This is a genomic window from Rhizobium sp. BK650 (assembly GCF_014195325.1).
Taxonomy (GTDB): Bacteria; Pseudomonadota; Alphaproteobacteria; order Rhizobiales; family Rhizobiaceae; genus Rhizobium.
Genome location: NZ_JACIBK010000004.1, coordinates 111,716 through 167,002, shown reverse-complemented (window position 1 = coordinate 167,002; position 55,287 = coordinate 111,716). Strand labels below are relative to the sequence as shown.

At 60.0% G+C, this 55,287-nt stretch carries 59 protein-coding genes and 1 tRNA gene (2 of these 60 only partly in view); 32 read left to right on the top strand and 28 right to left on the bottom strand.

What is annotated here, in order from left to right; genetic code table 11:
- Together FHX15_RS12635 and FHX15_RS12630 are read left to right on the top strand one after the other, a co-directional pair.
- A protein-coding gene (locus tag FHX15_RS12635; protein WP_184397509.1) for an HD domain-containing protein crosses the window boundary here: on the top strand, window positions 1-177 show its 3' portion. It extends 468 nt beyond the left edge of the window; only the last 177 of its 645 coding nucleotides appear in the window; the start codon falls outside the window, past its left edge; it ends in the stop codon at window positions 175-177.
- A 40-nt stretch (window positions 178-217) separates the two neighbouring features.
- Window positions 218-1,075 (top strand): MOSC domain-containing protein, encoded by an 858-nt coding sequence (locus FHX15_RS12630; RefSeq protein ID WP_184397904.1) that lies wholly within the window; start codon window positions 218-220, stop codon window positions 1,073-1,075.
- A gap of 6 nt (window positions 1,076-1,081) precedes the next feature.
- On the opposite strand, the gene FHX15_RS12625 is transcribed toward FHX15_RS12630, so the two are convergent.
- The 12 genes from FHX15_RS12625 to rpoZ all read right to left on the bottom strand — a co-directional run bounded on the left by FHX15_RS12625 (window position 1,082) and on the right by rpoZ (window position 11,741).
- On the bottom strand, window positions 1,082-2,077 hold the full coding sequence (locus tag FHX15_RS12625; protein ID WP_184397507.1) for an aldo/keto reductase: 996 nt from the start codon (window positions 2,075-2,077) through the stop codon (window positions 1,082-1,084).
- A 99-nt stretch (window positions 2,078-2,176) separates the two neighbouring features.
- Complete coding sequence (gene recO / locus FHX15_RS12620; protein ID WP_184397505.1) at window positions 2,177-2,947, bottom strand: DNA repair protein RecO; 771 nt, start codon at window positions 2,945-2,947, stop codon at window positions 2,177-2,179.
- Window positions 2,948-3,052: 105 nt separating this feature from the next.
- Window positions 3,053-3,541, bottom strand: coding sequence for a response regulator (locus FHX15_RS12615; RefSeq protein ID WP_184397503.1), 489 nt, complete (start codon window positions 3,539-3,541; stop codon window positions 3,053-3,055).
- 315 nt (window positions 3,542-3,856) lie between these two features.
- Window positions 3,857-4,609, bottom strand: a complete 753-nt coding sequence (locus tag FHX15_RS12610; RefSeq protein WP_184397500.1) for a Crp/Fnr family transcriptional regulator — start codon at window positions 4,607-4,609, stop codon at window positions 3,857-3,859.
- Between the two features lie 304 nt (window positions 4,610-4,913).
- Window positions 4,914-5,852, bottom strand: coding sequence for a GTPase Era (gene era / locus FHX15_RS12605; protein ID WP_184397498.1), 939 nt, complete (start codon window positions 5,850-5,852; stop codon window positions 4,914-4,916).
- Window positions 5,853-5,860: 8 nt separating this feature from the next.
- Window positions 5,861-6,574, bottom strand: coding sequence for a ribonuclease III (gene rnc, locus FHX15_RS12600; protein WP_184397496.1), 714 nt, complete (start codon window positions 6,572-6,574; stop codon window positions 5,861-5,863).
- Window positions 6,571-7,314: a signal peptidase I gene (gene lepB, locus FHX15_RS12595; RefSeq protein ID WP_184397494.1), complete on the bottom strand. Its 744-nt coding sequence runs from the start codon at window positions 7,312-7,314 to the stop codon at window positions 6,571-6,573. The genes rnc and lepB overlap by 4 nt, the downstream gene beginning before the upstream one ends.
- 112 nt (window positions 7,315-7,426) lie before the next feature.
- On the bottom strand, window positions 7,427-7,831 hold the full coding sequence (gene acpS, locus FHX15_RS12590; protein WP_184397492.1) for a holo-ACP synthase: 405 nt from the start codon (window positions 7,829-7,831) through the stop codon (window positions 7,427-7,429).
- 31 nt (window positions 7,832-7,862) lie between these two features.
- Entirely contained in the window at window positions 7,863-8,453 is a 591-nt protein-coding gene (locus FHX15_RS12585; protein ID WP_184397490.1) for a DUF2062 domain-containing protein, read from the bottom strand.
- 145 nt (window positions 8,454-8,598) lie between these two features.
- A complete protein-coding gene (locus FHX15_RS12580; RefSeq protein ID WP_184397488.1) occupies window positions 8,599-8,748 on the bottom strand; it encodes a DUF3563 family protein in 150 nt (49 codons plus the stop codon).
- Between the two features lie 195 nt (window positions 8,749-8,943).
- Entirely contained in the window at window positions 8,944-11,178 is a 2,235-nt protein-coding gene (locus FHX15_RS12575; protein ID WP_184397486.1) for a RelA/SpoT family protein, read from the bottom strand.
- Window positions 11,179-11,336: 158 nt separating this feature from the next.
- A complete protein-coding gene (gene rpoZ / locus FHX15_RS12570; protein WP_184397484.1) occupies window positions 11,337-11,741 on the bottom strand; it encodes a DNA-directed RNA polymerase subunit omega in 405 nt (134 codons plus the stop codon).
- Between the two features lie 296 nt (window positions 11,742-12,037).
- Here rpoZ and FHX15_RS12565 point away from each other — a divergent pair, with 296 nt between their 5' ends.
- On the top strand, window positions 12,038-12,619 hold the full coding sequence (locus FHX15_RS12565; protein WP_112565748.1) for an NYN domain-containing protein: 582 nt from the start codon (window positions 12,038-12,040) through the stop codon (window positions 12,617-12,619).
- 37 nt (window positions 12,620-12,656) lie between these two features.
- Here the strand turns inward: FHX15_RS12565 and smpB are convergent, their stop codons facing one another.
- Together smpB and dapA are read right to left on the bottom strand one after the other, a co-directional pair.
- Window positions 12,657-13,136, bottom strand: a complete 480-nt coding sequence (smpB, locus tag FHX15_RS12560; RefSeq protein ID WP_184397482.1) for an SsrA-binding protein SmpB — start codon at window positions 13,134-13,136, stop codon at window positions 12,657-12,659.
- A gap of 95 nt (window positions 13,137-13,231) precedes the next feature.
- Entirely contained in the window at window positions 13,232-14,116 is an 885-nt protein-coding gene (gene dapA, locus FHX15_RS12555) for a 4-hydroxy-tetrahydrodipicolinate synthase (protein ID WP_184397480.1), read from the bottom strand.
- A gap of 216 nt (window positions 14,117-14,332) precedes the next feature.
- Here dapA and FHX15_RS12550 point away from each other — a divergent pair, with 216 nt between their 5' ends.
- Together FHX15_RS12550 and FHX15_RS12545 are read left to right on the top strand one after the other, a co-directional pair.
- A complete protein-coding gene (locus FHX15_RS12550; RefSeq protein WP_184397478.1) occupies window positions 14,333-16,411 on the top strand; it encodes a lytic transglycosylase domain-containing protein in 2,079 nt (692 codons plus the stop codon).
- A 63-nt stretch (window positions 16,412-16,474) separates the two neighbouring features.
- The gene (locus FHX15_RS12545; RefSeq protein ID WP_184397476.1) at window positions 16,475-17,368 is read left to right on the top strand and encodes an alpha/beta fold hydrolase; all 894 of its coding nucleotides are present in this window, start codon (window positions 16,475-16,477) and stop codon (window positions 17,366-17,368) included.
- 119 nt (window positions 17,369-17,487) lie between these two features.
- On the opposite strand, the gene FHX15_RS12540 is transcribed toward FHX15_RS12545, so the two are convergent.
- Window positions 17,488-18,534 (bottom strand): porin, encoded by a 1,047-nt coding sequence (locus FHX15_RS12540; RefSeq protein WP_184397474.1) that lies wholly within the window; start codon window positions 18,532-18,534, stop codon window positions 17,488-17,490.
- A 99-nt stretch (window positions 18,535-18,633) separates the two neighbouring features.
- Here FHX15_RS12540 and FHX15_RS12535 point away from each other — a divergent pair, with 99 nt between their 5' ends.
- Entirely contained in the window at window positions 18,634-19,140 is a 507-nt protein-coding gene (locus FHX15_RS12535; RefSeq protein ID WP_184397472.1) for a hypothetical protein, read from the top strand.
- Between the two features lie 33 nt (window positions 19,141-19,173).
- Entirely contained in the window at window positions 19,174-19,512 is a 339-nt protein-coding gene (locus FHX15_RS12530; protein WP_184397469.1) for a hypothetical protein, read from the top strand.
- A gap of 282 nt (window positions 19,513-19,794) precedes the next feature.
- Here the strand turns inward: FHX15_RS12530 and FHX15_RS12525 are convergent.
- The 3 genes from FHX15_RS12525 to FHX15_RS12515 form a co-directional block, all read right to left on the bottom strand.
- A tRNA-Ser gene (locus FHX15_RS12525) sits at window positions 19,795-19,885 on the bottom strand.
- Between the two features lie 140 nt (window positions 19,886-20,025).
- On the bottom strand, window positions 20,026-21,243 hold the full coding sequence (locus FHX15_RS12520; protein ID WP_184397467.1) for an FAD-dependent oxidoreductase: 1,218 nt from the start codon (window positions 21,241-21,243) through the stop codon (window positions 20,026-20,028).
- 85 nt (window positions 21,244-21,328) lie between these two features.
- Entirely contained in the window at window positions 21,329-22,444 is a 1,116-nt protein-coding gene (locus tag FHX15_RS12515; protein ID WP_184397465.1) for a Gfo/Idh/MocA family protein, read from the bottom strand.
- Between the two features lie 207 nt (window positions 22,445-22,651).
- On the opposite strand from FHX15_RS12515, the gene FHX15_RS12510 reads away from it, so the two are divergent.
- From FHX15_RS12510 to FHX15_RS12475, 8 genes are all read left to right on the top strand, one after another.
- Window positions 22,652-23,524: a MurR/RpiR family transcriptional regulator gene (locus FHX15_RS12510; RefSeq protein WP_184397462.1), complete on the top strand. Its 873-nt coding sequence runs from the start codon at window positions 22,652-22,654 to the stop codon at window positions 23,522-23,524.
- A 93-nt stretch (window positions 23,525-23,617) separates the two neighbouring features.
- A complete protein-coding gene (gene iolC, locus FHX15_RS12505; RefSeq protein ID WP_184397460.1) occupies window positions 23,618-25,549 on the top strand; it encodes a bifunctional 5-dehydro-2-deoxygluconokinase/5-dehydro-2-deoxyphosphogluconate aldolase in 1,932 nt (643 codons plus the stop codon).
- Between the two features lie 196 nt (window positions 25,550-25,745).
- On the top strand, window positions 25,746-27,596 hold the full coding sequence (gene iolD, locus FHX15_RS12500; RefSeq protein WP_184397458.1) for a 3D-(3,5/4)-trihydroxycyclohexane-1,2-dione acylhydrolase (decyclizing): 1,851 nt from the start codon (window positions 25,746-25,748) through the stop codon (window positions 27,594-27,596).
- Window positions 27,597-27,662: 66 nt separating this feature from the next.
- Window positions 27,663-28,580 carry a myo-inosose-2 dehydratase gene (gene iolE / locus FHX15_RS12495; protein WP_184397456.1) on the top strand — a complete coding sequence of 306 codons (918 nt, stop codon included), beginning with the start codon at window positions 27,663-27,665 and terminating at the stop codon, window positions 28,578-28,580.
- A 194-nt stretch (window positions 28,581-28,774) separates the two neighbouring features.
- Window positions 28,775-29,572, top strand: a complete 798-nt coding sequence (gene iolB, locus FHX15_RS12490; protein ID WP_184397454.1) for a 5-deoxy-glucuronate isomerase — start codon at window positions 28,775-28,777, stop codon at window positions 29,570-29,572.
- A gap of 92 nt (window positions 29,573-29,664) precedes the next feature.
- Window positions 29,665-29,910, top strand: coding sequence for a DUF1127 domain-containing protein (locus FHX15_RS12485; protein WP_184397452.1), 246 nt, complete (start codon window positions 29,665-29,667; stop codon window positions 29,908-29,910).
- A 50-nt stretch (window positions 29,911-29,960) separates the two neighbouring features.
- Window positions 29,961-30,794, top strand: coding sequence for an AraC family transcriptional regulator (locus FHX15_RS12480; protein ID WP_184397450.1), 834 nt, complete (start codon window positions 29,961-29,963; stop codon window positions 30,792-30,794).
- Between the two features lie 85 nt (window positions 30,795-30,879).
- Entirely contained in the window at window positions 30,880-31,044 is a 165-nt protein-coding gene (locus tag FHX15_RS12475) for a hypothetical protein (RefSeq protein WP_184397448.1), read from the top strand.
- Window positions 31,045-31,083: 39 nt separating this feature from the next.
- On the opposite strand, the gene FHX15_RS12470 is transcribed toward FHX15_RS12475, so the two are convergent.
- Window positions 31,084-32,451, bottom strand: coding sequence for an MATE family efflux transporter (locus tag FHX15_RS12470; RefSeq protein ID WP_184397446.1), 1,368 nt, complete (start codon window positions 32,449-32,451; stop codon window positions 31,084-31,086).
- A 35-nt stretch (window positions 32,452-32,486) separates the two neighbouring features.
- Window positions 32,487-32,927: a glyoxalase superfamily protein gene (locus FHX15_RS12465; protein WP_184397444.1), complete on the bottom strand. Its 441-nt coding sequence runs from the start codon at window positions 32,925-32,927 to the stop codon at window positions 32,487-32,489.
- A 354-nt stretch (window positions 32,928-33,281) separates the two neighbouring features.
- Here FHX15_RS12465 and FHX15_RS12460 point away from each other — a divergent pair, with 354 nt between their 5' ends.
- A complete protein-coding gene (locus FHX15_RS12460; RefSeq protein WP_184397902.1) occupies window positions 33,282-33,620 on the top strand; it encodes a hypothetical protein in 339 nt (112 codons plus the stop codon).
- Window positions 33,621-33,690: 70 nt separating this feature from the next.
- On the opposite strand, the gene FHX15_RS12455 is transcribed toward FHX15_RS12460, so the two are convergent.
- Window positions 33,691-34,137 carry a host attachment protein gene (locus FHX15_RS12455; protein ID WP_184397442.1) on the bottom strand — a complete coding sequence of 149 codons (447 nt, stop codon included), beginning with the start codon at window positions 34,135-34,137 and terminating at the stop codon, window positions 33,691-33,693.
- Window positions 34,138-34,296: 159 nt separating this feature from the next.
- Here FHX15_RS12455 and FHX15_RS12450 point away from each other — a divergent pair, with 159 nt between their 5' ends.
- The 3 genes from FHX15_RS12450 to FHX15_RS12440 all read left to right on the top strand — a co-directional run bounded on the left by FHX15_RS12450 (window position 34,297) and on the right by FHX15_RS12440 (window position 36,577).
- Entirely contained in the window at window positions 34,297-34,698 is a 402-nt protein-coding gene (locus FHX15_RS12450) for a DUF2177 family protein (protein WP_184397440.1), read from the top strand.
- A 181-nt stretch (window positions 34,699-34,879) separates the two neighbouring features.
- On the top strand, window positions 34,880-35,278 hold the full coding sequence (locus FHX15_RS12445; RefSeq protein ID WP_184397438.1) for a PilZ domain-containing protein: 399 nt from the start codon (window positions 34,880-34,882) through the stop codon (window positions 35,276-35,278).
- Between the two features lie 186 nt (window positions 35,279-35,464).
- Complete coding sequence (locus FHX15_RS12440) at window positions 35,465-36,577, top strand: pyridoxal phosphate-dependent aminotransferase (protein ID WP_184397436.1); 1,113 nt, start codon at window positions 35,465-35,467, stop codon at window positions 36,575-36,577.
- Between the two features lie 157 nt (window positions 36,578-36,734).
- Here FHX15_RS12440 and FHX15_RS12435 read toward each other — a convergent pair whose 3' ends face one another.
- Window positions 36,735-37,004 (bottom strand): sel1 repeat family protein, encoded by a 270-nt coding sequence (locus tag FHX15_RS12435; protein ID WP_184397434.1) that lies wholly within the window; start codon window positions 37,002-37,004, stop codon window positions 36,735-36,737.
- Window positions 37,005-37,432: 428 nt separating this feature from the next.
- Here FHX15_RS12435 and FHX15_RS12430 point away from each other — a divergent pair, with 428 nt between their 5' ends.
- The 3 genes from FHX15_RS12430 (at window position 37,433) to amn (ending at window position 39,698) form a co-directional block, all read left to right on the top strand.
- On the top strand, window positions 37,433-37,771 hold the full coding sequence (locus FHX15_RS12430) for a DUF2147 domain-containing protein (RefSeq protein ID WP_184397432.1): 339 nt from the start codon (window positions 37,433-37,435) through the stop codon (window positions 37,769-37,771).
- 159 nt (window positions 37,772-37,930) lie between these two features.
- Window positions 37,931-38,110 (top strand): hypothetical protein, encoded by a 180-nt coding sequence (locus tag FHX15_RS12425; RefSeq protein WP_184397431.1) that lies wholly within the window; start codon window positions 37,931-37,933, stop codon window positions 38,108-38,110.
- Window positions 38,111-38,195: 85 nt separating this feature from the next.
- Window positions 38,196-39,698, top strand: a complete 1,503-nt coding sequence (amn, locus tag FHX15_RS12420) for an AMP nucleosidase (protein ID WP_184397428.1) — start codon at window positions 38,196-38,198, stop codon at window positions 39,696-39,698.
- 78 nt (window positions 39,699-39,776) lie between these two features.
- Here the strand turns inward: amn and FHX15_RS12415 are convergent, their stop codons facing one another.
- Window positions 39,777-39,941 carry a hypothetical protein gene (locus tag FHX15_RS12415; RefSeq protein WP_184397426.1) on the bottom strand — a complete coding sequence of 55 codons (165 nt, stop codon included), beginning with the start codon at window positions 39,939-39,941 and terminating at the stop codon, window positions 39,777-39,779.
- Window positions 39,942-40,096: 155 nt separating this feature from the next.
- Here FHX15_RS12415 and FHX15_RS12410 point away from each other — a divergent pair, with 155 nt between their 5' ends.
- The 4 genes from FHX15_RS12410 to FHX15_RS12395 are packed head-to-tail and all read left to right on the top strand — an operon-like array spanning window position 40,097 to window position 42,427.
- A complete protein-coding gene (locus tag FHX15_RS12410; RefSeq protein ID WP_184397424.1) occupies window positions 40,097-40,447 on the top strand; it encodes a YciI family protein in 351 nt (116 codons plus the stop codon).
- Window positions 40,448-40,459: 12 nt separating this feature from the next.
- Window positions 40,460-40,819 (top strand): YciI family protein, encoded by a 360-nt coding sequence (locus tag FHX15_RS12405; RefSeq protein ID WP_184397422.1) that lies wholly within the window; start codon window positions 40,460-40,462, stop codon window positions 40,817-40,819.
- A 3-nt stretch (window positions 40,820-40,822) separates the two neighbouring features.
- Window positions 40,823-41,182 carry a YciI family protein gene (locus FHX15_RS12400; protein ID WP_184397420.1) on the top strand — a complete coding sequence of 120 codons (360 nt, stop codon included), beginning with the start codon at window positions 40,823-40,825 and terminating at the stop codon, window positions 41,180-41,182.
- 9 nt (window positions 41,183-41,191) lie between these two features.
- Window positions 41,192-42,427, top strand: a complete 1,236-nt coding sequence (locus FHX15_RS12395) for an RNA polymerase sigma factor (RefSeq protein WP_184397418.1) — start codon at window positions 41,192-41,194, stop codon at window positions 42,425-42,427.
- A 5-nt stretch (window positions 42,428-42,432) separates the two neighbouring features.
- Here FHX15_RS12395 and FHX15_RS12390 read toward each other — a convergent pair whose 3' ends face one another.
- The gene (locus tag FHX15_RS12390) at window positions 42,433-43,395 is read right to left on the bottom strand and encodes a lysylphosphatidylglycerol synthase domain-containing protein (protein ID WP_184397416.1); all 963 of its coding nucleotides are present in this window, start codon (window positions 43,393-43,395) and stop codon (window positions 42,433-42,435) included.
- Between the two features lie 82 nt (window positions 43,396-43,477).
- On the opposite strand from FHX15_RS12390, the gene FHX15_RS12385 reads away from it, so the two are divergent.
- Window positions 43,478-44,488, top strand: a complete 1,011-nt coding sequence (locus tag FHX15_RS12385) for a glycosyltransferase family 2 protein (protein ID WP_184397414.1) — start codon at window positions 43,478-43,480, stop codon at window positions 44,486-44,488.
- 1 nt (window position 44,489) lies between these two features.
- Window positions 44,490-45,992, top strand: a complete 1,503-nt coding sequence (locus FHX15_RS12380) for a glycosyltransferase family 39 protein (RefSeq protein WP_184397413.1) — start codon at window positions 44,490-44,492, stop codon at window positions 45,990-45,992.
- Between the two features lie 29 nt (window positions 45,993-46,021).
- Here the strand turns inward: FHX15_RS12380 and FHX15_RS12375 are convergent, their stop codons facing one another.
- Both FHX15_RS12375 and FHX15_RS12370 read right to left on the bottom strand, forming a co-directional pair.
- On the bottom strand, window positions 46,022-46,936 hold the full coding sequence (locus FHX15_RS12375) for a phosphotriesterase (RefSeq protein WP_184397411.1): 915 nt from the start codon (window positions 46,934-46,936) through the stop codon (window positions 46,022-46,024).
- 105 nt (window positions 46,937-47,041) lie between these two features.
- On the bottom strand, window positions 47,042-48,409 hold the full coding sequence (locus FHX15_RS12370) for an aspartate aminotransferase family protein (RefSeq protein WP_184397409.1): 1,368 nt from the start codon (window positions 48,407-48,409) through the stop codon (window positions 47,042-47,044).
- A 75-nt stretch (window positions 48,410-48,484) separates the two neighbouring features.
- Here FHX15_RS12370 and FHX15_RS12365 point away from each other — a divergent pair, with 75 nt between their 5' ends.
- Entirely contained in the window at window positions 48,485-49,831 is a 1,347-nt protein-coding gene (locus FHX15_RS12365) for a glutamine synthetase family protein (protein WP_184397407.1), read from the top strand.
- A gap of 175 nt (window positions 49,832-50,006) precedes the next feature.
- The gene (locus FHX15_RS12360; RefSeq protein WP_184397405.1) at window positions 50,007-51,785 is read left to right on the top strand and encodes a diguanylate cyclase; all 1,779 of its coding nucleotides are present in this window, start codon (window positions 50,007-50,009) and stop codon (window positions 51,783-51,785) included.
- A gap of 3 nt (window positions 51,786-51,788) precedes the next feature.
- On the opposite strand, the gene FHX15_RS12355 is transcribed toward FHX15_RS12360, so the two are convergent.
- Complete coding sequence (locus FHX15_RS12355) at window positions 51,789-52,733, bottom strand: diacylglycerol kinase family protein (RefSeq protein WP_184397403.1); 945 nt, start codon at window positions 52,731-52,733, stop codon at window positions 51,789-51,791.
- A gap of 301 nt (window positions 52,734-53,034) precedes the next feature.
- On the opposite strand from FHX15_RS12355, the gene FHX15_RS12350 reads away from it, so the two are divergent.
- The gene (locus FHX15_RS12350) at window positions 53,035-54,267 is read left to right on the top strand and encodes an MFS transporter (RefSeq protein ID WP_184397401.1); all 1,233 of its coding nucleotides are present in this window, start codon (window positions 53,035-53,037) and stop codon (window positions 54,265-54,267) included.
- On the opposite strand, the gene FHX15_RS12345 is transcribed toward FHX15_RS12350, so the two are convergent.
- Complete coding sequence (locus FHX15_RS12345; RefSeq protein ID WP_184397399.1) at window positions 54,235-54,636, bottom strand: helix-turn-helix domain-containing protein; 402 nt, start codon at window positions 54,634-54,636, stop codon at window positions 54,235-54,237. The genes FHX15_RS12350 and FHX15_RS12345 overlap by 33 nt on opposite strands.
- 104 nt (window positions 54,637-54,740) lie before the next feature.
- On the opposite strand from FHX15_RS12345, the gene FHX15_RS12340 reads away from it, so the two are divergent.
- Window positions 54,741-55,287, top strand: the 5' portion of a protein-coding gene (locus FHX15_RS12340) for a zinc-binding alcohol dehydrogenase family protein (protein WP_184397397.1). Its footprint extends 467 nt past the window's final position; 547 of the gene's 1,014 nt are visible here — the first part of the coding sequence; the start codon lies at window positions 54,741-54,743; the stop codon falls past the right edge of the window.

The window sequence follows — 55,287 nt, the reverse complement described above, 5'->3', positions numbered from 1 at the left end:
TTCGATCCATCCGCGAAGGATCGACCGCTCGATGACAAGCGGTATGTGATTGACCACTTTGAGACGAAACTGTTCAAGCTGGCAGATGGTTTTCAGACACGGACCGGCCGCGAGCTGGCAGCCGCCCGCGACAGGAGCCTGCGCGACTTCCTCGCGGCATTCATGGACGAGATCTAATTGGACGAAATGTAATCGGAACGAAATCTAGGAGCCTATGATGCGTGTCAGCGATCTCTTCATTTACCCGCTCAAGAGCGCCCGCGGCATCGCGCTGCCCTCTACGGATATCGACACCTATGGGCTGCCCGGCGATCGGCGTGCGATGGTGACGGACCTGGATGGGCATTTCATCACGCAGCGCGAGCTCCCTGCCCTTGCTCGTATCGGGGTGCGGCCCGAGGCCGGCGCCTTCCGGCTGCTGATGCAAGGCAAGCCTGAGATCGCCGTGCCGCCACCGCATCCGGACCGGCGGCTGGACGTCGTCGTTTGGAAATCAGCTGTCAGCGCGGCCGTTGCCGACGATGAGAGTAACACAAAGCTTTCGGAATGGCTCGGCCGTGATGTGAAGCTCGTCTTCTTCGATGGCCAAGCTCAGCGGACGGCCAGTGCCGAATGGGCGGGTGAAGGCTCGCCAGTGACTTTTGCCGACGGCTACCAGATTCTGGTGACGACGACGGGATCGCTGAAGGCGCTTAACGCCGATCTTGCTGCCAATGCCGAAGGCAGTGTCGGCATGGAGCGTTTCAGGCCGAATATCGTTGTCGATACCGACGAAGCCTGGGCGGAAGACCGCTGGGCCGCAATCGAGATCGCAGACATCCGCTTCGACCTCGTTAAGCCTTGCTCCCGTTGCATCATGACGACGCAGGACCAGTCGACGGGCTCACGCGACGTGCCAAACCCGATGCCTGCCATGGGCCGCATCCGCATGTCCGGCGACCGACGCGTACCTGGCCCGCTTTTCGGCTGGAACATGACCCCGCGCGGCAATGGCAGGGTCACGATCGGCGATGAGGTGAAAATCATCGAGGCACGGCCGGAAGGCTGGCCGCTGAAGGTTCGGGTGCGAGGATGATCTTCCTCAAACCCGTGCAAGCGCGGCGTCGATCTCCGCCATAACATCGGCCGGCAATGGTCCCTTTTCCAAGGCGCCGGCATTTTCTTCGACCTGGGCTACCGTCCGAAAACCGGGAATCGGCAGGGTGCGCGAGGAACGCGCCCACAGCCAGGCGAGCGCGCCCTGTGTCAGCGTGCGTCCGCCTGATGTCAGCAGGCTGCGCACAGCATCGAGCCTTGCCGCAAATTCCGGTGCGATGCGGCCGTCCTTGAAATAGACCATCCATTCGAGAGCTGCGCCGCGCACATCCTTGGCACCAACCGCCTTATCCGGCGTGAACTTGCCTGTCAGCAGGCCCATGGCCAGCGGACCGCGGTTGATGGAGAGAAGACCGTTCTTTTCGATGACATCGATCATCTGAGGCACGGGCTCGAAGACGTTCATCGTATGCTGGATAGAGACGAAGCCAGGACGACCGGCTTGGCGGGAAGCGCGATCGGGAAAATCCGTGCTCCAGCCGAAGGCATCGATCTTGCCCTCTCCCCGCAGGCTTTCAAGCGTATCGAAGACCGCGTCAGACTGGTCCAACGGAAAATCGTTGATGTGGAATTGCAGGAGATCGAGACGTTCACGCTTCAGCCGGCGCAGGGACGTTTCGACGGACTGGCGGATGAAGGCCGGATCGGCAAAAGCTCCGGTCGCCTGCTTCGTTTCCGGATTGGTTGCAAAGCCGAATTTGGTGGCAATGACGATATCGGGGCGGTTGCCGATCGCTCGCCCCAGAATCTCTTCCGAATGGCCGGCACCATAATTGGAGGCCGTATCGAAGAAGCGAATGCCAAGGTCGATCGCACGGTTGATGGCTGCTATGGACTCATCGTCGTCCACCTCCCCCCAGCCGAGCGGCGTCTCGCCCGCAAAGAAGGGACCGCCGATCGCCCAGCAGCCCATGCCAAGGCGGAGAACCTGCTGCCCGTTCCAGAGCTTGATTGTGGTCGATGTTTCCGGCTTAGTCAGCATGGCTTCCTCCTTGAGCGTTCAGTCGAAGGAGAGATAGGAGGGCGAACCACGGCGGTAAACCGCCAAAGTTGAAAGGTGTTTTGCGGAGATGAAAAACGCTCAGGCAGAAAGCTCATCCGGCCGAGAAAGCGTCCCGCGAGCCGGGTTCAGTGCCTTGAGTGCCGCCTGGACGAAACCCTCGCGTGCTGCCGAAGCCTCCAGGCCACGGGGCTCATAGACATGGCGATGCAGAAAGAATCCAGTCAGACGGAATGCTGCCGTCAGGCTCTCGAAATCGGCCGCAGTGTTTTTCTGCACACTCAGGAATGCCGGCAAAATCAGCATCTTGTCGGCCCAAGGCTCTCCGGCACCGCGACTGACGGCGCGGCCCGATTTCGGTGAGACATAAGCGAGATCGGTGCGGGCTCCGGTCGCGGCACATTCGGTGAGGTCGAGCCCGAAGCCGAGATCGTTCAGCACCGCGAGCTCGAAGCGCACGAAGAGCTCGCCAGCATCGACGGGATTGTGGAGATGATCGAGGATGACTTCCAGCGCCTCGAAGAGATGCGGATGCGGGTCGCGCTCCGGCAACAGGCGCAGCAGCGCGCCCATGGCCTGCACGCCGTAGACGGCAGTTGCCGTCTCCATCAGCCGCCCAGCACGCAGCTTCAGCGGTTCGATACGGAATTCGCCGAGGTGCTCATCCAGCCGGGCACGCCAGATGACTTCCACTTCATTACCTGGCTGCAGCACCGGCTGCATAGTGCGCGAACGGCCGGAACGGACGAGACCGAGATGGCGGCCGCGCTCACGCGTCATCACCTCGGCGATGACGCTCGTCTCGCCGTGGCGCTTGACGCCAAGAATGATCGCCTGATCCTGCCATTGCATCGGAAAACCGTCCTTCAGCCTGCCGATTCACTTTAAAGCCTTTCCTGGCCAGATTGAAGCACTCTGACCGGCGAAGGTTCTACAGCAAGGCCGGCGCCAGGCCGTTCATTCGGCAGGCGACGGGAAAAGCTTTTGGAGGAAGTCGCGCATCGCATCCTCATCGAAAGGCTTGACGAGAAGCGGAACGTCCTGAAGGTCGGTCGGAAAATCCTGAGTATCGGAATAGCCGCTGACGAAGCCGAAAGGGATGTTCGCCTGCGACAGGTCGCGGGCGAAATCGAAGCTCATCGCTTCGCCAAGATTCACGTCGAGAAGCGCGAAATCATAATTTGCAGCGCGGATCGCGTCGCGCGCCTGATCGAGGCTGCTGGCAATATCGATCGCGTCAGCGCCCACGATGCGCAGGATATCTTCCGCCTCCATGGCGATGATCATGCTGTCTTCCAGGACCAGAACACGGGTCTTTGCGTCCATGATCTTCATGCCCCTCGTGAAGCGAGAATTTTGCCGCACCTCTGCCATTTCGTAAATATCATTTCCGCGGTTCCCGCCTGGACCGTTAGGATGGTTGTCACTGCAACTCAATAGCCACATTTTCGCCTCCGGTCGATAAGAACGAAAATCAGAGGAAGGATGGACGACTTTAGTTTTGCCGACGTCGAATGACATTTAAAAAAGACATCAAGGTTGACCGATAAGACTCCAGCGTCAGCGCGTAAAGCGGAAGCGATTTCCGGAAAGATTGATATGTAAAATCAATTAGTTATATCCTTAAATGCTCCGTATGAACGGCGGCTCGAAGAAGATTTCAAAATGCGTCGCAATCTTTTGGATCTGCCTATGCCGCTTTAAGTCCTTGTTTTACGCATATCGTCAGCGCAAAACACCGCACACTTTTGCGCGACACGCCTAAATGAAAGGACGCTTTCCTTCCCGTAGCCCTTCCCAGCCGGCCGCTTGCATGAGGCCTTCCCCGTTCAGGACGTCGCAACCGCGCTCCTGCCAGCGGATCAGGTTGCGTCCTGCAAGCTTTTTCAGCGTTTTGTTGGTGTGAACGATCGAAAGACCAAGCGTATCGGCAACATGCTGTTGCGTGATCGGGATGACATTGCGCCCGTTGAAAAGGCCGTGCCTCCTTGCGCGCTCGAAAAGGAAGGCGATGAGATAGGCGGCTCTCTCGAGCGCCGAACGGCGGCCGATGCTCAGCAGGTGCTCATCGAGAATGCGCTCCTCCTGTGCCGCGATCCAGGTAATATCGAAGGCAAGCGAAGGGTGCTTGTTATAAAGCGTCATCATCTTATCGCGCTCGAAAACGCAAAGCGTTACCGGCGACAGGGCCTCCACCGAATGCTGCATCTCCCCCATGATGGTGCCCTGCAGGCCGATCAGGTCGCCCGGCACGACGTAGTTCAGAATCTGCCGGCGGCCATCCTCCAGCATTTTGTAGCGAAAACCCCAGCCAGAGAGCACCGTGAACAGGTGAGCGCTGTGGGCACCTTCGACCAGGATGGTTGCGCCGGCATCGGCGGCCAACTCCCCTCTCTTGAACTTTGCGACGAATTCCAACTCGTCACGGCTGAACTCGCGGAAATGCGGCAAAGGCCGCAATGGACATTGCTCGCAGGGCGTCTTGAAGGAATGGGTAGGTTTGGCCGTCGCCATCTTTTCCCTGTCGTCGCAAAATCGGCGCTGCAAATTACAGCGCCGCTATCAATGCGCAGACAGGGCGATTCGTTCCTTGGAACAGGCAGCGATTTTTACGTGGAAACAAGGGGCTGAGCGCCACTCGCCGATTTCGTTGTCACTTTAGTGCGTGCGACGATCTCGGCGGCTGCTCACTTTTGCGCGCGTGCTTTTGTTTGCCGCATCTCGTTATCGCAAAACCGATGCTCACTTTTGCGCGACATGCTTTTGTTTGTCGCATGTCGTTATCGCAAAACCGATGCTCACTTTTGCGCGACATGCGTTAGTGCGGGAATTCGAGCCCCATCTCTCGGAAGCGTTCGGGATCATCGCCCCAGTTTTCGCGGACCTTGACGAACAGGAAGAGATGCACGGGCTGCTCGAGGATTTCGGACAGTTCGCGGCGCGACGCCGACGAGATCGCCTTGATCGTTTCGCCGCCTTTGCCGAGCGCAATTTTCTTCTGGCTGTCGCGTTCGACATAGATGACCTGTTCGATGCGCACGGAGCCATCCTTGCGCTCTTCCCATTTCTCCGTCTCGACATGCGAGGAATAGGGAAGTTCCTGATGCAGGCGCAGGAAGAGCTTTTCACGGGTAATTTCGGCCGCGAGCTGGCGCATCGGCAGATCGGAAATCTGGTCTTCCGGATAATACCAGGGACCCTCGGGCAGCGTCTTTGCGAGATAATCCATGACGTCGCCGCAGCCCGAACCGTTCTCTGCGGAGATCATGAAGGTCTGGTCGAACTCCACCTTCTGGTTTGCGGTGGCGGCGATTGCCAAGAGCAGCTCACGGTTGACGCGGTCGATCTTGTTGAGAACGAGGATTTTCTTCTGCGGGACATCCTTCAGACCTTCGAGGATGGCTTCGGCATCGCCGCGCAGGCCGCGTTCGCTGTCGATCAAGAGCATGATGAGATCGGCGTCCTTGGCGCCGCCCCAGGCGGATGTCACCATGGCGCGATCGAGGCGGCGGCGCGGCTTGAAGATGCCCGGCGTATCCATGAATACAATCTGCGCATTGTTATGAATGGCGATGCCGCGGACGATGGCGCGCGTCGTCTGCACCTTGTGGCTGACGATCGACACTTTCGCGCCAACGAGGCGGTTGACCAGCGTCGATTTGCCGGCATTGGTGGGGCCGATCAAGGCGACAAAGCCGGAATGCGTCGGATTGCTTTCAGCGGAAGTTTCTGCCGCCATTTCGTTTTCTTCTGTCATTGATCCCGTCAATTTCCGGCAGATGTCTGCCAAATGCCTTCGCGCTCGAGCATTTTCGTCGCGGCGACCTGTTCTGCAGCACGCTTGGAGCGCTCTATACCCGTCTCCGGTGTAACGCCAGCGACGGTAACAGTCACCTTAAAGCGGGGATCATGATCCGGTCCGCTGCGTTCTTCAACCCGGTAGACGGGTGTAACGCCATATTTGGCGTGCGACCATTCCTGCAGTTCGGTCTTCGCATCACGACGGGCGCCATCGGCGCGCACCGCCCTGCCTTCCCAATAGCGCAGGATGAAGCGGCGGGCGACCTCCAGGCCGCCATCGAGATAGAGAGCGGCGATCAGGCTTTCAACGACATCGGCACGCACGTTCATCATGCGCTTGCCGGTCAGTTTCTTCACATCTGCGCCGGTGCGGATATAGAGGTGGAGATTGAGTTCGTCGGCAACGGCAGCGCAGGTTTCGGCACTGACGAGCTGGTTAAGACGCACCGAGAGCTCGCCTTCGGCCGCAGTCCCGAAAGTGCGAAACAGCAACTCGGCGATGCAGAGCCCGAGAACCCTGTCGCCGAGAAATTCAAGCCGCTCGTAATTGCCCTTGTCGGTGCGCGCGCTGGCATGGGTCAGCGCGCGGTCCAGACGTTCCTTCTCGGTGAATTCATGCCCGATCAGGGTTTCAAGCTTTGCGCGGTCCGCCGCTGAGAGCGTCTGCGCCTTGCTCATTCAACAACCTTGAAGAGGCGATCCCAGCGCATGTTGGTCGGCCATTTCCAGATTTCGCGGAAGGACGTGTCATTGCCCAGCGAAAAGAAGATGACGCTTGCACGGCCGACAAGGTTTTCTGCCGGGACGAAGCCGACATCGAAGCGGCTGTCGAGCGAGTTGTCGCGGTTGTCGCCCATCATGAAATAATGGCCTTCCGGAACAATGAACTCGCGGGTGTTGTCACCGCGCGAAACCGGCGACTGATCAAGCGTGTCGTAGGTCTTGCCGTTATCGAGCGTCTCGCGAAATACCGGCACGTCCTGGCCCGGATCGAGCTTATAGTCGGAGTTGAACGTACCGTCGGGCACCTTCGGAACGGGCTTCCCGTTGACGTAGAGAATACCGTCCGTAACCTGGATGTGGTCGCCCGGCAGTCCGACGACGCGCTTGATGTAATCGACATCGGGATTCGGCGGGAAACGGAAAACGACGATATCACCGCGCTTCGGATCGGAACCGAAAATGCGGCCGCTGAAAATATCCGGCGAGAAAGGCAGCGAATATTTCGAATAGCCGTAAGCAAACTTGTTGACGAAGATATAGTCGCCGACCAGCAGCGTCGGCATCATCGAGCCCGAGGGAATGGTAAAAGGCTGGAACAGGACCGTCCTGATAATCATGGCCAGGAGGAGAGCCTGGATGATGACCTTGATATTTTCCCAGAGGGCATTCGGCTTGGCTTCGACTTTTTCGGACACGCAGTCTTGTTCCTTCAAAACGCCGTAAAGGCGCATTTCTTTCTGATGTTCTCTCTAACGGCTTCGACCGGCGGCGGCAATAACGACGGCATTAAAAGCGACGAGGTCGCTATCATACGGCATCCGGCAGCGCTTCGATGATCACAAAAGCCTGAGCCAAGGGATAATCATCGGTTATTGTCAAATGAATGGCGGCCTTATGGCCCGCGGGCAGCATCGCCTGCAACACAACGGCCGCACCGCCCGTCAGATTCATCGTCGGCTTGCCGCTCGGCAGGTTGACGACTCCCATATCCTTCCAGAATACGCCCTGAGACAGACCCGTGCCGAGCGCTTTGGAGCAGGCCTCCTTGGCGGCAAAACGCTTGGCGTAGGATTCGGCACGGTTGGCACGGCGGTCCGAACGGGCACGCTCGATCTCGGTGAAACAGCGATGCGTGAAGCGATCACCAAAACGCTTGATGGATTTCTCCACGCGCCTGATATCGATGAGATCGCTGCCAATGCCGATGATCATGCGAGGCCTTTCTGGATGAATTTGTTTCGGCTCAGACGGTTGGCATATTGCCGGCGGGATCGGAGAGGCGAAGACGCGCACGCTCCATCAGCCGCGCACGGCGGCGCGTCTGAAAGCCCTTGACGGTGTAAAATGTCAATGCGTAAAGCGCAACCGAGGTGATGGCGCCCGGTGGGATGGCACCGATCAGCATCGGCTCCAGCACCGGCTTCCAGAGCTCCGTGAAATGCAGCTTGTGAAAGAGTTCGGCGAGATCGATCGTCTGGCCCTCTATCTGGGCCTGGCGGCTGAGCAGCAGATGACCGACTTCCCAGGTGATGCCCCAGATGAACGGATAGGTCAGCGGATTGCCGAAGGCTGCGCAGCCAAGGGCGGCGGCCACCATATTTCCCGACAGGAAATAGGCGATGACGAAGGCCATGATGAAATGCACGCCGATAAAGGGTGTCCACGAAACAAAGACACCCGCGGCAAAGCCCATCGCAACGGCGTGCGGTGAGGCAGACAGGCGCAGAACGCGCATCATGATATAGCGTGCAGGGCGCAGAAAACCTTTACGGGGCCAGACAAGCTCCCGTAGCTTTTCCTTAAATCCTGCTGGTTTGCGACGGCGAAATAACATGGCGCGTATTTAGTGCAGGGCACGTGACCATGACAAGAGCGGCAAATGGAACCGCTTAACAAACAGGCCGCCTATTCTTCTTTTCTTCCGAGGGGCGCGGATCATGCATAACGCCCCCTTCCTTACGTCAAGTATATCTCAGCGATTAGCGATTGCGGAAGATGCCGCGATCGATCTGACGCTGACGGTATTCAAGATCAATACGGTCATGCGAGCCGTTGAGATATGCGATTTCACGTTCCTGGGCGGTCGGAGCGCGAAGGGCGCGGGCGAACTTTCTGATCGGTTCAAACATTGCTTTGCCTCATCTTCGTTTCATTTTCTGATGACCAGAAGATAGTCGCGGCACTGGTTAATTACCACCGCTGTAACCTGAGCACAGCCATGCGCTTTGCGCATGGCTTGCCACTCCGATGCGCTGCTTCAGCCATGAAATGATCACAAAATATGCAAAGCGCAATTTTACGTTCGGCAGGACTTTAATAAAATCTTACTCGTAGAGACGCCGGACCGTCGCGATGCAATCCAACTCCTTGAGCTGGGCGAGCAGCTGATTGAGCTGGCGCAAATCCCAGACCTCGACTTCCAGCACCATTTCGGTGAAATCTGTTGCCGCACGGACCGTGTTCAGCATGCGGATATTGACGTCGAGGCTTGCCACCGTCTGCGCCACCTTGGCGAGCGTACCGGGCTCATTTAGTGCATTGACCATGATGCGGGCCGTGAAGCGGGATTTGTTGGCCTCATCCAGATCCCAACGCACGTCGATCCAGCGGTCCGGCTGGTCGTCGAAGCGCTGCAGCGCCGGCGACTGGATCGGATAAATGGTGATACCCTTGCCCTTTTCCATGATGCCGACGATACGATCACCGGGCACGGCCCCTGTCGGCGAGAACTTGACGTCGACATTGCCGGAAAGCCCGCGGATCGGCACGATATCGGGATCGCTCTCGGTGGAGGCACGCTCACCATCGAGGTCGGCCTTGCTCTTGCCGGGGATCTTGAAGATCATGCCTGCAGCGCTGCGGACGTTGAACCAGCCCTCGTCGCCGGCCGGCTTGACCGTGATACGCTCGTCCTGATGATCGGGATAGACGGCACGCAGCACATCGAGGGACGACATCTCGCCGCGGCCGACGGCGGCAATCGCATCTTCCACGTCCTTCTGCCCCAGACGGTGCAGCGCCGGCTTCATGGCTTCACGGGAGAAGATCTTGCCGGCGCGCTCGAAGGTGCGCTCCAGGATGCGGTGGCCGAGGCCGGCATATTGCTTGCGGATCGCCATGCGCGTCGCACGGCGGATGGCAGCGCGCGCCTTGCCGGTGACGACGATCTCTTCCCAGGCGGCCGGCGGCACCTGTACACCGGAGCGGATGATCTCCACTTCGTCGCCATTGTTGAGGCGGGTCACCAGCGGCATGATACGGCCGTTGATCTTGGCGCCGACGGTCGTATCGCCGATATTCGTGTGGACGGCATAGGCGAAGTCGATGGGGGTAGCGCCACGCGGCAGGGCGATCAGCTTGCCCTTCGGCGTGAAGCAGAAGACCTGGTCCTGAAACAGTTCAAGCTTCGTATGTTCCAGAAATTCTTCGGGGCTGTCGCCTTCGGCAAGCGCCTCGATCGTGTGCCGGAGCCAGGAATAGGCGTTGCTTTCGCGCGAAAGGATATCGCCGTCCGCGTTTGTAGCGCCGTCCTTGTAGAGCGTATGGGCGGCGATACCGAATTCGGCGATTTCATGCATGCGCTTGGTGCGGATCTGCAGCTCGATACGCTGCATCGACGGGCCGACGATCGTTGTGTGCAGAGAGCGGTAGTCGTTCTGCTTCGGCGTCGAAATATAGTCCTTGAAACGGCCGGGCACGACGCGCCAGCGCGTATGGACGATACCAAGAGCACGGTAGCAGGAGGGGATATCGTCGACGATGATGCGGAAACCGTAGACATCGGAAAGCTGCTCGAAAGAGAGCGACTTTGACTGCATCTTGCGGAACACCGAATAGGGCTTCTTCTGGCGACCTTTGACATAGGCGCTCGTCAACCCGTTGGCGATCAGCAGGTCGCGCAGTTCGGCCTCGATCTTCTTAACCAGGCCTTCATTGCGCTTCGACAGTTCCTCCAGGCGCTTGGTGACGGTCTCGTAGGCCTCCGGGTTCATGTGCCGGAAGGAAAGTTCCTCCAGCTCCTCGCGCATGTCCTGCATACCCATGCGGCCGGCAAGCGGCGCATAGATTTCCATCGTCTCCTCGGAAATGCGCGCGCGCTTTTCCTGCGACATGTGGTCGAGCGTGCGCATATTGTGGAGACGGTCGGCGAGCTTGACGAGCAGAACGCGCACGTCATCGGAAATGGCAAGCAGGAGCTTACGCAGGTTTTCCGCCTGCTTGGCCTTCTTGGTGACGAGGTCGAGCTTCTTGATCTTCGTCAGGCCTTCGACCAGGCGGCCGATATCCTCGCCGAAGAGCTCGTCGATCTCGGCGCGGGTGGCGGTGGTATCCTCGATTGTGTCGTGCAGGAGGGCGACAGCGATCGTCGATTCATCGAGATGCATGTCGGTCAGGATGGCGGCCACTTCGAGCGGATGCGAGATGTAGGGATCGCCGCTCGCCCGCTTCTGCTGTCCATGCTTCTGCATGGCGTAGACATAGGCTTTGTTCAGCAGAGCTTCGTTGGCATCGGGCTTGTATTTCTGAACCCGCTCCACGAGCTCGTACTGCCGCATCATTCCAAAGCCACTCCAATAAAATAAAAGGGCGCCAATCGCAGATTGGCGCTCACATGGGCAATAATATGCCTAAGCTTTACAGGCGCAAGATCGATGATTGGTAATCGTCAATCTTTTGCCGCGCAGTAAGCCCCAGCCCTTCAGGGCCGAGGATGCGCTTAATAATCGTCGCTCTTTTCCGGCGGGACGAGACCTTCGATACCAGCCAGAAGCTCTTCTTCCGACATCTGGTCGAAGGTGATCGTTTCCGGCAGGTCGTCCTGCTCTTCGCTGTCGGCAGAGGCGGCAGCGCCGGCGGCGATCAGGCTTGCCGGATCGGGCTCGGGCTCGTCCACTTCCACATGCTTCTGCAGCGAGTGGATCAGGTCTTCCTTGAGATCGTCCGGCGACAGGGTCTCGTCAGCGATTTCGCGAAGAGCCACAACCGGGTTCTTGTCGTTGTCGCGATCGATAGTGATCGCTGCACCCTGGGAAATCAGCCGGGCGCGGTGGCTGGCGAGCAGAACCAGCTCGAAGCGGTTCTCCACCTTGTCAATGCAATCTTCTACTGTGACACGGGCCATTGCCTGTCCTTTGCGGTCGTCTTTTCGGGATTAAAACGCCCGATACAATTAAAACCGGGCAAATTCAAGTTTTTCGTTAGGGTTCCCTCGCCTTTATCCGCGGCTGATCCAAATTTCCATGCACAATATGACATTTCCACCGGGGGTTGCTTGGAATATGCCGAATCGTGCCCTAAATCTTTCATATATGAATAATTCATAAAGTACGGAACAGCTCGACGCCACCTCCACAAGCCGCTGTTTTTATTGGGCTAAGTGGCTTATGGATTTCGATTACTCTCTTTGGATGATAAGCGATGTTTGACCCACGCGAAAAAATTGCACTATTCATAGACGGCGCCAACCTCTACGCTGCATCCAAAAGTTTGGGCTTTGATATCGATTATCGCAAACTCTTGAAAGCATTTCAGAAACGCGGATATCTACTGCGGGCTTACTACTATACCGCGCTGATTGAAGATCAGGAATATTCCTCGATCCGTCCACTCATCGACTGGCTGGATTATAACGGCTACAAGGTCGTGACGAAACCTGCCAAGGAGTTTACCGACTCCATGGGGCGCCGGAAGATCAAGGGCAATATGGATATCGAGCTTGCAATCGATGCCATGGAGCAGTCTGAAACGGTCGACCATCTCGTGATCTTCTCCGGCGACGGCGATTTCACCACCCTGGTCGAAGCGCTGCAACGCAAGGGGCGGAAAGTTTCCGTCATTTCGACCATGTCGACCCAGCCGCCGATGATTGCCGACGACTTGCGCCGGCAAGCCGATCACTTCATCGATCTTCTGTCGCTGAAAGCCGAGATCGGCCGGGATCCTTCCGAACGTCCGCCGCGGCCTGCCGAAGTGGCGCCGGCCAGCGATTTCGAAGACTGAACTCTCATTCGTAAATAGCGAATGCTGAACGCGCCGATCAGCCGTTGTCTTTCAACAGACGGCTCTTCTGCCTGTTCCAATCGCGCTCCTTCTCGGATTCGCGCTTGTCATGCAGCTTCTTGCCCTTCGCGAGCGCGAGCTCCAGCTTGGCGCGGCCGCGATCGTTGAAGTAGATCTTCATCGGGATCAGCGTCATGCCTTCGCGATTGATGCCCGCCCGCAGGCGGTTGATCTCACGTCCGGACAAGAGCAGCTTGCGACGGCGGCGCGGCTCGTGGTTGAAGCGGTTCGCCTGCAGGTATTCCGGCAGATAGGAATTGATCAGCCAGATTTCGCCATCCTCATCCGAAGCATAGGATTCGGCAATATTGGCCTTGCCTTCACGCAGCGACTTGACCTCGGTGCCCTTCAGCACCAAGCCCGCCTCATAGGTATCGATGATCTCATAGTTGAAGCGGGCCTTGCGGTTTTCCGCGACGACCTTCTTCACGATACGCTGGCTGCCTTTGGGGGCCATGACAATTATCCACTCCAGGGCGCGAGTGCCGCGCCCTCATTTCCTATCATTATGTAAGAGAACGGCCCGACCTTGTGAAGACGGGCCGGTTACCCTCAGTTGAGCAAGCCGGCGTGACGCATGGCAGCGTCGATCGCCGCTTCCGTCGACGGCTCCAGCGAGGACATAAGCGGCGAACGGACATTGCGGCTCATGCGGCCGAGCTTCGACAGGCCATATTTTGCGCCGCATACGCCCGGCTCCATGAACACCGCCTTGTGCAGCGGCATCAGCCGGTCCTGCAGCTCCAGCGCCTTGGCATAGTTACCGGCAATGGTCGCAGCCTGGAATTCCGCACAGAGACGCGGCGCGATATTGGCCGTCACCGAGATACAGCCGACGCCGCCGTGAGCGTTGAAGCCGAGAGCCGTCGCATCCTCGCCGGAAAGCTGGCGGAACTCCTTGCCGCAGGTAATGCGCTGCTCGGAAACGCGTTCGATCTTGCCGGTCGCATCCTTGACGCCGACGATATTCTTGTGCGCCCTGGCAAGCGCGCCCATCGTCTCCGGCGTCATGTCGATGACCGAACGGCCTGGGATGTTGTAGATATAGATCGGCAGTTTAACAGCTTCGGCGATTGCCGAATAATGGGCTATCAGGCCCTTCTGCGTCGGCTTGTTGTAATAGGGGGTGACGACCAGGACGGCATCCGCACCGACCTTTTCGGCATGCTGGGCGAGCTCGATCGCTTCGCGCGTATTGTTCGAGCCCGCGCCGGCCATGACAGGCACGCGCTTGGCTGCAACTTCGATGCACAGTTCCACCACCCGTTTATGCTCGGCATGCGACAGCGTCGGCGACTCGCCGGTCGTGCCGACCGGAACCAGGCCACTGCTGCCCTCCCCGATCTGCCATGCGACATGAGCGGCGAAGCTGTCTTCGTCGATCAGGCCGGCATCGGTGAAGGGAGTGACGAGAGCGGGGATGGACCCATTGAACATGCAAAGCTCCTCACGGCTGATATCCTTGCTTCAGCCGCATTCCATGAATAAGAGTTGCGCACCATAGAGCGGCAATATGGCCGCGACAAGCGCGCTTAGATGGGTTTAGGGCAAAATCCGATAGCAAATGTGAATGAATTTTACCTGGTTCGGTAAGGTTTCGTTAATGTGCCTCCAGCCAAATGGAAGGGCGTATTTTCGTTGCGAGTCATCCGGATGAAGAGAGCCGTTCTGATCCTGTCTGCCTTCGGTCTGGTGGCCGCGGCCTGGGGCAGCGCTGCATCGCAGTTGCCCGGCGAAGGCGCTCCCACGCCTGCCGTCAAGCCGCTAGGTTTCATCCCGGAAACCGCCTCCTTCCCAGAGGCGATCACCACCGGCGCCATCCCGCGCAATCCGGCGATCGCGCCCGTTAACAGCGATCTGAAGGCGGGGCTCGACGCTCTCTCCAACAAGGATCCGCAGCAGGCCATCGCCATCCGCAATACCATGGCAACGGGAACACTCGACCGTCATATCCTGACCTGGGCAATTGTCACCTCCGGCTTGAAGGGCGTTCCGTCCTATGAGATCGCCAGCGCCTCAGACGAGCTGAAGGGCTGGCCAGGCCTGGAACGTCTGCGCGGCAATTCCGAGCGCGCGCTCTATGACGAGAATCCCGCCGCCGCTGCCGTCCTGAACGCCTTCGGCGATACGGCGCCCGAGACCCCTCAAGGCGCGATGGTCCTGTCGCGCGCGCTTATGGCGACCGGCAAGTCTGCGCAGGCGGCGAAATATATCGGCAAGATCTGGCGCGGACAGGCGCTCGACAAGGCAACCGAGGACAAGATCCTCGCCGAATTTGCGGGCCTGCTGACTGCGGCCGACCACAAGACGCGGATGGACTACCTGATGTATCGCGGTCGCGTGGCGCAGGCTAAGCGCTTCGGCGATATGGGCCAGGCGCAGTCGCTCTACAAGGCCTGGGCTGCCGTCGACAACAATGCCAGCAACGCCGGTGCACTGCTGAATGCGATCGATGTCAAATGGCGCAACGATCCGGGCTTTCTCTTCGCGCGCATCGAATATCTGCGCAAGCAGGACAAGTATCTCGAAGCAGCCAAGCTCTTGCAGCAGATGCCGCGGGACCGAACCGAGCTGATGAATTCAGGGGAATGGTGGAACGAGCAGCGGATCGTCAGCCGCGGCCTCGTCGACCAGGGACAGTTCAAGGCAGCCTACGAGATCGTCGCCGCGTCCGTCGCGACGGTGCCGACGGATATCGTCGAAGCACAATTCCATGCCGGCTGGTACGCGCTGCGCGGTCTGCAGGACCCGACGACGGCCGAGACACATTTCCGCAAGATCCTGCAGGTTTCCAACGGCCCGCTCTCCGTTTCCCGCGCCTGGTATTGGCTCGGACGGTCCGCTGAAGCCGGCGGGCCGGGAAAGGCCAGCGATTTTTACGCCAAAGCCGCGAATTTTCCGGGGACTTTCTACGGTCAGCTCGCCGCCGAACGGCTGGGACGCAAGACGCTCGATGTCACCTATCCGTCGCCGACAACTGCCGACCGGCAGAATCTCCAGCAGCGCGAGGCCGTGCAGGCGACCGGACGGCTGGAAGCCGCAGGCCACGGCTGGCGCGCGGCAGCAATTTATCTGGCGCTTGCCGACCAGCTGCAAAGCCCTGGTGAATTGGCGATCCTGACGGCCAAGGCCGAGCAGGCGGGCGACCATCATCTTTCGCTGCAGATCGGCAAGATCGCCTATGGACGGGGCATCGATGTCGCAGCGCTTGCCTTCCCGGTCGGCGTCATTCCGGCCAATGCCAATATTTCCGGCTCGGGCAAGGCGCTTGCCTATGCGATCGCCCGCCAGGAAAGCGCTTTCAATCCAGCCGCCGTCTCCGCCGCCAATGCCCGCGGCCTGCTGCAACTTCTGCCGGGCACGGCGCAAGCCGTCGCCAAGCGGCACAGCATCACTTACTCCAAGGACAAGCTGACGGCCGACGCCGGCTACAACGCGACACTCGGCGCCCACTATCTTGGCGAACAGATCGAAGCCTTCGGCGGTTCCTATATTCTCACCTTCATCGCCTATAATGCAGGACCGAAGCGCGTGCCGGAATGGATCGGCCGCTATGGCGATCCGCGCGGCAAGCCGGTCGATGAGATCGTCGACTGGATCGAGCGCATCCCATTCCCCGAGACGCGCAACTACGTGCAGAGGGTGATGGAGAATTACGAGGTCTATAAGGCTCGCCTCGGGCAAACACCCGACATCGAGCGCGACCTCATCGGGGGCCGCAGCGCGACCTGAAGCCGATTGGCAGTTCTGGCGAAAGCACGTTACATCTCATTCCGACGGATGGATGGAGGTGTCATGGGCGACGAAGACAAAAACGCATTCAGCGAAAGATTCTTCAACTCGACTGATGGGCTGAGGCTTTATGCCTGCGACTACCGGCCAGCGAGTCAAGAGATCAATCGACTGCCGATCATCTGTCTGCCGGGCCTTACACGCAATTCCCGCGATTTCCATGACATTGCATTGATCCTGTCGCGGGATACAGTTTCTCCGCGCCGTATCGTTGCCCTGGACTATCGCGGACGCGGCATGTCCGAGCGGGATGCGAACAATACAAATTACAATCTCGTCGTCGAATGCGACGATGTTATTGCTGCCTGCGCCACGCTCGGCATCAACCGCGCTGTGTTCATCGGCACGTCGCGCGGCGGGCTAATCCTGCATCTGCTGGCGGGCATGAAGCCGGAATTGCCCGCAGGCGTCATCTTCAACGATATCGGCCCGGTTATCGAGCCAGCCGGGCTGATGGCGATCAGGGACTATCTCAACCGTGACCGTAAGCCCCAAAACTGGGGTGATGCTGTCGATCTCCTTAGGGAGAATCATGGCGCAACCTTTCCCGCGCTCGGTCTCGCCGACTGGGAGGGCATGGCGCGAGCTATCTATCGAGAGCGGGATGGCATACCTGTCGTCGACTACGACCCTGCTATTGCCGAGCAGCTGAAAACAATCGATTTCAGCAATCCTCTCCCCAGCCTTTGGGCGCAGTTCGAGAGCCTGCGTGCCATACCCCTGCTGGTTATCAGAGGAGAGAATTCCGATCTGCTGTCGCCGCAGACAGTGGATGAAATGGCGAAACGACATCCTGATATGGTGCAGATCGTCGCAAAGGGTCAAGGCCACGCACCGCTTCTGCATCTGGGAGATATTCCGGAACTGATCAGGACATTTATCGGCAGGCTGAGATGAGCTTTCGCGAGGCGCTTGGCGCCGACCCATCATAACACCACCCAGTCACAGTAAAGGTGGTAATTACAAAAAAGCCCGGCTCAAAAGCCGGGCTTCTCTATGACCTAAGTCAACTCAGCTTAGAACGAGCGCTGCAGACGGAAGTAACCCGTCCAGGTGTCGTCCTGATGTTCCGGCTTCAGGTACTGGACGGAAGCCTTGGCGTAGAAGTTGTCGACGATCTGGTAGTCGACCGTCAGACCGGCCTTCCAGGCATCGTCGAGACCGTCCCAGTCGTCCTGAACGCCAACCTTGGTCGGGGTGCCGTAGTAGTTGCCGTAGTACTGAACACCGGGGGTGATCTTCAGCTTGTCGGTAGCCTTGATGGCGTATTCGGCAGCAACTGCCCATTCAGACTGCGAGTAGTAGGAGTTCGGGCCGCTGGAGTAGACAGCAGCGAGGCCGAGCGTGCCCGGGCCGATATCAGCCGTACCCATGGCACGGATCGCGCCGTCTTCGTTGTCGATGTCCCAGCCGCCGGTGACCTGGTAGCTGAAGGCGCCAGCCTTGCCGCCGATGCCGAAGGCAACGCCGACGTTGTTCGGAGCTTCGCCAGTCTTGAAGACGCCGTCTTCCAGTTCGTCGACGCTGAGGCCAGCGTAGAAGGAACCAGTTTCGTACTGATAACGGATCGAGTTATGCAGCGTTACGACAGAGCCGATGTCGTCCGTTTCGCCGGAGAGACCATCGTCCCACCAGGAGTAGAACAGACCAGCGCGGAAGCCGGCGATGTCGAGGTAAGCCGAGTCGAGCTTCGTTGAATTGTCAGACGCGTTGTCGGCGTTTGCCTGAAGAACGATCACGCCGGTGAGCGGGCCGTATTCGGTGTCGCTCTTGGCCGTGAACTGAACCTGACCGCGGGTTACAGCATCCCAGCTCGAGTCGTTCGGGCGAGTGGCGGTTTCGCCAACGCTCGGGCCAACGTTAACCTGGAAGCGGATGTAACCGTTGATCTTCAGGCAGGTTTCCGTGCCCGGGATGTAGAAGTAGCCGGTGCCGTAAGCGTCGCAGACGCGAACGTATTCAACCGGTTCCGGCTCGGCTGCAACAATTGCGTCAGCAGCCTGAGCGCCGGAAACTACTGCCAAAGCGGCAGCAGAGCCAAGAAGAAGGCTCTTGATGTTCATAATGACCTCCAATTCAAGTTTCGATCGGAGGTAAGATCACGTCTTACGACGTTTCCCTGCCTTACCCCCGGTGCTTTAAGAAGTCGGGCGGTCAGGCCCTTGCTTCCGACGCTGAAAATACAAGACGGCGGCTGTCACGCAATCACCAACTTGTGTTCGACAGGGGTTTACGAAAGCCTTACCGAAACCCTGTTGCTGAAACGCCACAAGTTGGGCAGAGGGGCGACCGTTTGTTTAAGCTTTATTAAGAAAGCGTTTATTTTCTCGGTGTTTATGGAAACTCCACAAAATGAACAGGCGCGCACGCGTGCCAAATTGACACCAATTTCCCGCCAGATTCGGCTTCTTCGCGTAACCGGCCAACGATTGGGGCAAAGCTTGGCGGTGCAAAAATCGAAACCGACTTCAGCTTTAGCCGACGAGGAACGATTGATTCCATCGGCGATTCGCCAAGCGACTATCGCGATCCTGGGACGGGGCGTGGGACAGGGGGAATGGCGGAAAGATGACCGACAGCCGGATCGCCACCCCGTCCAACCTATGACCGACTGTCCGGCGATGCAGCCGCTCGGTCGACAAGGCCGTTCATCGGAGGTTCAGGCCTGATGGCTCAAGCTGAAAACCTGAGAGGATACGTCGATGAGGAAGCTAATATCAGCACTCGCAGCCGTTGTCCTGGCTGCATCTCTCGCCCCGCCGCTAAACGCGGCTCCGATTTTCGTGCCAAGAGCAGAACAAGCGCAGATCGGCAATGTCGAGCTGGTCCATCATCGGAGCCACTATTATTGGCGCGCGGATCGCTACTGGAACCATCGGTATGCCTACCGCTCCTGCGGATATTACGGCAGATGCTATTACAGGCACCCCCCGTATTACGGCTACAGATACCCGCGGTATTACGATCGCGGCTATTACGGCTACCGAGATTATTACGGCTATCGTGAGCAGCCAGGGGTGACTTTATATTTCCGCTTCTAGCCGGTGATGGTCGTCCGCCATATATCTGCGGCATTCGAGGGCCGTCGGCTCCTGCTGCCCCAGGGGCGCTCGAGCTGAACATCTTCACCAGGCCGCCACAGACGCTTGCTTCACCGTCGGCGGGCATTTCACGGCAAGGGACGGATCACGATTCCTGAGAAGCGGGAAATTTGCCGCCTGAATTTGTCTGGCTCGGCTGAGGCGGCAAAACCGCGTCACGACAGATGTTACGGCTAAATGGACACCGCTGCCATCCACCTGATTTCATTGAAAAAAGATAGATGGCGGAGAAGATGGGATTCGAACCCACGATACGCTTTTGACGTATACTCCCTTAGCAGGGGAGCGCCTTCGACCACTCGGCCACCTCTCCGGTGGGAGCCCTGATATGGGTATTCTCCCGTGCGATCAAGCTTTTTTTGAAGTTTTCACACGTCCTTTATATAGGCCATCGCTAGAATGATGACAGTTCAAAAATGCGGGCGCCTCAGTGACCCTCATGCGGGCGACCGCTCAGGCCAGCAATTCCTTCAGATCGGCTGCGGGATCGGCGAGAATGGCGCGATCGGGATTGATGCCTGATTCCAGCATCTTCTTGCCCGTCACATAGGCCTTCGCGTCGTTGATGGCGTCGACGGCGATCAGCCTGCCCTCACGGAAATACCAGACGGAGCTTGCACCTTCCCGCGCGCCAGGGCGCAGCAGCGTGTCGTCATAACCCATGTTAAAGCCGGCGATCTGCAGCTTCACATCGTACTGATCCGACCAAAACCACGGTTTCGGATCATAGGGTTCCGTGCCGCCGGCGATGACAGCGGCGGCAGCATCGGCCTGGTCGACGGCGTTCTGCACGGATTCCAACCGGATGCGGCCGCCCTGCCAAGGCAGACTGGCGCAATCGCCTGCCGCATAGATCGAAGGGTCGGATGTGCGGGCGAATTCATCGACGATGATTCCATTGCCGACTTCGAGCCCGGCCTCCTTGGCGAGAAGATCGTTCGGCACCACGCCGATGCCGACGATGACGAAGTCCACGTCGATGGTGGTGCCGTCGGAAAGCTCGGCACCGGAAACGCGGCCATTCTTGCCGATGAGATGCTTCAGGCCAGTCTTTTCACGAATCGTCACATCATGGCTCTTATGAACTGCGCGCATGATGTCCGCCGTCTCTTTGGCAGCGACGCGCTGCAGGATCCGGTCGGCCATTTCGATCACGGTTACCTCCAGCCCGAGATGGCGGGCGACGGCCGCGGCTTCCAAGCCGATATAACCGCCTCCGATGATGAGCACGCGACGGCCGGGACGCATTTCCCCGGCCAGAAGATCGGCGTCACGCTTATCGCGGGCGACGTAGACACCTTCGAGATCGCCGCCGATCGCTGCCGGCAGGCGGCGGGGCGTCGAGCCCGTCACGATCGCCAGCGTGCCATAGTCGAGGACGGAACCATCCTGCAGCAGGACCTGCTTCGTATCCCGCTTGATCTGCTCGGCCCAGGTCGAGAGACGGATTTCCACATTATTGTCGGGGTACCAATGTTCGGGACGGAACAGCAGACGATCGAAGGCCATCTCGCCGAGCAGGTATTTCTTCGACAGCGGCGGGCGCTGATAGGGAAGCACGTCTTCGGCGCCGATGAGCGTGATCGGACGCTCGTCCTTCAGCGCGCGCAACTTGGCTGCCAATGCGAAGCCTGCCTGCCCCGCGCCGATGATCACCAGTCTGTCCGTCACGATGTCACTCCCGAAAATGCGTCCTTCAACAGGGACAAGGCCTACCCCCTGCCCCAAACGCCGTCAACGGAAGCGAAGGCTTGCTTCAGCCGATCTCGATCCAGCGGCGCTCATGGAAGGACTGTGCCATGGCATGAACCGACTTCTCTATCCTGAGACCGTCTTCGAATGTCACGATCGACGCCGGCTCCCCGCAAATGGCCCGGATCAGTTCCCTGCATTCGATAATCTTCAGGTCGTTGAAGCCAAGACCGTGGCCAGGCGCCGGAATGAAGCGATCATAAGGCTGATGGGCAGGTGCCGCCAGTATCTTGCGGAAACCCCGTTCCGAGCCTCGGCCTTCGAACTGATAGAGCTCGAATTCGTTCATGCGCTCCTGATCGTAGAGGATCGAGCCCTTCGAGCCATAGATCTGCAGCGCAATGCGGCCCTTCCGGCCCCAGGCAGCGCGGTTTGCCATCAGCACCGCAGAAACGCCCCCACCGAGGCGCATCAGGACGTTGGCCGCATCATGATTCTCCACCGCGCGGCGACCGCCTCCTTTTACAGGACGGTCGGCATAGGGCTTCACCATATCTGTGGTGACCGCCTCGACATGACCAAAGAGATACCAGAGCAGCGAAAGCGGATGGACGGCGAAATCGTCGAGTGCGCCGTAGCCGGCCGAAATTTCGCTCTTCCAATAGAAAAGGACATCGGGATCGGCCATGAAATCCTCGTCCATTTCGGCGCGGATATGATTGACGGAGCCGATCGCGCCTTCGCCGATCAGCGTCTTGATATGCCGCATGATCGGGTTCTGGATATAATTGTAGCCGAGGACGGCGACCTTGCCGGATCGGCGGGCAACGGCAAGCATGCGTTCGGCATCGGCATAATCAGGCGCCATCGGCTTTTCGCACCAGACATGCTTACCGGCCTCGAGGGCCGCAATCGCCATTTCGGCATGGAACTGGTTGGGTGTTGTGACGGAGACGACATCGACATCCGGGTCGGCTATGAGGGTGCGCCAGTCGGCCGTCGCCTTCTCGAAGCCGAATTCTGCAGCGCGGGCGCCTGCCAGTTCGGCATTGGCCTCGGCGAGGTGCACGAGGCGCGGCCGCTCGACATCGCCGAAGACGGTTTTCACCGCATTCCATGCCAGCGCATGGCACTTGCCCATATAACCGGTGCCGATCAAACCGATGCCGAGTGGCTTCATTGCAGGTCTCCTCCTCAAATCCGCAGGAATTTTTGGAATATTTGGATCATTTTGACAAGCAGGCGTTGATGCATCATTTCGTGTCGGCTCTCTTCAAACTGTCCAAAACCGTTGATTTTCAGGCTATTAAAAACAATTAGGCGGGCTCGCGGAAATCGTTTATGCTTCGAAATATGGAATATTTGTTTCATCTTCTGAGCCGTCAGCATGGATAGCGATCCCCAGAGAGCGCGCGTGCCGCGCGATTTCGAAAGTCTGCGCAGCACCATCATCGAACGCAAGGCGAGCATGCCGAAGCGGCTGGCGCAGGTGGCCGCCTTTGCGCTCGGAAATCCTGATGAAATCGCCTTTGGCACGACGGCGAGCATCGCCGCCGCCTCGGAAGTACAACCCTCGACGCTGGTGCGCCTTGCGCATCATCTCGGTTACGAAGGTTTCTCCGATCTGCAGAGCATCTTTCGCGAAAGGCTGCGCGACCGGACACTGAGCTATGAGGAACGCCTCGTCACGCTGGAACAGTCCGGCGGGGACGACGAGGATGCAACGCTGCTTTCCGGTTTCATATCGGCCGCCAGCCAGTCCGTGAACCGGCTTGCTGCGACGGTGCAGACCGACACGTTCGCGAAGGCAGTCGATATCCTCGCGGCTGCCGAGACCATCTATCTCATCGCCAAGCGGCGCTCTTATCCGCTCACGGCGCATATGACTTATGCCTTTTCCAAGCTGAACATCCGCCACCAGATCGTCGCCACGCCGAACGGCGTCGATCCCGAGATGGTGCAGTTCGCCACGCCGCGCGATGCCGCCATTGCCGCCAGCTTTTCACCCTATGCGGCCGATAGCCTTACTCAAAGCCAGGAGCTTGCCGATCGCGGCGTGCCGGTCATCGCGATTACCGATTCGGCCTTTTCGCCGCTTGCTGCCTGCGCAACACACTGGTTCGAGGTGGCGGAGGCTGACTTCGGTGGTTTTCGTTCGCTCTCGGCCTCCATGGCGCTCACCATGGCATTGCCGGTCGCCATTGCCGAGCGGCGGCGCAAGTTGCAGCATTCCAAACTCGCAACGGCAAAAATGGAATAAACATTCCGAATTGACAAAGAGATGGAACTAATGTTTCATTATTCAAAATTCGCGGGCACCTCAGACCGTGTAAGAATCTAGCGGGAGGACATCATGGTACAACCGAATCCGGGCTCGCCGGAGCCGTCTCTCGACGTGATCACGATCGGCCGATCCTCCGTCGATCTTTACGGCCAGCAGATTGGTTCGCGGCTCGAAGATATCGGCTCGTTTGCCAAGTCCGTCGGCGGCTGCCCGGCCAATATCGCGATCGGCACGGCGCGGCTCGGGCTGAAATCGGCGCTGATCACCCGCGTCGGTGCGGAACAGATGGGACACTTCATCATCGAGCAGTCGGCGCGCGAAGGCGTCGAGACCAAGGGTATCAAGACGGACAAGGATCGGCTGACGGCGCTGGTGCTGCTGGCCGTGGAAGCCGAAGGCGTCTCGCCGATGATCTTCTACCGGTCCGATTGCGCCGACATGGCGCTCGACGAAGACGATATCGACGAGGATTTCATCAGGTCTTCGCGCGCAGTGCTCGTTTCCGGCACGCATTTCTCCCGACCCAACACGGAAGCCGCACAGCGCAAGGCCATCCGCATTGCCAAGGCCAACGGCCGCAAGGTGATCTTCGATATCGATTACCGGCCGAACCTTTGGGGCCTTGCCGGCCACGCCGAGGGCTTCGAGCGTTATGTGAAGTCCGACCGTGTGTCGTCCAAGATGAAGGAGACGCTGCCGGATTGTGACCTGATCGTCGGGACGGAAGAGGAAATCCTGATTGCATCCGGTGCCGATGACGTTCTCGGTGCATTGAAGGAGATCAGACGCCTCTCGCCCGCGACCATCGTTCTGAAGCGCGGGGCCATGGGCTGCATCGTTTATGACGGCCCGATCAGCGACAATCTGGAAGACGGCATTGTCGGCCAGGGCTTTCCGATCGAGGTATTCAACGTGCTCGGCGCGGGCGATGCCTTCATGTCCGGCTTGCTGCGCGGCTGGCTGAAGGATGAACCGCTGCAGACCTGCGCCACCTGGGCGAATGCCTGCGGCGCCTTTGCCGTTTCCCGCCTGCTGTGCTCGCCGGAATATCCGACCTGGGCGGAACTCGACTTCTTCCTCAAGAACGGCAGCAAACACCGCGCACTGCGCAAGGACGAGGCGATCAACCACATCCATTGGGCGTCGACCCGCAAGGGCGATATCCCTCTTCTGATGGCGCTCGCGATCGACCATCGTTCGCAGCTGACCGCTGTCTGCGACGAGCTCAGCGTCGATTACAAGCAGATCGTCGCCTTCAAGCGGCTGGCGGTGGAAGCGGCCGCCCGCGTCGCCGATGGACGTCAAGGCTATGGCATGCTGATCGACGAGCGCTTCGGGCGCGATGCCTTTTTCGATGCCGCCACGAAGAATTTCACCTGGATCGGCCGACCGGTCGAGCTGCCGGGCTCCAAGCCGCTGCGCTTCGAGTTCAGCCAGGATATCGGCTCGCAGCTGGTGGAATGGCCGCTCGACCATTGCATCAAGTGCCTGTGCTTCTACCATCCGGACGATCCGGCAGCGCTCAAGACGGAACAGCAGGAGAAGCTGCGCACGCTCTTTGAAGCCGCGCGCAAGGTTGGCCGCGAGCTGCTGGTCGAGATCATCTCCAGCAAGAACGGGCCGCTGACCGACGATACGGTCTCGACGGCACTCGAAGAACTCTACGCGCTCGGCATCAAGCCGGACTGGTGGAAGCTGGAGCCGCAGGCCTCAACCGGGGCCTGGAAAAAGATCGATGCTGTCATCGCCAAAAATGATCCATGGTGCCGCGGTATTGTGCTGCTCGGCCTCGAGGCTCCTGCCGACGAACTGGTGAAGGGTTTCGAGGCGACACTGGCTGCGCCCTCGGTCAAGGGCTTTGCGGTTGGCCGCACGATCTTTGCCGACGCGGCGCGCGGCTGGCTGTCGGGCAAGATCAATGATGAGGAAGCGATTGCCGATATGGCCGGCCGCTTTAAGCAGTTGACAGAGGCCTGGCTGAGAACGCGCGGGCTTCGGTAGAGTAGAATTTAAACCCCTCCCCAACCCCTCCCCACACGGGGGAGGGACTTAGCTTGAGGCTCCGCCTCACATCACAAACTAACGTTCTTGCGGATGCGAGGGAGTGATGAAACGCGGAGAGCCTGACAGGTTAGCCCCTCCCCCTTGTGGGGGTTGGGGAGGGGAAAACAGAAGAGCGTAGGTGCGGGAGGACCCGATGGGTAAGACAATCCGTTTGACGATGGCGCAGGCCGTCGCACATTTCCTCAAAAAGCAGATGACCATCGTCGACGGCAAGAAGGTACCGATCTTCGGCGGCGTCTGGGCGATCTTCGGCCACGGCAATGTTGCCGGCATGGGCGAAGCGCTCTATCAGGTGCGACAGGAACTGCCGACCTACCGCGCACATAATGAACAGGGCATGGCGCATGCGGCGATCGCCTATGCCAAGGCGAGCTTCCGCCAGCGCTTCATGGCCTGCACGACCTCCATCGGCCCCGGCGCGCTGAACATGGTGACGGCCGCCGGCGTGGCGCATGTGAACCGTATTCCCGTCCTCTTCCTGCCCGGCGACGTCTTCGCCAATCGCGCGCCCGATCCGGTGCTGCAGCAGATCGAGGATTTCGGCGACGGCACGGTTTCGGCCAATGACGCCTTCCGCCCGGTCTCTCGCTATTTCGACCGCATCACCCGGCCGGAACAGATCATCACCGCCTTGAAGCGCGCCATGCAGGTGCTGACCGATCCGCTCGATTGCGGCCCAGTGACGCTGTCGCTCTGCCAGGACGTTCAGGCGGAAGCCTTCGACTATCCGGAGAGCCTGTTCGAAGAGAAGGTCTGGACGGTGCGGCGTCCGCAGCCGGATGCCGATGAGCTTGCCAATGCCATTGCTCTGATCAAGGCGTCGCAGAAGCCGGTCATCGTTGCCGGCGGCGGCGTGCTCTATTCGCAGGCAACCAAGGAGCTTGCAGCCTTTGCGGAAGCGCACGGCGTTCCCGTCGTCGTCACCCAGGCCGGCAAGTCGGCGATCGATGAGCGTCATCCGCTGGCACTCGGCTCCGTTGGCGTGACCGGCACGTCGGCGGCCAATGCGATTGCCGAGGAAACCGATCTGGTGATTGCCGTCGGCACGCGCTGCCAGGATTTCACGACAGGCTCCTGGGCGCTCTTCAAGAATGAGAACTTCAAGCTGCTCAGCCTGAATATCGCGGCCTATGATGCGCTGAAGCATGACAGCCATCCGCTGGTTGCCGATGCGCGCGAAGGGCTAAAGGCGCTGTCATCCGGTCTCTCCGGCTGGAAGGCGCCGGCAGCGCTTGCCGAGAAAGCAGTGAAAGAAAAGAACGTCTGGATGGAGGCTGCTGCCAAGGCGATGGCCACCACCAATGCCGCCCTACCCTCCGACGCGCAGGTCATCGGTGCCGTGGTTCGTTCCATCGGCGGCGAGAAGACGACGCTGCTGTGTGCGGCGGGCGGCCTGCCGGGCGAACTGCACAAGCTGTGGCCGGCAACCGTCCCCGGCAGCTACCACATGGAATACGGCTTCTCCTGCATGGGCTATGAGATAGCCGGCGGCCTCGGCGCCAAGATGGCGCATCCGGAAAAGGACGTGGTCGTCATGGTCGGCGACGGCTCCTACATGATGATGAATTCCGAGCTTGCGACCTCGGTCATGCTCGGTCTCAAGCTGAACATCGTGCTGCTCGACAACCGCGGCTACGGCTGCATCAACCGCCTGCAGATGGCCACCGGCGGCGCCAACTTCAACAACCTGTTGAAGGACGCCTATCACGAGGTCATGCCCGAGATCGATTTCCGCGCGCACGCCGAGGCGATGGGCGCGATCGCGGTGAAGGTTTCCTCCATCGCCGAACTGGAACAGGCGCTCGCCGATTCGAAGAAGAACGACCGCACCTCGGTCTTCGTGATCGATACCGACCCGTTGATCACGACGGATGCCGGTGGTCACTGGTGGGATGTGGCGGTGCCGGAGGTCAGCCCGCGCGGCGAGGTCAACAAGGCGCATGAGGCCTATGTCAAGGCACGCGCCGCCCAGCGGGTCGGCTGATAGATCATTCTCAATTTTCTGGAGGAGCGGGAACGCTCCTCCTCAATGTTTTCAAGGAGACTATTCATGAAGGCCAAACTCGGCATGTCGCCCATCGCATGGTGGAACGACGACCTTCCCGAACTCAGCGACGACGTTTCCCTTGAGGAATGCCTGCGCCAGTCCCGCACCGCCGGATTTACCGGCATGGAGCAGGGCCGCCGCTTCCCTGGCAATCCTCAGGAGATGCTGCCCATTCTGCGCGCCGCCGACGTGACGCTCTGCGGCGGATGGTTTTCCGGCACGCTGGTCAATGAGGAGCTTGCGGCCAACAAGGACCGCATCCAGCCGATGATCGAGCTTTTCAAGGCGGTCAATGCACCGTGCATCGTCTATGGTGAAGTCGGCCGTTCCATCCAGGGCGATCGCTCCAAGCCGCTTGCGACCAAGCCGCGGCTTGGCGACGACGAGATGAAGGCCTATGCGCGCCGCGTCACCGAATTCGGCGAATGGTGCGCCGAGCAGGGTATGCCGCTCTCCTATCACCATCACATGGCGGCCGTCGTCGAGACCGAACCGGAACTCGATGCCTTCATGAAGAATTCGGGCGCCGGCATTCCGCTGCTGCTCGATGCCGGGCATCTGGCCTTTGCCGGCGGCGACGTGTTGCGGGCGATCGACAATCACCATGCCCGGATCAACCATGTGCACGTCAAGGATATCCGCAAGGCCGTCGTCGATGGGCTCGACCGCAGCAAACAATCCTTCCTCGATGCGGTGGCGCTCGGCGCCTTCACCGTACCGGGCGACGGCTCGCTCGATTTCGGCGCGATTGTCAAACGTTTCGCAGATTATGGTTATGAAGGCTGGTTCGTGGTCGAGGCCGAACAGGATCCGCGCAGGGCGCCGCCGCAGAAGATGGCGGAGATCGGTCATGCGGAGCTGATGCGGGTGATGACGGCGGCTGGTTATACTGTCGAGACTGAGGGTTTCCCAAAGGGATAACGGAAGAGAAAGACCCCTCCCCAACCCCTCCCACAAGGGGAAGGGGCTGACCCAGCCTCTCTGACAACGCCATAAGCGACCTTCCTGGGAGTCGCTGCGGTGATGTAGAGGGAGACGGTGCGTCAGACTTAGCCCCTCCCCCTTGTGGGGAGGGGTTGGGGAGGGGAATTTCCAGGTAACGGAGGAAAACACCAATGCCAAACCTCAAGGTGAAACCGTCAGGCACGCATGGCCGCGTCACTCATGTCACGCCGGAAAGCGCCGGCTGGACCTATGTCGGCTTCGACATGTACCGCCTGAAACCGGGCGAGACGGCATCAGGCGAAACCGGCGAGCGCGAGGTCTGCCTCGTCTGGGTCAGCGGCAAGGGCAAGGCTTCGGCCGGAACCCGAGACTTCGGCACGCTCGGCGAGCGCATGAGCCCGTTCGACGGAGCGCCGCACGCGCTCTATATACCGATGGAATCGACATGGTCGGTCACGGCCGAGACGGATCTGGAGCTTGCCGTCTGCTCCGCCCCTGGCGGCGGCACCTATGAGGTCAAGGCCATTCCGCCCGGCACGCATCCGCCGCTGACGCGCGGCAAGGGCACGAACGTGCGCTACGTCAACAATATCATGCCGGAAGACGACAGTTCCGCACATTCGCTGCTCGTCGTCGAGGTCATAACACCCGGCGGCCACACCTCCTCCTATCCGCCGCACAAGCATGATCAGGACAATCTTCCGCATGAGAGCATGCTGGAAGAGACCTATTATCACCGCCTCAATCCGCCGCAGGGTTTCGGCTTCCAGCGCGTCTATACGGACGACCGCTCGCTCGATGAGGCGATGGTGGTGGAAGATGGCGATGTGACGCTGGTGCCGAGGGGATATCACCCTTGCGCGGCGACGCATGGCTACGACCTCTATTATCTCAATGTCATGGCCGGGCCGAAGCGTGTCTGGAAGTTCTACAATGCGCCGGAACACGAGTGGCTGCTGAAAGCCTGATCCGGGCTGCAGATCGCTAAATAATCTGACAGCGGGCGAGCCGCGCAGATGGTTCAATCCTCCCATTCAAACGCAATGGATGGAGGAACACCATGCGCGGTTCTAGCCTTACAGTTTATGCCCAGACCACTCGCCGGACGGAAACCAGACAGTCCCCGCTTCTTGCAGGTCTCGTGACGGGCTTTCGCCTGATAGCACGCAAGCTCGCCGAACGGCGCAGTCGCAGCGCCGTCATGGAGCTGTCCGACGATCAGCTCAAGGATATCGGCCTTTCCCGCGGCCAGATCGAAAGTGACGTGCATATCTCAAGCCACTACTGGAGCAACAAGGGATTGTGATAAGGTGCCGCGGCGGGCACTGCTCGCCGCGCAAAAATCCGGAAAGACCGATGTCGCAATTTTCGACTGCATTGCTCTTGAAGACGAAGACTGTCGCGATCCGCGACATTGTCTGCAATGGGGAATGCCGTCACAAGAGCGACGAGGAATGCGCCCACAAGACGAGCCTCGTCTATCCCTATCGTGGCGTCTTCATGCGTCATGTCGGGCGCACCGACACGGTGGCGGAAGCCAACCAGATGCTGTTCTTCAACGCCGGGCAGGGCTATCGCATCAGCCATCCCGTCGAGGGTGGCGATGCCTGCATCGATCTGTCGATCGACGGCGCCTTGCTTGCCGAGCTTGCGCCAAGGGATCAGGTGCAGGCCGGCGAGTTATTCGGTTTCAAGCGCCAGCGCCGGCGCATCGATCCACGCGCGCAGGCGCTTGTTGCGCTTCTTCGCCATGGCCTTCGCCGAAACGTTGCCGAGACATTGGAGGCCGAAACGCTGGCGCTCACCCTCGTGCGTCGTTCGCTCGGCGAGCGCACCTCACATGCGGCGGGCGCCAGCGCGGGGCGGCAAAAGCTTGTCGACCGGGCAAAGCTCGTGCTCTCCTCCGATCTCGCACGACGCTGGACGCTTGCCGAAATCGCAACGGAAGTGGGCGTTTCGCCCGTCTATCTGACCCAGGTCTTCCAGCAGGTGGAGGCGACCCCGCTCTACCGCTACCAGCTTCGGCTCAGGCTTGCCCGCGCGCTCGATCTTCTCGGCGAGTATGACGATCTGACGGCGCTCGGCCTCGATCTCGGTTTTTCCAGCCACAGCCATTTCACCGCATCCTTCCGCCAGGCCTATGGCCAGACCCCTGCAGAGTTCCAGCGCGCGACACGGCTTCGGGCGTAAAGTCGCTAAAGAATTCGACAGCGGAGAGAGGCCTCCGATGGTCTTATGATCCTGCCCCACAAGGACCCAAACGGAGGATTATCCCATGAAGAAGACCACATGCGCCGCCTGTGACTGCGAACTCGGGCCTGACGCGATCAGCGTCAAGCTCGGCGGCAAGACTGTCGAGGTCTGCTGCGAGGAATGCGCACAGGCGCTCGGGGAAGCGGAGGCTGCCACGGCGTCCGCACCCGCAGCCAGCAAGGATTGAAAGCCAAGGCCGCGCCGGACAGGCGCGGCCTTGTCGGCTTTAGGCGGGCAACAATCCATAGCGCCAGCCGAGCCGCTTGGCATTCCGCGTCAGGACGGCAAAGGCCAATAGGAACATGCAGGCCTCGGCAAAGACCGGCACCATCCAGATACCCATTTCGCCAAAGGCATGCGGCAGCAGGAAGGTCAGCGGCAGCGTGAAGAGATAGGCCCGCGAGAGGCCGAAGATCGCCGCACGTTTGGCATCGCCGATCGCCTGAAAATAACCCGACAGCACCACCATCTGGCCGAACAGGAAATACGCGCCGACCGTCCAGGGCAGGATGCGCGAGACCTCTGATATGACGACGGGATCGGCGACGAAGACGTAGCCGAGGCTGGCGGCCAGCAGCTCCACCGTGATCTCAACGCCCGTGCAGTAGACGAGTGCAGCGATCAGGGCGATCTGCAGGCTGCGACCGACACGCTCCGAAAGGCCGGCACCGTAATTATTACCGCAGATCGTCTGGAAGGCGATGTTGAGGCCAAGCAGCGGCAGGTAGGCAACCGTCATGACGCGGGTGATGATGCCATAGGCGCCGACGGTCGCGACATAATCCCCCTCGCCCCAGATCGACAGGTTGAAGATGACCGCCGCCGATGAGAGCGAGATCCCGATGAAGCCGAGGCTCATCGGCGCACCGAGCGCCAGGATCGGCCGCCAGTCGGCCAGTGGGAAACGTGTCGCCGGACGCAATGCACGCTCGTTGCGCGCGCGATAGATCAGCACCGCGACCAGGCAGACTGCCTGAGCGAGCACGGAGCCGAGAGCCGAGCCCGCCACACCCCATCCAAGGATCGCCATGAAGAACCAGTTGGCGGCGATGTTCAGCGCCGTCGCGGCCAGCATGACTACGGTCATGAAGCCGATCCGGCCCTCGCTGCGCAGGGCATCGATGTTGAGCGACAGGAAGAAGGCGATGGGCGCGGCACCGATCATGATGCCCATAAAGGTCCGGGCGTTCGCAGCAACGGCGAGATCTCCCGCCGCGGCATTGTCGACGATCCGCCAGCCGACCGTCCAATAAATGACGTTGACGACAAGCACGACGACAATCGCCAGCACATGGGCGGCGGCGAAGGTGCGCCGCGCGGCGTCGCGATTGCCGCCGCCGAGCTCGCGGGCAAGGATGCTCGCCATGCCGTTCGAGACGAGTGATTGCAGGGCAACCAGCATCATCAGGCCGGGAAAGATGAGGGTAACGGCCGAGAGAGCCCCAGCGCCGACATAGGCGCCGAGGAAATAGGCGTCCACGACGGCGAACAGGCCATTGATGGTGGTGATCAGGATGATCGGCAGCGCCGTGCGGGCAAAGACCAGAGGTAGCGGGCCGGTCAGGAAGGCATTGGTTTGCGAACGCGAGGTCATGGACGGAATCCGGGTGTTACAGCAGCACGAGACTGTCAGAGATCGAGAACGAGATGCGGCAGACCGTTGGAGGTCTTGCGCGGAGAGACGCCATTCTCGTCGATTTGAGCGTGAACGCGCTGACGAAAAGCCGAGAAGCTCTCGAAGGTCACGACATCGACGGGCTCGTCGAAATGGATGGTGATCCTGTAGAACTCGCTACCCGGAATGGCGGAAAGCGCCAGAACCTTGCCGGTGAAGGGCTGGTTCAGGTAGCGGCCGCGAATATGGGCGCCGACGAAGATCTGCGACGACGGCTTGTCGTTGGGCTTGGCAGCAAGGGCAGAGAGCGTGTTCCAGTCGCGGGCGCCATATTGGCGGGCGATCAGTTCCAGGGCGGCGGCGTGGGTGATCTCGCTGCCGCGCTCGGCCATGGCCTGGCGCAGGCGCTTTGCCTGGGCTTTCAGCTCGTCGACCGCAGGGTAAGTCATAGTCATGGGTTCAGCCTCTCAAAGGCATGCCATTCGACTGTCAGGGGGGCTCGCATTGCCGTCAGTCAGCATGCACCGGGGCTGTGACCATGATCGCGAGGGCTTCACCATGGATCTTCATCCGCGAGCGGCCGGTGCCTCGAACCGGCTCCTCTATGCGCGACGACAGGCCGCAAGTCAATGGCCGCGCAAGGATGGCGAAAAACTGGGCAGAATCCGAGCAGTCTTGCCGGCAACAGACGCGCTTTGCCGTTCAATTTTGCACAAGCTTTCAATTTTAAAGATATTGTTCAGCAGATGTGAGCAATCCTGCACTAAAGTCTGACCATACAACAAGGGGAGGCTGATATGGCCTTTCAGATGCACCTCGACACAGAACATCCGAAGCCCGAACAGGCTTATAGGGAATTCAACCTCGATCGACCCGGCAACATCATCTTCGTCGGCCATCATCTCAGCACGGGTACGCAAGTCCGCTGCCTGATCCGTACGATCACGCTCGCCGGCGCGCTGCTGGAAGTCAGCCCCAGCCTGGAAATGCCACAGCATTTTTTCCTGGAAATCCTTGGCATTCATGACGAGATCGGCTCGACCGTGGTCAAGCGCGAAGGTGAGTTGGTCACCATCAGCTTCAACATGCTGCTGAACCCCGAATTCCTGCATCACGTGCTACGGCTGAGCTTCGAAAGCAGCCTCTGATTTCAGACTTGTGCCACACAGGAAAACGCGGGCTTTCCAACCCGCGTTTTTGACAAGTGATTTATGGCGATCAGGCGGCGAGATGCCGCTCGATCTGGTCGACGGGAAGGTTGGTATAATCCTTCGCAACTTCGGCTGAGATCGCCGCCTGCACATCGGCGCTGAGATTGGGACGCAGCGCACCGAGCGCGCGCGGCGGGGCGACGAGAAGGATACGGCGTGCTTCCTTCTCATGGACAAGTTCATCGAGTTTTCCGGCCACCTCCTTCAGAAACTCTTCTTCCGCCTGGTCCTGCCAGTTGGTCTCCTCCATGGCGCTGCCGCTCATACCATCCGGCGCATAGGACCGGCCCGGCTTGTCGGTACCGATTTCACGGGTCGGCTGATTGGGCTGTGTGAGGGTCTCGCGGACCTGAAGGTTCATCAGCTCGGTGTCGCCGGCATTCTGCAGGATCAGGGCTTTCGCCCCATCGCACACGACGACCCAGGATTCCCAGGGAACTTTGACATCTGTCATTTGAGTTTTCCTCGCTTTGATGATTGGAGGCGACGCGTCGCTAGAGGAAAAACGCCGGACAATTGAAAGAGTTCGGGAAAAATCGACGCAAAGAGAATCAACCGCGATCCGCAAGGCGGGCCATGCCGTAGAACGAGGCAAAGTGGGAGATCGAAGACGATGAAAACTGCGTTTGTTGCCTATGCCGGTTGCCTTTTCACTCTTACCGTGGTCGATGCCTTATGGCTCGGCATCATCGCCCGCACCTTCTATCGCGACCAGTTGGGCGAGTTGATGCTTCCGGCGCCGAACCTCGGCGTCGCGGCGCTTTTCTATCTGCTCTTCACCGCCGCCGTCGTTATACTTGCGGTTTTGCCGGGGCTCTCCGGCGGCTCGATTGGCACGGCACTTCTCTATGGTGCCATTTTGGGACTGGCGGCTTACGGCACCTATGACATCACGAATTTATCGACACTGAAGAACTGGCCGCTCGCGATGAGCCTGGTGGATATGGTCTGGGGAACTTTTCTGACGGCATTGACCGCTGCCGGTGGCTATTGCGCGGCAAGATTGCTGGCCTGAGCGACGACGGCTCGTTCCCAAGACGGCACAATGGATGTGCCGCTAACGCACAAATGTCGAACTCGTTAAAATTGTAGTTTTATATTTGACGAATGTGAAAAACATTCGTGTGAGCCTCTTCGTCGAACAGCCCGAAATTTGAACTGCCCCAAATTTTGAACTGCCTGACGGAGAATGCGAAATGGAAATGCTCCGCGCAACGCACCTCGCCACGGTGAAGTCGGCTGTCTACGACATTCGCTGGGAGGAGTTCAACGTCAAACGACCGGCCCGTATCGTGGCCGTTCGCCCCTGTCTGACCGGGATTTCGATGCGCAGCGCCGAAATTCTCGACATTTCCCAGGGGGGCGCGACCTTCGTCGTGTCGACCACGGCAGGCCTGCCCAAACATTATTATCTGAATATTCTGGGGCTCGCCTACCGCATCGGCTGCGCCGAGGTCTACCGCCATCACGAGCGCATCGGCGTTCGCTTCATCAACCTGATCGAGCCGGATGTTCTGCGCAGGGTCGTGCGCGCCGACTTCATGATCGGCAATACGGAAGCGATCGACGCGCGCCGCAACGGCAGCCGCATCTGAGCTTTAGAGCGCCGTGCGTCCGTTCGGACGCACAAAGGAGGCTCTAATTCTTTGAAACTACGCATCAGGCTTTCGGAAAATCGATTCCGATTTTCGGGCCGATGCTGTAAATAATCTTGCTTGCCTTGGTAAGGCGAGAGCCTATTGTTGCCCGGCTTTTCAATAATTCCGGGAAATTGCCGTCGCATGTCTGCCTTCACGCGCCTCACGCCACTTGCCAGCGCCCTGCCCTCCACCGTTCCTTTCGTCGGTCCCGAGGCCATCGAGCGCCAGCGCGGCCTGAAGGTCGAAGCGCGCATCGGCGCCAATGAAAACGGCTTCGGCCCCGCCCCCTCGGTTCTTGCCGCCATGCGGGAACAGGCCGGCGATATCTGGAAGTACAACGATCCGGAAAATTACGCGCTGCGCGAGGCGCTCGCTATCCATCTCGGCGTGACACCTGCCAACATCGCCATCGGCGGCGGCATCGACGAGTTGCTCGGCCAGATCGTGCGGCTCGTCATCGAGCCCGGCGGCACTGTGGTTACCTCGCTTGGCGCCTATCCGACATTCAATTTCCATGTGAACGGTTTCGGCGGCCGGCTGGTCACCGTTCCCTATGCGGACGACCGGGAAGATCTCGACGCGCTGCTCGATACAGTCAAGCGCGAGAATGCCCCACTCGTCTATTTCGCCAATCCTGATAATCCGATGGGAAGCTGGTGGGATGCCCAAGAGATCGTCACCTTTGCGCGCGCCCTGCCGGAAACCTGCATGATGATCCTGGACGAGGCCTATAGCGAGACCGGCCCTGCCTCCGCGCTGCCGTCGATCGCCTCACTCATCGACCTGCCGAACATCGTGCGTACCCGCACCTTCTCCAAGGCCTACGGGCTTGCCGGCGCCCGCGTCGGCTATGCCATCTCGACACCGGGCACGGCACAGGCCTTCGACAAGATCCGCAACCATTTCGGCATGAACCGGCTGGCGACGGTCGCAGCCCTCGCAGCCCTCAAGGACAAGGCCTATCTGTCCGAGGTGATCGGGAAGATCCATGCGGCGCGTGACAGGATCGCTGACATTGCGAGCGCGAACGGCCTGCAGCCGCTGCCGTCTGCCACCAATTTCGTGGCAATCGATGCCGGGCGCGACGGCACCTATGCGAGGGCCATTGTCGACGGGCTGATGGAGCATGGCGTTTTCATCCGCATGCCGGGCGTCGCACCGCTGAACCGCTGCATTCGCGTGAGTGTGGGGCCGGAAGCCGATATGGCGCGGTTCGAAGAGGCGCTGCCGATGGTGCTGAAGAAGCTCGGCTGAAAACGAGTAAGCCAATAGGTAAACCGCGGCCGGCAGATGACAAGCCGGTCGCGGTTTCCTTCTCCTGGCATCGGCCCCGTCCAAAGCGCCCCGCCAGCTCCCCTCTTTTGAGGTTGTTATTTCTGCTTTTGTCGAATTGCCGTCGGGAAGACGTTCCTTAGTGGATCGTCATCCATTCGCGGGCGGCGCGGAGCGCTTCGGCGAGCTGCATCTTGCTCATCGTCGCGGCGACATCCGCACGCAGCTCGGCTGCGCGGTCGTTACCCTTGATCGCGGCGATGTTCAGCCACTTGTGAGCGGCGACGAGATCGATATTGCAGCCGCGGCCGGTCGCATACATCAGACCCATTTCGCAGAAGACATCGGCGCTGTTGTTGTCGCCACCCATGGTGGCCATTTCAGCATTGTGCATTTCAAAGCGTGCCATCGGTTCTATCCCTGTTTAGCCTGTTAAGACGTACCCTGTTTCACCTTTGGGCCTTGCCATCTTCTGCGGCTTGCGGCCTCTCCGGTCCGGCGGGTTTGCCCCGCTCGTTTGATGGGTTCACTATGCCGAACGGCTTTCAAAAAACGCCTAAAATGCATGATTAATTTGACGCAAACAAAGTGCAAACGCTTGGTAAAATTGGATTTTCGTTAAACATCGGAATGCCTGCGAATTAAGGATTTCCGCGCGCTTTTTACGAAAAATTAGGATTTGGAAATTGAGGAACTGTTTACCGTGAAATCAGCATCGATCAGGCCATCAGCAGAAAAACCCGAAGGCGAAAGCCGGATTTCAGCCGCTCTCGCAGCATATTTACCTTTACGTTCGCGTCAGTTATTTTCGCGCCGATTGACTTCATGGAGGAAAAGATGATCCGTACCCTCGTTCTCGCCAGCGCGCTGGCACTTGCGGCAGGCCTTGCGCAGGCGGAAGAGCCGATCGTCGGCAAATGGAAGACGGTCGCCGGCGATACCGCAGTGATTGCCCCTTGCGGCGGCGGGTACTGCATCACGCTCAAGTCGGGCAAATATGCCGGCAAGAAGATCGGCACGCTGGCTGGCACCGGCGACAGCTACAATGGTGAGATCACCGATCCCTCCAATGACAAGACCTACAGCGGCTCCGGCAGCGTTTCCGGCAGTTCCCTCAGGCTGAAGGGCTGCGTGATGAACGTCCTCTGCAAATCGCAGACCTGGACCCGCCTTTGAGGGGACTCGCCTTCGAGGGGCTTCGTCTTTAAGCGGACCCGTCTCCAAGAAGCTTAGCCGGCCTCGAAAACTGAACGCCAAATGAACCGCCATCTCAGCACCCGTTCAGCCGCATCATGGCAAAACATCACCATGAAAGGCGCATATCGGGGTAAGGACGTGGACGTGTTCATTCTGGCGAGACGGTTTACAATCATAACGCTCTTTGCGGCGCTCTTCGCGATCTCGTTTTCCGCGGTGGTCGTACACACTGGCGGCGGGGGAGCGCAGCAGTCGCATTTCGGCGCCAACTATACATGCCTGGCAGGCAGCGGCGGTTACTGCACCGCCATCCGCTGAGAGTTGAAAGATATTGGGGGGAAAAATCCAGGTCTCAGCCTTCGGGCGTCGTTTGCTTGTTAAAAACGACTCTCTATAATGCCTCATGAGCAAACGAATCTATCCGCTATCCGCTTTCGACATTTCGTCCCCTCCCCCTTTCGAGCCGCAAGCATTCGACGATCCGGCAAAAGCCGTCGAAGCTTTGACCGCTCTCTACGAGCGCAACACCTCGTTCCTGATCGAGAGCTTCACGAAGCTCGCGCAAGGAGCGCCAGTCACCTCCCGCTACCGCGCCTTCTATCCGCAGGTCAGCATCGAGACGACGAGCTTCGGCCATGTCGACTCCCGCCTCTCCTACGGCCATGTGACGGCACCGGGCGTCTATACGACGACGGTGACGCGGCCGAAGCTCTTCAAGCATTACCTTAAGGAGCAGCTTTCGCTGCTGATGAAGAGCCACAATGTGCCTGTCATCGTCTCGGAATCCCCAACGCCGATCCCGCTGCATTTCGCATTCGGCGAAGGTGCGCATGTGGAAGCATCGGCTGCGGCTTTCGTCGATATCCCGTTGCGCGATCTCTTCGATACGCCCGACCTGAACACCACGGACGACGAAATCGCCAACGGCGAATACCTGCCGCCTCCGGGCGAGCCCTCGCCGCTTGCGCCCTTCACCGCGCAGCGCATCGACTATTCGCTGGCCCGCCTGTCGCACTACACGGCGACGGGCGCAGAGCACTTCCAGAACTTCGTGCTGTTTACGAACTACCAGTTCTATATCGACGAGTTCTGCGCCTGGGCGCGCAAGCTGATGGCTGACGGCGGCGAAGGCTATACGGCCTTCGTGGAGCCCGGCAACATCGTCACGCTGGCAGGATCGAGCGTCCCGGAAACGGATGCCGTGCTTACCCGCCTGCCGCAGATGCCGGCCTATCACCTGAAGAAAAAGGGCCATGCCGGGATCACGATGATCAATATCGGCGTCGGCCCGTCAAACGCCAAGACGATCACCGACCACGTGGCCGTGCTTCGCCCGCATGCCTGGCTGATGCTCGGCCATTGCGCCGGACTGCGCAATAGCCAGCGGCTCGGCGACTATGTTCTGGCGCATGCCTATATGCGCGAAGACCATGTGCTTGATGACGACCTGCCGGTCTGGGTGCCGATCCCGGCACTCGCCGAAGTGCAGGTGGCGCTCGAAGCGGCCGTTGCCGAGATCACCGGTTATGAGGGATTCGAGCTGAAACGCATCATGCGCACCGGCACGGTCGGCACGATCGATAACCGCAACTGGGAACTGCGCGATCAGGCAGGCCCGGTCAAGCGACTGTCGCAGGCTCGCGCCATCGCGCTCGACATGGAATCGGCAACGATCGCCGCCAACGGCTTCCGCTTCCGCGTGCCCTACGGAACGCTGCTCTGCGTGTCCGACAAGCCACTGCACGGCGAACTGAAGCTGCCGGGCATGGCGACTGCCTTCTACCGCACGCAGGTGAACCAGCACCTGCAGATCGGCATAAGAGCAATCCAGAAGCTTGCCGCCATGCCGCCGGAAGCGCTGCATTCACGCAAGCTGCGCAGCTTCTTCGAGACGGCATTCCAGTAAGATATCAGGCCAGTAAGATATCAGGCCAGTAAGATATCAGGCGCAGCCCGTCTCGTTGGCCGGGCTGCCCTTTTGCGGTCAGTTTGCGGCAATCTGCAGCGCCTCGACAAGGCCGGCAAACGCAGCCAGCGCAATCACCGTCCTGACCAGCACCTTTATCACCTCGGCATTCTCAAGCGGCGGCATCTTGCTTACGCCGCGCGTGACGATCAGGTGTGCTATTCCGAATTCAAGCATGCTCATTGCTCCATCTCCTCGATGTTGTCGATGGAGCTTTGTCGAATGCTGCCGCGACCTTTCGACATTCAGGCCAGCCAAAAGATTTTTTTCTTCCCTGTCGAAAAGCGCCTAGCCTGTTCGTCCAAAGGCTGTGAAAAACACAACGCGGAGGGTGAGGCATGAAATATCTTTGCCAGGTTTGGATGGACGGTTCGATCTTCTCGAGCATGTCCGACGAGGAGCAGAAAAAGCTCGATCGAGATTCGCTCGCCTATGACCGCGATCTCGCCGACAGCGGTCATATGATCGTTGCCGAGGCGCTGCAGTCCCCGCAATCGGCGGTCACTGTCAGGGTGCGCGGCGGCGAGATGTCGGTGACCGATGGCCCCTTCATCGAGACGAAGGAAGCGCTCGGGGGGTTCATCCTGATCGAAGCCAAGGATCTCAACGATGCGATCCGGGTTGCGGCCGGCATTCCGCTGGCAAAGCTCGGCGCGATCGAGGTTCGCCCCATCCATGAATTCGGCTGAGGAGGTCATGCCATGAAATTTCTGGGTCAGGTCTGGTTCGATACCGAAAAGAGCAGCAAAGTCCCGCAGGAGGAGTGGGACGCGGTCACGCAGGAGTGCATCGTCAGCGACGATCACTGGCGCGACAGCGGCCATTTGCTCACTGCGCTCGCACTTTACGAGCCGGAGCAGGCCGTAACGCTCCGCGTTCGCAGCGGTGCTGTCGCCGCAACAGACGGTCCCTTCGCCGAAATTAAGGAGCATCTCGGCGGCTTCGTGGTGATCGAGGCGAAGGATATGGCGGAGGCGCAGTCGATCTTTTCGACATTCCCGATCCTCAAATATGCATGGATCGAAATCCGGCCGGCCTATTCGATCAAGGATGGGAGGTAAGCCATGCGCTTCGTCTGCCTCATCTATAATTCCGCCGATACGGATGGCACGCTCACACAGGCCGAGACCAATGAGATTGTGAAGGCGCATTTTCAGTTCGACGAAGAGCTTCGCAGCAAGGGTATCCTGATCCACGCCGATGCGCTGGAAGGACCCGACAGAGCTTCGGTGCTACGGGTGCGCGACGGGACGCTTTCCGCGACGGATGGTCCCTATGTCGAGACCAAGGAACATCTGGCGGGCCTCTACGTCATCGAAGCAACCGATCTGGCGGCGGCGCGCAGGATCGTCGCGCGCATTCCCTGCGCCCGCGTCGGCGCGATCGAATTGCGCCCGGTGCGACTGCTCGCTCTTCCGCAGTGAGGCTTGCCGTTGGAACAGGCAATCGAGGAACTTTACCGGCAGCATTCGCGCCGGATATTGGCAACGCTGATCCGACTGCTCGGGGATTTCGACCGGGCGGAGGAAGCGCTGCACGACGCTTTTGCGGCGGCGGCGCGGACATGGCCGATCGATGGCATGCCCAACAATCCCGTTGCCTGGCTGGTTTCGACCGGCCGCTTCAAGGCGATCGATCATCTCAGGCGGCGGGCACGCTTCAACGCCTCGCTGCAGCATATCGAAGACGGGCTTTACCCTGGTGGCACGGAAACGGAAATCGGCGACATGGAACCGATCGAGGACGACATGCTGCGGCTGATCTTCATCTGCTGCCATCCGGCCCTTGCCGCCGATGCGCAGATGGCGATGGCTCTGCGCGAGGTCTGCGGACTGACGACGGAAGAAATCGCCCATGCCTTTCTGGTGCCGGCGCCAACCGTCGCTCAGCGCATCGTTCGCGCCAAGAACCGGATCAAAACGGAGAAAATCCCCTATGAAGTGCCTGTAGGAGCGGAGCTACCCGAAAGGCTCGACCGGGTCCTGCATGTCATCTACCTCGTCTTCAACGAAGGCTATTCGGCATCCTCGGGCAATAGGATCGTGCGCGCCGACCTGACGGCGGAGGCAATCCGGCTGGCCCGGCTTCTCGCGGCCCTGCTGCCGCACCCGGATGTCGCGGGGCTTCTGTCGCTGCTCTTGCTGCAGGAATCGCGTCGCGCCGCCCGGCAGAATGGTGACGGGGCGCTGGTTCTGCTTGCCGATCAGGATCGCACCAGCTGGGACCGCAGCAAGATATCCGAGGGTCTGTCGCTGCTGGCGAGCGCCATGCGCACGCCCGAGATCGGCATCTATACGGTGCAAGCGGCTATCGCCGCCGAGCATGCGAAGACCGGCAGCATAGAGGAAACGGACTGGCGGCGGATCGCCTATTATTACGATCTGTTGGTTGCCGCCCATCCCTCCGATATCGCCGAGCTCAATCGCGCGGTCGCAATCGCCATGGCCGAAGGGCCGGAAAAGGGGCTTGCCCTTGTCGATGCCATCATCGCCAAGGGTCAGCTTTCGACCTATCACCTCGCCCACTCGGCACGGGCGGATTTCCTGCGCCGGCTTGGACGCAGGATCGAAGCGATCGAAGCATACGAGACGGCGCTGACATTCTGCCGGCAGGAGCCGGAACGGGTTTTCCTGCGCAAGCGCATATCGGAACTGACGGCTTCGCCTTGAAACGCTCAGGCCTTGCGGCGGCGGCCGAGCGGCAATGAGATCGCGGTACCTGTCAGGGCAGAGACGATAATGAGCAAGTGGGCGTTGACGCTCGCCTGCGCCAACAGGTCCAGCGCCGAGCGTTCGCTTGATGCGCCGAAGGCGATCGCTCCGGCAGTTATCCCCGCGGGGTATGTGCCGACGCCGCCGGGTGCATGGACCGGCAGAACCGAGGAAAGCTCGCCACCAAGCGCGCCGCCGAAGCTCGCGGCGATCGGCATGACGCCCATCAAGCCGAGCGCCCAGGCGATTACCAGCACCTTCACCAGCCAGTTGACGATTGTCATCGCCCAAGCGCGGCTGAAGGCTAAGGCATCGAAAGGCAGTCCATTCTCGATTTCATGAAGCAGCGCCTGCGCCTTCCGCGGCAGAAGTTTTGCACCGAGGCGCAGCAGCGGCTTGCGGGCAGCAAAGGCGAAGACCGGCAGGAACAGAAAGACGATCCAGACAAGCCACGCAAGAGCTGCGTTGGGAGCGGACACCGCAAAGCCGAGGCCGGCGGCGGCCAGCAGCGCATGCAGGTCGAGCAGGCGCATGACCAGCAGGGCAGAGGCGCCCCGCGTCAGCGGGATGCCGAATTCCGTCCGCATCAGCACGGGAAAGCTGGTCTCGCCGGCCCGGAAGGGCAGCATGATATTCAAGAGGTTATGAATCTGCGTGACACGGAAGAGCGCAGCAAACCGACCCGCCGTCTCCCGTGGAAAGTAATCGTAGATGCGCCATGTCCGCAGAAAATAGGTGCTGGTCAGGAGGATCAGTGCGCCGATGATTGGCCGTGGTCCAACCGCGGCCCATTGTTTCAGTATCACCGACCAGCCCCAGAACCATTCGATGAAAAGCGCATAGGCTGCGACGATTGCGACCGTCAGCAGGGTCATACGATTGCGCAGAAACCAGGATTGCCCGCTTTCAACACTCGGGGTCTTCATGTATCAGGCTTCCTAAGTTTGGCTGCGGCGGCTGGTTTTCCACGGGATCGTCCGTTGCCGGGCCTTTTAGGAGAAATGAAACTTGCAGACAACGGTAGAGTCCATTCGCGGTGCGAATGATCAGGTGCAACCGCTCGAACTGTCGCTGGTCGTCCCTGTCTTCAACGAGGAAGAAAGCATCGGCCCGCTCGTCGAGCGCATTGTCGCGGCCATGGCCGACTATCAGCATCGCTGGGAACTGATCCTCGTCGACGACGGCAGCACGGACGCAACGCTCGTCAATGCCCGCAAGTTCGTCGACCGCGGAGGGCTGACATTGCGCATCGTCGAGCTGCAACGCAATTTCGGCCAGACAGCCGCCATGCAGGCCGGCATCGATACGGCGCAGGGCCGGCTGATCGCCACGATGGACGGCGACCTGCAGAACGACCCGAAGGACATTCCCGCGATGGTCGCGGAGCTGGAACGGCGCGAGCTCGACCTGCTGGTCGGCTGGCGCAAGAACCGCCAGGACGGGCTGCTTCTGCGCAAGATTCCCTCCTGGTGCGCAAACTACCTGATCGGCCGCATCACCGGCGTCAAGCTGCACGATTACGGCTGCAGCCTGAAGATCTACCGCGCCTCGATCATCAAGCAGGTGAAGCTGATGGGCGAGATGCACCGCTTCATCCCCGCCTGGGTCGCCGGCGTGGTGCCGAGCTCGCGCATCGGCGAAATGGTCGTCACCCACCATGCGCGCCAGCACGGCACGTCGAAATACGGCATTTCACGCACTTTCCGTGTGATCCTCGACCTGCTGTCGGTCATGTTCTTCATGCGCTATAAGGCACGTCCGGGGCATTTCTTCGGCTCGCTCGGCCTCGGCCTCGGGGCTCTTGCAGTGCTGATCCTCATCTATCTCGGCTTCGACAAGTTCATCATGGGCAATGATATCGGCACCCGACCGATGCTGATGGTCGGCGTCGTGCTGCTGCTCTCGTCGGTGCAGATGATCACGACGGGCATCCTGGCGGAGATGATCGCGCGCACTTACTATCGCGACGACGCCTCGCCGAATTATATCGTGCGCCAGATCTTCTCTCGAGAAAGCTGACGTGCAGAGCCTTATCAGCCGCCGGCCGCATCTGATCCTGGCGGTGCTCGGAACCTATTTTCTGCTCCACCTGATCGTCCGGCTCAGCATTCCCAATGCACTGGAGCTGGACGAGGCGGAGCAGATATTGCTCTCGCAGTGGTTCGCCTTCGGCTACAATTCGCAGCCGCCCTTCTATAATTGGGTGCAGTACGGCGTGACATCGCTCTTCGGCGTGTCGCTGTTTTCGCTGTCGTTCCTCAAATGCACCATGCTGTTCCTCTCCTATGTCTTCTACTGGCTGACGGCGCGGCTGACGTTGAGGAACAGCAGCCTGGTGGTGATGGCAACGCTCGGCCTGCTCACCGTGCCGCAGGTCGTCTTTGAGGCGCAGCGGGATCTCACCCATTCGGTGGCGACGATCTTTGCTGGTTCGCTGTTCCTCTACGGCTTTTTCCGCACGCTGAAGACGCCGTCGGCCATCTCCTATGCCATCGTCGGCATTGCGACCGGCATCGGCATCATATCGAAGTATAATTTCGCGCTTCTTCCGGCCGCGGCACTCGTCGCCGCGCTGATCGATACCGATTTCCGCAAGCGCTTGTTCGACTGGCGGTTGATCCTGACCATCGTGATCTCGATCGCCATCGTCATGCCGCACGCAATCTGGTTCCTCCAGCATCTCGACCTTGCCCTCGACCGCACGCTTCACAAGATGATGACGGGGGAGGAGGCGACCGGCTTCTTGTCGCAGGTTTCCACCGGCTTTCTTCGCTTCCTTATTGCGATTATCGGCATCGCCGGCGTCTCCGTCGTCATCTTTCTAGTGCTCTTTGCCAAATCGCTGCCGGCAATGTGGCGGGCCTCCAGCCGCTGGTCGAGAGTTTCAGGGCGTATCTTGCTGATCGAAATCGGTGCGATTGCGCTGATGATCCTGCTTGCCGGCGTCGACAATGTCGCCGACCGCTGGCTGACGCCGCTCCTCCTCATCCTGCCGCTCTATATCTGCATGAAGGCCGAGAGCGCCGAGGTCGATACTGCAGCACCCTTGCGCGCATCGCTGGCGGTGAGCTGCGTGATCATGGGCGTCGTGCTCGCCGTGCTCGCCATGCGCGCCTATTACGGCCCGCTCTTCGGCAAGTATCAGCGGCTGAACATCCCCTATGCCAGCTTCGCCGAGACGATCCGCAAGGACATCGGCGGCGAGCCCGGGCTGATCGTCGGTTACGACCCGCATCTCGACGGCAACATGCGGCTGCAGATGCCCGGCACCCCGGTGCAGTCCTATTTCTACCCGGACTTCAAGCCGAAGTTCCAGCTGGACGCGAAACATCCCGTCGTCTTCGTCTGGCGCGACGACAAGGGCAAAACGCCACCGGCCTGGCCGGACTACTATTTCAAGGATGTCATAGCGCAAAACAACTTGAAGCAGCCGGAGACGCATGTCGTCACCCTGCCCTATATCTATGGCCAGCCGGGTGACACCTATCAGTTCGCCTACGCGGTGGCTTATCCCGAGATGTGAACTTTCAGGAGGCTCCTGAAAGCTCATATTTAGCGTGCGAATGCGTCGAAAGGATTGACCTCCGTCAGTTGGCGCACCGTGTCCCTGCTCGCGCCCGCGATCTGAAGCATTGGCAGCAGGCTGTCGACAAGGTGCGTATAAGGCCTCGGCGTTCCGCCACCCGGTTGCGCCGGATCATACCAGCCGAGGTCGTGGCTTATCAAAAGTCGGTTGCCCAATCCCGCTTCGAGGGCGCCCATTATCAGCGCGACCACTTCTTCATCAGGTGCCCTGCCGACATGGTCGTATTCGATCCACGCGCCGCGTTCCACCAGCGCATTGTGAAGCTGGAAGTCCTTTTCCTCCTGGGTATGGATGGATATGAAGCGCTCGGCTGAGCAACCCTCTGACTGAAGGATGTCCAGCTGGTCCATCACGACCCTTCCCCGGATCGTGTGCGACCCGATGACCGCATCGGTTCGAATGGATGCTCTTGCGGCTGCCCGCAGGATGCGGGCCTCCAGTGGCGTAATGCCATCGTCGCCGGCGCTCAGTTTTATCCATCCGGCAAGCACGCCGGTATCTTCGATGCCCTCGGTAAGCTCGGCCACCATCCATTGTTCGAGATCGACCTCGCTGGCTTCTGCTACCCAGCTGGGTATCCATGGCTCGCGATAGTTGCCGGTCGGCACGACGATCGGAAAGTTGGCGGCCTTGGATACGGCAAGATCAATATCTGCACGTCTTCCAACGCCGCCTGTCGTGCATTCGACGAGCAGTGAAATGCCTTGTCTTTTGATTGCATCTATCTGTGGGACCATCAGCGCCACGACATCGTCTACATCAGCTTCGGCATAGCCGGGCCGGTCAGGGGTTCGCAGATCGACAAACACATGCTCGTGCGGAAGGATCATGCCGAGTTCTTCGCGGCGTTTGGGTCCCAGAGTGGTGTAAATCTGCTTCATTAGTCGAGACTCCCCCAAATGACCGACGTTCAATGACAATGCGAGTGACGTCCTGACTCGACATCGCTGAGCAGCGACGGCAGGGCAGCCGCCGTCGCATCGTCGCTAGCCATGCAGTTCCTTCCAGGCCGCGTCCAGTGCGATCTTGGCTATGCGCGCCATCTCGTCCACTTGCTCATGGCGGATGATAAGCGGCGGCGAGGCCAGCATACGGTCGCCGGTGGCGCGCAGCACGAGGCCGTTTGCGAGGGCGTGATTGCGCACCAATGCGCCGATCGGATCGGGTTTCTCGAAGCGGGTGCGGGTCTTTTTGTCAGCGGCGAGTTGCAGACCGCCCATCAGGCCGATGCTTTGCGCCTCGCCGACGAAATCATGCTCGGCAAGCGCGGCCCACTTCTTCGCGAAATAGGGACCGATATCGTCGCGCACGCGCTCGACCAGCTTCTCTTCCTCGATGATGCGCAGGTTTTCAAGCGCTGCGGCAGCGCAGACCGGGTGGCCGGAATAGGTGAAGCCGTGGTTGAAATCGCCGACCTCGTTGATCAGCACGTCGGCAATGCGATCACTGACGAGAACGCCGCCGATCGGCAGGTAGCCTGATGACAGACCCTTGGCAATCGGAGCAAAATCCGGTTCGACGCCGAAATATTGATGGCCGAACCATTCGCCAAGGCGGCCGAAGCCGCAGATGACCTCGTCGGTCACCAGCAGTATGTTGCGCGCCTTGCAGATGCGGTCGATCTCCGGCCAGTAGGTCTCCGGCGGGATGATGACGCCGGCCGCTCCCTGGATCGGTTCGGCGACGAAGGCCGCGACATTCTCTTCGCCCAGTTCATCGATCTTGGCGTCGAGCTCGCGAGCAACCTTCAGGCCGAATTCGGCGGGTGTGAGATCGCCGCCCTCGCCATACCAGTAGGGCTGGCCGATATGGACGATGCCTGATATCGGCAGATCGCCCTGCTCGTGCATATATTTCATGCCGCCAAGGCTGGCGCCGGCAACCGTCGAGCCGTGATAGCCGTTGCGCCGCGCAATCACCATTTTCTTAGAGGGTTTGCCGGCGGCTGCCCAATAGACGCGAGCCATGCGGAACCAGGTGTCGTTCGCTTCCGACCCGGAACCGGTGAAGAAGATATGGTTGAAGCGCGGGCCGGCCTTGGACGTCACCTTTTCTGCGAGCAGCGTGGCTGGCGGCGAAGTCGTGCCGAAGAAGGTGTTGTAATAAGGAAGCTCATTCATCTGGCGCGCCACGGCATCGGCAATTTCCCTGCGGCCATAGCCGATATTGACACACCAGAGGCCGGCGAAGCCATCGAGATACCTTCTGCCGTGACTATCGAAAATATGGACGCCCTCGCCGCGCTGGATGATGCGTGTGCCGTCGGCGTTCAGCTTCTTCATGTCGGAGAAGGGATGCAAATGGTGGGCGGCATCGATCGCAGCAAGATTGGACAGCGGGTAAGTATCGGACATGATTAGACCTTCGGATTGAAAGGCTTTCGGTGATGGTTTACGACCTTGGCCTTCTGCGAGAGGATTTTCAAGGTCATGGCGAGCAAGGGGAATGAGGCTGAAGCGGGCGATCCGCGTTTCGAGATCCTGGTTGTCGGCATGAATGGCGATCTGCGCGGCAAGCAACTGCCGCTCTCGGCCGAAAAGAAGGTCTGGGCCAGCGATATTCGCCTGCCGACCTCGACGCAGTCGCTCGATATCTGGGGCGACGACAATGACGATATCACAGGCGTGTCGCTAACGATCGGCGACCCCGACGGCATTCTCATTCCCGACAGGCGCAGCTTGACCCCGATGCCATGGGCGCCCGAAGGTTCCATGCAGGTGCTTGCCACCATGCATGAATTCGACGGCAGCCGCAGCTTCATGGATCCGCGCGGCATTCTCGCCTCCGTTCTCGAACGCTATGCCGAGCGCGGGCTGACGCCTGTCGTAGCGACGGAACTGGAATTCTATGTGATCGAGGAAAACTGGCGTCAGACGGGCATGCCCTCCCCGCCCGCAAGCTTGACCTATCGCGGCGATCCGAACGGCTTCCAGCTCTATGACATGCGCGCCGTCGATGCGCTTGACGACTACCTGCAGACGGTGCGCGCCTATGCCAAGGCGATGAACCTGCCGGCGGAAGCGACGACGGCGGAATTCGGTCCCGGCCAGTTCGAAGTGAACCTGCTGCACCGGCCCGATGCACTGGCCGCAGCCGACGATTGCCTATACCTGAAGCGTATCGCCGAGCAGGCGGCGCGCAAGCACAGGCTGAAATCAACCTGCATGGCCAAACCCTATTCGGATCATGCCGGCTCAGGGCTGCATGTGCATGCGAGCATCGTCGACAGTCACGGCAATAATATCCTCGACGCCAAAGGAGGCGAACCGACGCTTCTGAAATCGGTGACGGCAGGCATGCTGCAGACCATGCAGGAGGCGCAACTCATCTTTGCGCCCTTCGCCAATTCCTATCGCCGTTTCCAGCCGGGATCCTTTGCCCCCACCGACCTGACCTGGGGCAACGGGCATCGCGGCACGGCGATCCGGATTCCTGACAGCAACGGGCCTGCGGCGCGCATCGAGCACCGCGTGGCGGGTGCCGATGCCAACCCCTATCTGCTGCTGGCGGCCATCCTTGGCGGCATGCTGCTCGGCCTCGACGGCGATCTCGATCCCGGCGAGGAAACGACGCCCGGCCATACCTCACCGAGCGCGAAACGGCTCACGCATGATTTCCTGACGGCGGTGGAAACCTTCCGGCAATCGGCCTTTATCGCCGATATTTTCGGCAAGGGTTATCGCAAGCTTTATGGCGACACGAAGTATAAAGAGGCAATCGCGCATCTGCGCACGGTATCGGATTTCGATTACCGCACATATCTCGCGCGTCTCTAAACCTTCGTGGTTAATATAACTCGCTAGATAACAGCCATTTAGACCCTTTTCTTAACCCTGTTGGCATTATCGCCGGCCTATACTCAAACTCGGTAATATATGCCTGATATCGGCATGTTCAGCGAGCGGCAACGGAGCCGGCGCGGATAACGGGACAGGGAAAGGGATCGGTTTGATGAACCGCATCACTCTTGAAGGAAAGCTGCTGTTTGCAACCGTTATCGTCGCCTTTCTCACCCTGGTTCTGACAGCAAGCGCCCTCATACCAACCTATGCAAGCTACCGTTCGACCCACGATAACCTGCTTGCCGTGGAGCGCTTCCGCCAGGTCCTGGAGGCTGCCACCCGCATGTCCGCGGAACGCGGCCCAGCCAATGACGTCATGGCGATCGAGCCGGGCAGCGATGCCCTGGCGATGGAGCGGCTAACGAACTTCCGGCGCATCAGCGATCTCGCGCTCGAGGCTCTCGACGAGCCGATTGCGGTCGAAATTTCCTCCTCCTCGCCCGACCTGCAGAAGGCGCTCGCCGATACAAGGGACCAGCTTCGCAAAGCCCGAGGGGCCGTGGACCGGGTTGCCGTAACGCCGCTTGCCGAACGCCGGCCGGAGGACGTCCAGGCCGCGATCGGGGAAATGATCGAGGTGATCGATACCTTCCAGGCCGTCGTCGACTGGCACGTGGAGGCTTTCACGAGCGGGCGGCCGGAGCTGACAGCACCGTTCCTGACGGGGCGGATGATCAGCGACATGCGCGAATATGGCGGCCGGGCCGCCTCCCAGATCATGGGGCCGATCGCCACGCGTCAGCCGCTGCGCGACAGCCATGTTACCGATGCCAGCCGCACCATCGGCCGGCTTCTGGAATTGCGTACGCTGATGCAGGGCCAGAAGGTCATCACCGATCACGATGCGTTGTCTGCTGACCTCATGGAGGATGTCGATACGATCTTTTTCAGGTCCGGCCTCAACCTCGTGAATATCCTCATCGAACAGGGCAAGATTTCCGGCGATTATTCGATCTCCGCCGTCGATCTGACGCGCGATTATGTTCCGACGCTGCGGCCGCTCGAACGGCTGCGCACGCTCTTCCTCGACGATGTGGTGAAGCGCTATCGAGCCCAGCATGATGCAGCCTCCTATCGGCTGTCGGTCATCGCTGTGATCACGGCTTCGGCTCTCGCAGTGCTGTTTATGCTTTTCCGCTCCATCCGCCTCCATATGCTCGATCCGCTGCTGACGGCGCGCCGGCAGATCATCGCACTTGCCGAGGGCGGCGGCATAACCAACCTCGAGACGATCTCCAAGGCGCCGGAGATGCGCAGCCTGTTCGAAGCGCTGGAACTGCTGGGCGGCAAGCTCGACGAGCGGGCCGAATACGAGGCCCGCTTGAAGATGCAGGCCGAAAAGGACGGGCTGACCGGCGTCTGGAATCGCCGGGCGCTGGAAGGCTTCGGCAAAGCGCCTTCGGAGCGCGAGGAAGATGTCTGCCTGATGCTGATCGATATCGACCACTTCAAGACGGTCAACGACACCTATGGTCATCTGACGGGCGATGCCGTGCTCATCGAAATCGCGGCGCTTCTGCAGAGCGCGATGCGGCCGGGCGACATCGTTGCGCGCTATGGCGGCGAGGAGTTCGCTGTTCTCGTTCCCACATCGGATCTTGCGAACACCATGGATTTTGCGGAAGAACTTCGCAGCCGCATTCAGGCGCATGTCATCCGTGATGCCGAAACCGGTATAGATCTCTCCATTACCGTCAGCATCGGCGTCGCCTCCAGCCGGGGCGGCGCAGATGGCTGGCGCCCACTCGTCGCATCGGCCGATGAGGCTCTCTACTGCGCCAAGAAGAAGGGGCGTAATCGCATCTGTGTTTTCGGCGGCGAGGCGGACTGGGATATTACCGCAAGCGCTCTCATTCCTTTCAGGGCGAGGCGCGCAGCTTCGCTCTGAGCTTCAGGCGGCCGGCTCGCGCCGCTCTCCCTCGCCTTCCTGAGCAGCCAATCCCTGCTTGACCAGTACCTTTAGTTCGCCCGGATGGAGCTTCACCGTGACATCGCGCTCGAGCGGCAGAAGTTCCCCGTCTATGACGCAGTTCGCCTTAGCGCGCAGCTTCGGAAAATGCAGATAGACTTCGGCCGGATGCATGACCATGACCGCATCGTTTTCACGGAACTTGCCGCGCAGCATGTCGATCGCCAACCGTGCGACACCGAGCGGCTTCAGCGGCTTTGCCGTATAAAAGCCGAGTTCGCCGCTGCGCAGATTGTCGGCATAGAGCAAAGCGTTTTCGCCGAAGGGGTTGTTGGAGACCGATATCGCCGAGACGCGTCTTGTCTCCCTCATGCCGGCCGCCTCGAAGGAGACCTCGAATTCCGGCGGGTTGAAGACGACGCCGAAGGCGGCGCGGGTACTGGCCCGCATCTTTCCGAGACGGGAGCGGTAGCTGTAGGAATTGCGGTAGCGCACCATACGCGCGTGCATGCCGGCAGAGAACTGGTGGATGAAGGGCCGGCCGTTGGCGCTGGCGATATCGACATTGTCGAGTTCGCCGAAAGCCAGCACGTCGAGCGCCTGCCAGATATCGAGCGGCACTTTCAGCGACCGAGCAAAGAGGTTCATCGTGCCAGCCGGCACGACGCCCAGCGCCACGCCGTTTTTCCAGGCAATCGAAGCGGCTGCCGAAATGGTGCCGTCACCGCCGCCGGCAACGATACCGTCGATGTCGTCGCGCCTTGCCGCCCGCTCCATAGCGGGAACGATCTCGCTGCCGGAGAAGACGATAGCCTCGAAATCATGCCCGGCGTCGCGGAAGACCTCCTCAGCCCGCTTCTCGTAAGCCTGCATGTCCGTCGTTCTGAAGGTACCGCCGTCGCGATTGAAAAAGCCGACGAGCTTCATGAGGTGCCTGTTCCTGTCCTCGCTGTCCTGTCTTCAAGAGATGGTCGAAACACCTGCGATTTCAAGCGCGATGGTTTTCTCGGTCACATCGACGAAACGCAAATATTGCAATGGACGTATGCAGATAGCAGGACGCTGCACTGCAAAAAAAGCGCTCGACACCTTGAGCTTCTCATTCGATAGATTGGACGATGGAGATGATATCTCCGCCTCCCGCCATTTCTGCCCACCTGATGTAAATGACGCTCCTGCGCCTTACGCCAGAGGCCGTCGATAAGCACAAATCCTCCGAGGATCGCCCGTGAGCCAGGTTGCCGTCAATGATTCCGTCGATGAGCCTATCGATTCTGGGCCGGAGGCAGAGCTTCCCTCGGCCATGACCGTCGCGCTGGTGCAGTTGGCGCTTGCCGCTGGCGGTTTCGGCATCGGCACCGGCGAGTTCGCCATCATGGGCCTGCTCCCTGAGGTGGCGGATACTTTCTCGGTCACGACCCCGCAGGCGGGCTATGTCATCAGTTCCTATGCGCTCGGCGTCGTTATCGGCGCACCCGTGATTGCGGTGCTGGCAGCCAAGATGACGCGGCGCATGCTGCTGCTCTGCCTCATGCTGCTCTTTGCAGTGGGCAATATCCTGAGCGCCGTCGCGCCGACCTTCGAGAGTTTTACGGTGCTGCGCTTCATCACCGGGCTGCCACATGGCGCCTATTTCGGCGTGGCAGCACTCGTCGCCGCGTCCATGGTGCCGGTGCATCGCCGCGCTCGGGCCGTCGGCCGCGTCATGCTTGGTCTCACGGTCGCGACCCTGCTCGGCACGCCGCTGACGACCTTTTTCGGCCAGGCGCTCGACTGGCAGGTGGCCTTCCTCACCGTTGGCATGATTGGCCTGGTAACGGTCGCGCTCATCTGGTTCTACGTGCCGCATGACAAGGTTGCCGAAGGGGCGAGCGCACTGCGCGAACTCGCCGCTTTCCGCCGTCCGCAGATCCTGCTGACGCTTGGCATAGCGGCAGTCGGTTATGGCGGCATGTTTGCCATGTTCAGCTATATCGCCTCGACGACGACGCAGGTGGCCATGCTGCCGGAAACGGCCGTTGCGCTTATGCTCGTGCTTTTCGGCGTCGGCATGAATGCCGGCAATGTCATCGGCTCGTGGCTTGCCGACAAGTCGTTGCTCGGCACGATCGGCGGTTCGCTGGTCTATAATATCGTCGTGCTGACGATGTTTTCGCTGACCGCCGCCAACCCGTACATGCTCGGGCTTTGCGTCTTCCTCGTCGGCTGCGGTTTTGCCGCCGGCCCGGCGCTGCAAACGCGCCTGATGGATGTCGCAGCAGATGCGCAGACGCTGGCGGCCGCCTCCAATCACTCAGCCTTCAACATCGCCAACGCGCTCGGCGCATGGCTCGGCGGCCTCGTTATTGCGGCTGGCTATGGCTTTGCTGCGACCGGCTATGTCGGCGCCGTCCTGTCTTTCCTCGGCCTGTTCGTTTTCGCGGCGTCGCTACGCCTGGAGCTCCGCAGCCGGAGCGCCTAAGGCTTTTGCGATACGCAGTTCGCGGCCTTCCGGGCTGCAGAAGACGAATTCGTCACCCCAGGCGGCGAGCGCCCGGATGACAGGCTTCAGCGTGGAACCGAGCGGTGTCAGCGCATATTCAACGCGCGGCGGTACGACCGGGTAAACTGTTCGTGAGATCAGGCCGGAATCTTCGAGTTCGCGCAGCTGCTTGGTCAGCATGCGCTGGGTGATGGCAGGCAAATGGCGTCTCAGTTCGTTGAAGCGCAACGTCCTGTCCATCAAGTGGAAAAGGATCACTCCCTTCCACTTTCCGTCGAGATAAGTCAGCGTCGCCTCAACCGGGCAACCGGGAAAATTCGTGACCAGTTTGGCGCGCGGGCGTGACATTTACAGTATCCTTTTTGGTACTACGTACAGAATTTGTGCATTCTTGCGTTGCCGGAACATAGGTCGCATCTAGCTCTCGTACAACAGATACAGGAGTTACCAAGATGCGCGCCGTCGCTTACAAGACCCCGCAGCCGATCGCTGCCGAAACCTCACTGATCGATGTCGAACTGCCGACCCCCGAGGCCAGGGGGCACGATCTCCTCATCGAGATCAAGGCGGTCTCCGTCAATCCGGTCGACGTGAAGGTCCGCGCCAGCATGGCGCCACCGGCCGACGAACTGAGGGTTCTGGGCTTCGATGCTGCCGGCATCGTCAGGGCCGTCGGCTCCGATGTCTCGCTGTTCAAGCCGGGCGACGAGGTCTTCTATTCCGGCGTCATCAACCGTCCTGGCTCGAACGCAGAATTCCAGCTCGTCGACGAGCGCATTGTCGGCCGCAAACCCAAAAGCCTGGATTTCGCAGCGGCGGCCGCCCTGCCGCTGACGTCGATCACCGCCTATGAAGCGCTGTTCGACCGGCTGCGTGTCACCGATCCTGTGCCGGGCGCTGCCCCTGCCCTTCTCATCATCGGGGGTGCGGGCGGCGTCGGCTCGATCGCCATTCAGATCGCCCGGGCGCTGACGGACCTGACGGTCATTGCCACGGCCT

Bases quoted from the DNA above. Each gene is read 5' to 3' on its own strand.
- FHX15_RS12630 (WP_184397904.1), top strand. From the start codon at position 218: ATGCGTGTCAGCGATCTCTTCATTTACCCGCTCAAGAGCGCCCGCGGC.
- FHX15_RS12625 (WP_184397507.1), bottom strand. From the start codon at position 2,077: ATGCTGACTAAGCCGGAAACATCGACCACAATCAAGCTCTGGAACGGG.
- recO (WP_184397505.1), bottom strand. From the start codon at position 2,947: ATGCAATGGCAGGATCAGGCGATCATTCTTGGCGTCAAGCGCCACGGC.
- FHX15_RS12615 (WP_184397503.1), bottom strand. From the start codon at position 3,541: ATGTGGCTATTGAGTTGCAGTGACAACCATCCTAACGGTCCAGGCGGG.
- FHX15_RS12610 (WP_184397500.1), bottom strand. From the start codon at position 4,609: ATGGCGACGGCCAAACCTACCCATTCCTTCAAGACGCCCTGCGAGCAA.
- era (WP_184397498.1), bottom strand. From the start codon at position 5,852: ATGACAGAAGAAAACGAAATGGCGGCAGAAACTTCCGCTGAAAGCAAT.
- rnc (WP_184397496.1), bottom strand. From the start codon at position 6,574: ATGAGCAAGGCGCAGACGCTCTCAGCGGCGGACCGCGCAAAGCTTGAA.
- acpS (WP_184397492.1), bottom strand. From the start codon at position 7,831: ATGATCATCGGCATTGGCAGCGATCTCATCGATATCAGGCGCGTGGAG.
- FHX15_RS12585 (WP_184397490.1), bottom strand. From the start codon at position 8,453: ATGTTATTTCGCCGTCGCAAACCAGCAGGATTTAAGGAAAAGCTACGG.
- FHX15_RS12580 (WP_184397488.1), bottom strand. From the start codon at position 8,748: ATGTTTGAACCGATCAGAAAGTTCGCCCGCGCCCTTCGCGCTCCGACC.
- FHX15_RS12575 (WP_184397486.1), bottom strand. From the start codon at position 11,178: ATGATGCGGCAGTACGAGCTCGTGGAGCGGGTTCAGAAATACAAGCCC.
- rpoZ (WP_184397484.1), bottom strand. From the start codon at position 11,741: ATGGCCCGTGTCACAGTAGAAGATTGCATTGACAAGGTGGAGAACCGC.
- FHX15_RS12565 (WP_112565748.1), top strand. From the start codon at position 12,038: ATGTTTGACCCACGCGAAAAAATTGCACTATTCATAGACGGCGCCAAC.
- smpB (WP_184397482.1), bottom strand. From the start codon at position 13,136: ATGGCCCCCAAAGGCAGCCAGCGTATCGTGAAGAAGGTCGTCGCGGAA.
- dapA (WP_184397480.1), bottom strand. From the start codon at position 14,116: ATGTTCAATGGGTCCATCCCCGCTCTCGTCACTCCCTTCACCGATGCC.
- FHX15_RS12550 (WP_184397478.1), top strand. From the start codon at position 14,333: ATGAAGAGAGCCGTTCTGATCCTGTCTGCCTTCGGTCTGGTGGCCGCG.
- FHX15_RS12545 (WP_184397476.1), top strand. From the start codon at position 16,475: ATGGGCGACGAAGACAAAAACGCATTCAGCGAAAGATTCTTCAACTCG.
- FHX15_RS12540 (WP_184397474.1), bottom strand. From the start codon at position 18,534: ATGAACATCAAGAGCCTTCTTCTTGGCTCTGCTGCCGCTTTGGCAGTA.
- FHX15_RS12530 (WP_184397469.1), top strand. From the start codon at position 19,174: ATGAGGAAGCTAATATCAGCACTCGCAGCCGTTGTCCTGGCTGCATCT.
- FHX15_RS12515 (WP_184397465.1), bottom strand. From the start codon at position 22,444: ATGAAGCCACTCGGCATCGGTTTGATCGGCACCGGTTATATGGGCAAG.
- FHX15_RS12510 (WP_184397462.1), top strand. From the start codon at position 22,652: ATGGATAGCGATCCCCAGAGAGCGCGCGTGCCGCGCGATTTCGAAAGT.
- iolC (WP_184397460.1), top strand. From the start codon at position 23,618: ATGGTACAACCGAATCCGGGCTCGCCGGAGCCGTCTCTCGACGTGATC.
- iolD (WP_184397458.1), top strand. From the start codon at position 25,746: ATGGGTAAGACAATCCGTTTGACGATGGCGCAGGCCGTCGCACATTTC.
- iolE (WP_184397456.1), top strand. From the start codon at position 27,663: ATGAAGGCCAAACTCGGCATGTCGCCCATCGCATGGTGGAACGACGAC.
- iolB (WP_184397454.1), top strand. From the start codon at position 28,775: ATGCCAAACCTCAAGGTGAAACCGTCAGGCACGCATGGCCGCGTCACT.
- FHX15_RS12485 (WP_184397452.1), top strand. From the start codon at position 29,665: ATGCGCGGTTCTAGCCTTACAGTTTATGCCCAGACCACTCGCCGGACG.
- FHX15_RS12480 (WP_184397450.1), top strand. From the start codon at position 29,961: ATGTCGCAATTTTCGACTGCATTGCTCTTGAAGACGAAGACTGTCGCG.
- FHX15_RS12475 (WP_184397448.1), top strand. From the start codon at position 30,880: ATGAAGAAGACCACATGCGCCGCCTGTGACTGCGAACTCGGGCCTGAC.
- FHX15_RS12470 (WP_184397446.1), bottom strand. From the start codon at position 32,451: ATGACCTCGCGTTCGCAAACCAATGCCTTCCTGACCGGCCCGCTACCT.
- FHX15_RS12465 (WP_184397444.1), bottom strand. From the start codon at position 32,927: ATGACTATGACTTACCCTGCGGTCGACGAGCTGAAAGCCCAGGCAAAG.
- FHX15_RS12460 (WP_184397902.1), top strand. From the start codon at position 33,282: ATGCACCTCGACACAGAACATCCGAAGCCCGAACAGGCTTATAGGGAA.
- FHX15_RS12455 (WP_184397442.1), bottom strand. From the start codon at position 34,137: ATGACAGATGTCAAAGTTCCCTGGGAATCCTGGGTCGTCGTGTGCGAT.
- FHX15_RS12450 (WP_184397440.1), top strand. From the start codon at position 34,297: ATGAAAACTGCGTTTGTTGCCTATGCCGGTTGCCTTTTCACTCTTACC.
- FHX15_RS12445 (WP_184397438.1), top strand. From the start codon at position 34,880: ATGGAAATGCTCCGCGCAACGCACCTCGCCACGGTGAAGTCGGCTGTC.
- FHX15_RS12440 (WP_184397436.1), top strand. From the start codon at position 35,465: ATGTCTGCCTTCACGCGCCTCACGCCACTTGCCAGCGCCCTGCCCTCC.
- FHX15_RS12435 (WP_184397434.1), bottom strand. From the start codon at position 37,004: ATGGCACGCTTTGAAATGCACAATGCTGAAATGGCCACCATGGGTGGC.
- FHX15_RS12430 (WP_184397432.1), top strand. From the start codon at position 37,433: ATGATCCGTACCCTCGTTCTCGCCAGCGCGCTGGCACTTGCGGCAGGC.
- amn (WP_184397428.1), top strand. From the start codon at position 38,196: ATGAGCAAACGAATCTATCCGCTATCCGCTTTCGACATTTCGTCCCCT.
- FHX15_RS12415 (WP_184397426.1), bottom strand. From the start codon at position 39,941: ATGAGCATGCTTGAATTCGGAATAGCACACCTGATCGTCACGCGCGGC.
- FHX15_RS12410 (WP_184397424.1), top strand. From the start codon at position 40,097: ATGAAATATCTTTGCCAGGTTTGGATGGACGGTTCGATCTTCTCGAGC.
- FHX15_RS12405 (WP_184397422.1), top strand. From the start codon at position 40,460: ATGAAATTTCTGGGTCAGGTCTGGTTCGATACCGAAAAGAGCAGCAAA.
- FHX15_RS12400 (WP_184397420.1), top strand. From the start codon at position 40,823: ATGCGCTTCGTCTGCCTCATCTATAATTCCGCCGATACGGATGGCACG.
- FHX15_RS12390 (WP_184397416.1), bottom strand. From the start codon at position 43,395: ATGAAGACCCCGAGTGTTGAAAGCGGGCAATCCTGGTTTCTGCGCAAT.
- FHX15_RS12375 (WP_184397411.1), bottom strand. From the start codon at position 46,936: ATGAAGCAGATTTACACCACTCTGGGACCCAAACGCCGCGAAGAACTC.
- FHX15_RS12370 (WP_184397409.1), bottom strand. From the start codon at position 48,409: ATGTCCGATACTTACCCGCTGTCCAATCTTGCTGCGATCGATGCCGCC.
- FHX15_RS12365 (WP_184397407.1), top strand. From the start codon at position 48,485: ATGGCGAGCAAGGGGAATGAGGCTGAAGCGGGCGATCCGCGTTTCGAG.
- FHX15_RS12360 (WP_184397405.1), top strand. From the start codon at position 50,007: ATGAACCGCATCACTCTTGAAGGAAAGCTGCTGTTTGCAACCGTTATC.
- FHX15_RS12355 (WP_184397403.1), bottom strand. From the start codon at position 52,733: ATGAAGCTCGTCGGCTTTTTCAATCGCGACGGCGGTACCTTCAGAACG.
- FHX15_RS12345 (WP_184397399.1), bottom strand. From the start codon at position 54,636: ATGTCACGCCCGCGCGCCAAACTGGTCACGAATTTTCCCGGTTGCCCG.